Source organism: Kosakonia cowanii JCM 10956 = DSM 18146 (assembly GCF_001975225.1).
Classification (GTDB): domain Bacteria; phylum Pseudomonadota; class Gammaproteobacteria; order Enterobacterales; family Enterobacteriaceae; genus Kosakonia; species Kosakonia cowanii.
The window spans coordinates 2936933-2994603 of record NZ_CP019445.1 but is presented as its reverse complement, the minus strand read 5'-3'; the positions used below and the strand labels follow the sequence as shown (position 1 = coordinate 2994603).

49 protein-coding genes, 2 tRNA genes and 2 pseudogenes (2 of these 53 running past the window's edge) are annotated in these 57671 nt (G+C 55.3%); 13 read left to right on the top strand and 40 right to left on the bottom strand.

What is annotated here, in order from left to right; genetic code table 11:
- From BWI95_RS14050 to BWI95_RS14035, 4 genes are all read right to left on the bottom strand, one after another.
- Nucleotides 1-1751 carry the 5' portion of an FUSC family protein gene (locus BWI95_RS14050; RefSeq protein WP_076769675.1) on the bottom strand. It extends 190 nt beyond the left edge of the window, so 1751 of the gene's 1941 nt are visible here — the first part of the coding sequence; the start codon lies at nt 1749-1751; its stop codon lies beyond the left edge, outside the window.
- An 8-nt stretch (nt 1752-1759) separates the two neighbouring features.
- Nucleotides 1760-2788 (bottom strand): multidrug transporter subunit MdtN, encoded by a 1029-nt coding sequence (gene mdtN / locus BWI95_RS14045; RefSeq protein WP_076769674.1) that lies wholly within the window; start codon nt 2786-2788, stop codon nt 1760-1762.
- 12 nt (nt 2789-2800) lie between these two features.
- Nucleotides 2801-3028: a YtcA family lipoprotein gene (locus BWI95_RS14040; RefSeq protein WP_083699469.1), complete on the bottom strand. Its 228-nt coding sequence runs from the start codon at nt 3026-3028 to the stop codon at nt 2801-2803.
- Nucleotides 3029-3328: 300 nt separating this feature from the next.
- A complete protein-coding gene (locus BWI95_RS14035) occupies nt 3329-4243 on the bottom strand; it encodes a LysR family transcriptional regulator (protein WP_076769673.1) in 915 nt (304 codons plus the stop codon).
- 484 nt (nt 4244-4727) lie between these two features.
- Here BWI95_RS14035 and BWI95_RS14030 point away from each other — a divergent pair, with 484 nt between their 5' ends.
- From BWI95_RS14030 to BWI95_RS14020, 3 genes are all read left to right on the top strand, one after another.
- Complete coding sequence (locus BWI95_RS14030; protein ID WP_232374364.1) at nt 4728-6497, top strand: amidohydrolase; 1770 nt, start codon at nt 4728-4730, stop codon at nt 6495-6497.
- 191 nt (nt 6498-6688) lie between these two features.
- Entirely contained in the window at nt 6689-8440 is a 1752-nt protein-coding gene (locus BWI95_RS14025) for an enoyl-CoA hydratase-related protein (RefSeq protein WP_076769672.1), read from the top strand.
- Between the two features lie 79 nt (nt 8441-8519).
- On the top strand, nt 8520-8894 hold the full coding sequence (locus tag BWI95_RS14020; RefSeq protein ID WP_094193033.1) for a MysB family protein: 375 nt from the start codon (nt 8520-8522) through the stop codon (nt 8892-8894).
- Here BWI95_RS14020 and BWI95_RS14015 read toward each other — a convergent pair whose 3' ends face one another.
- From BWI95_RS14015 to mdoG, 3 genes are all read right to left on the bottom strand, one after another.
- Nucleotides 8895-9113 carry a YceK/YidQ family lipoprotein gene (locus BWI95_RS14015; protein ID WP_373456967.1) on the bottom strand — a complete coding sequence of 73 codons (219 nt, stop codon included), beginning with the start codon at nt 9111-9113 and terminating at the stop codon, nt 8895-8897. It abuts the gene before it with no gap.
- A 76-nt stretch (nt 9114-9189) separates the two neighbouring features.
- The gene (mdoH, locus tag BWI95_RS14010) at nt 9190-11718 is read right to left on the bottom strand and encodes a glucans biosynthesis glucosyltransferase MdoH (RefSeq protein ID WP_076769671.1); all 2529 of its coding nucleotides are present in this window, start codon (nt 11716-11718) and stop codon (nt 9190-9192) included.
- The gene (mdoG, locus tag BWI95_RS14005; protein WP_094420254.1) at nt 11711-13246 is read right to left on the bottom strand and encodes a glucans biosynthesis protein MdoG; all 1536 of its coding nucleotides are present in this window, start codon (nt 13244-13246) and stop codon (nt 11711-11713) included. Before mdoG ends, mdoH begins: the two co-directional genes overlap by 8 nt.
- Before the next feature lie 275 nt (nt 13247-13521).
- Between mdoG and mdoC the strand changes: the two genes are divergently transcribed.
- A complete protein-coding gene (gene mdoC, locus BWI95_RS14000) occupies nt 13522-14670 on the top strand; it encodes a glucans biosynthesis protein MdoC (protein ID WP_076769670.1) in 1149 nt (382 codons plus the stop codon).
- Between the two features lie 20 nt (nt 14671-14690).
- Here mdoC and BWI95_RS13995 read toward each other — a convergent pair whose 3' ends face one another.
- From BWI95_RS13995 to ghrA, 6 genes are all read right to left on the bottom strand, one after another.
- Nucleotides 14691-16184, bottom strand: coding sequence for a phospholipase D family protein (locus tag BWI95_RS13995; protein ID WP_076769669.1), 1494 nt, complete (start codon nt 16182-16184; stop codon nt 14691-14693).
- Nucleotides 16117-16659, bottom strand: a complete 543-nt coding sequence (ymdB, locus tag BWI95_RS13990; protein ID WP_023481602.1) for an O-acetyl-ADP-ribose deacetylase — start codon at nt 16657-16659, stop codon at nt 16117-16119. Before ymdB ends, BWI95_RS13995 begins: the two co-directional genes overlap by 68 nt.
- 127 nt (nt 16660-16786) lie before the next feature.
- Entirely contained in the window at nt 16787-17278 is a 492-nt protein-coding gene (locus tag BWI95_RS13985; RefSeq protein ID WP_232374454.1) for a DUF1097 domain-containing protein, read from the bottom strand.
- An 87-nt stretch (nt 17279-17365) separates the two neighbouring features.
- Nucleotides 17366-17926: a TorD/DmsD family molecular chaperone gene (locus BWI95_RS13980; protein WP_054803140.1), complete on the bottom strand. Its 561-nt coding sequence runs from the start codon at nt 17924-17926 to the stop codon at nt 17366-17368.
- Nucleotides 17927-17946: 20 nt separating this feature from the next.
- Complete coding sequence (locus BWI95_RS13975) at nt 17947-18684, bottom strand: phosphatase (RefSeq protein ID WP_076769667.1); 738 nt, start codon at nt 18682-18684, stop codon at nt 17947-17949.
- A gap of 82 nt (nt 18685-18766) precedes the next feature.
- Complete coding sequence (gene ghrA / locus BWI95_RS13970) at nt 18767-19705, bottom strand: glyoxylate/hydroxypyruvate reductase GhrA (protein WP_054803138.1); 939 nt, start codon at nt 19703-19705, stop codon at nt 18767-18769.
- A gap of 237 nt (nt 19706-19942) precedes the next feature.
- Here ghrA and BWI95_RS13965 point away from each other — a divergent pair.
- Both BWI95_RS13965 and BWI95_RS13955 read left to right on the top strand, forming a co-directional pair.
- Nucleotides 19943-20030: transfer RNA gene (locus BWI95_RS13965), tRNA-Ser, on the top strand.
- 466 nt (nt 20031-20496) lie between these two features.
- Nucleotides 20497-20584, top strand: a tRNA-Ser gene (locus BWI95_RS13955).
- A 432-nt stretch (nt 20585-21016) separates the two neighbouring features.
- Here the strand turns inward: BWI95_RS13955 and phoH are convergent.
- From phoH to efeU, 4 genes and pseudogenes are all read right to left on the bottom strand, one after another.
- A pseudogene (gene phoH, locus BWI95_RS13950) lies at nt 21017-21804 on the bottom strand (phosphate starvation-inducible protein PhoH).
- A 534-nt stretch (nt 21805-22338) separates the two neighbouring features.
- On the bottom strand, nt 22339-23622 hold the full coding sequence (gene efeB / locus BWI95_RS13940) for an iron uptake transporter deferrochelatase/peroxidase subunit (protein ID WP_054803137.1): 1284 nt from the start codon (nt 23620-23622) through the stop codon (nt 22339-22341).
- Nucleotides 23623-23624: 2 nt separating this feature from the next.
- Entirely contained in the window at nt 23625-24752 is a 1128-nt protein-coding gene (gene efeO / locus BWI95_RS13935) for an iron uptake system protein EfeO (protein ID WP_054803136.1), read from the bottom strand.
- A gap of 49 nt (nt 24753-24801) precedes the next feature.
- Nucleotides 24802-25635 (bottom strand): iron uptake transporter permease EfeU, encoded by an 834-nt coding sequence (efeU, locus tag BWI95_RS13930; protein WP_042713521.1) that lies wholly within the window; start codon nt 25633-25635, stop codon nt 24802-24804.
- Nucleotides 25636-25916: 281 nt separating this feature from the next.
- Here efeU and BWI95_RS13925 point away from each other — a divergent pair, with 281 nt between their 5' ends.
- Complete coding sequence (locus tag BWI95_RS13925; protein ID WP_042713519.1) at nt 25917-27101, top strand: NupC/NupG family nucleoside CNT transporter; 1185 nt, start codon at nt 25917-25919, stop codon at nt 27099-27101.
- Between the two features lie 39 nt (nt 27102-27140).
- On the opposite strand, the gene BWI95_RS13920 is transcribed toward BWI95_RS13925, so the two are convergent.
- Both BWI95_RS13920 and putP read right to left on the bottom strand, forming a co-directional pair.
- Nucleotides 27141-27569: a DUF3574 domain-containing protein gene (locus BWI95_RS13920; protein ID WP_054803135.1), complete on the bottom strand. Its 429-nt coding sequence runs from the start codon at nt 27567-27569 to the stop codon at nt 27141-27143.
- 99 nt (nt 27570-27668) lie between these two features.
- Nucleotides 27669-29177, bottom strand: coding sequence for a sodium/proline symporter PutP (putP, locus tag BWI95_RS13915; RefSeq protein WP_023481708.1), 1509 nt, complete (start codon nt 29175-29177; stop codon nt 27669-27671).
- A gap of 418 nt (nt 29178-29595) precedes the next feature.
- Between putP and putA the strand changes: the two genes are divergently transcribed.
- Nucleotides 29596-33558 (top strand): trifunctional transcriptional regulator/proline dehydrogenase/L-glutamate gamma-semialdehyde dehydrogenase, encoded by a 3963-nt coding sequence (gene putA, locus BWI95_RS13910; RefSeq protein ID WP_076769666.1) that lies wholly within the window; start codon nt 29596-29598, stop codon nt 33556-33558.
- Nucleotides 33559-33787: 229 nt separating this feature from the next.
- Here the strand turns inward: putA and BWI95_RS13905 are convergent, their stop codons facing one another.
- The 6 genes from BWI95_RS13905 to BWI95_RS13880 all read right to left on the bottom strand — a co-directional run bounded on the left by BWI95_RS13905 (nt 33788) and on the right by BWI95_RS13880 (nt 40565).
- Nucleotides 33788-34336, bottom strand: coding sequence for an SIS domain-containing protein (locus BWI95_RS13905; RefSeq protein ID WP_369811750.1), 549 nt, complete (start codon nt 34334-34336; stop codon nt 33788-33790).
- Between the two features lie 50 nt (nt 34337-34386).
- The gene (locus BWI95_RS13900) at nt 34387-36024 is read right to left on the bottom strand and encodes an FGGY-family carbohydrate kinase (RefSeq protein WP_076769665.1); all 1638 of its coding nucleotides are present in this window, start codon (nt 36022-36024) and stop codon (nt 34387-34389) included.
- Between the two features lie 16 nt (nt 36025-36040).
- On the bottom strand, nt 36041-36994 hold the full coding sequence (locus BWI95_RS13895) for an ABC transporter permease (RefSeq protein WP_023481569.1): 954 nt from the start codon (nt 36992-36994) through the stop codon (nt 36041-36043).
- A gap of 1 nt (nt 36995) precedes the next feature.
- Nucleotides 36996-37982: an ABC transporter permease gene (locus tag BWI95_RS13890; RefSeq protein WP_023481635.1), complete on the bottom strand. Its 987-nt coding sequence runs from the start codon at nt 37980-37982 to the stop codon at nt 36996-36998.
- On the bottom strand, nt 37975-39474 hold the full coding sequence (locus tag BWI95_RS13885; RefSeq protein WP_042713500.1) for a sugar ABC transporter ATP-binding protein: 1500 nt from the start codon (nt 39472-39474) through the stop codon (nt 37975-37977). The genes BWI95_RS13890 and BWI95_RS13885 overlap by 8 nt, the downstream gene beginning before the upstream one ends.
- A gap of 107 nt (nt 39475-39581) precedes the next feature.
- On the bottom strand, nt 39582-40565 hold the full coding sequence (locus BWI95_RS13880) for an autoinducer 2 ABC transporter substrate-binding protein (RefSeq protein ID WP_023481662.1): 984 nt from the start codon (nt 40563-40565) through the stop codon (nt 39582-39584).
- 406 nt (nt 40566-40971) lie between these two features.
- On the opposite strand from BWI95_RS13880, the gene BWI95_RS13875 reads away from it, so the two are divergent.
- Complete coding sequence (locus tag BWI95_RS13875) at nt 40972-41367, top strand: lysozyme inhibitor LprI family protein (protein WP_054803133.1); 396 nt, start codon at nt 40972-40974, stop codon at nt 41365-41367.
- Here BWI95_RS13875 and rutR read toward each other — a convergent pair.
- A complete protein-coding gene (rutR, locus tag BWI95_RS13870; protein ID WP_076769664.1) occupies nt 41364-41990 on the bottom strand; it encodes an HTH-type transcriptional regulator RutR in 627 nt (208 codons plus the stop codon). The genes BWI95_RS13875 and rutR overlap by 4 nt on opposite strands.
- A 183-nt stretch (nt 41991-42173) precedes the next feature.
- Complete coding sequence (locus BWI95_RS13865; protein WP_023481335.1) at nt 42174-42359, bottom strand: con-10 family general stress protein; 186 nt, start codon at nt 42357-42359, stop codon at nt 42174-42176.
- 420 nt (nt 42360-42779) lie between these two features.
- Here BWI95_RS13865 and BWI95_RS23745 point away from each other — a divergent pair.
- Together BWI95_RS23745 and BWI95_RS13855 are read left to right on the top strand one after the other, a co-directional pair.
- Nucleotides 42780-42923, top strand: a pseudogene (locus BWI95_RS23745) (NAD(P)H:quinone oxidoreductase); the annotation flags it as partial.
- Between the two features lie 42 nt (nt 42924-42965).
- Complete coding sequence (locus BWI95_RS13855) at nt 42966-43193, top strand: YccJ family protein (protein ID WP_023481800.1); 228 nt, start codon at nt 42966-42968, stop codon at nt 43191-43193.
- 40 nt (nt 43194-43233) lie between these two features.
- Here BWI95_RS13855 and agp read toward each other — a convergent pair whose 3' ends face one another.
- A complete protein-coding gene (gene agp, locus BWI95_RS13850) occupies nt 43234-44481 on the bottom strand; it encodes a bifunctional glucose-1-phosphatase/inositol phosphatase (protein WP_076769663.1) in 1248 nt (415 codons plus the stop codon).
- A 144-nt stretch (nt 44482-44625) separates the two neighbouring features.
- Entirely contained in the window at nt 44626-45342 is a 717-nt protein-coding gene (locus tag BWI95_RS13845; RefSeq protein ID WP_076769662.1) for an SDR family oxidoreductase, read from the bottom strand.
- 162 nt (nt 45343-45504) lie between these two features.
- On the opposite strand from BWI95_RS13845, the gene BWI95_RS13840 reads away from it, so the two are divergent.
- Nucleotides 45505-46398, top strand: a complete 894-nt coding sequence (locus BWI95_RS13840) for an AraC family transcriptional regulator (protein WP_054803132.1) — start codon at nt 45505-45507, stop codon at nt 46396-46398.
- Here the strand turns inward: BWI95_RS13840 and BWI95_RS13835 are convergent, their stop codons facing one another.
- Complete coding sequence (locus BWI95_RS13835; RefSeq protein WP_076769661.1) at nt 46399-47781, bottom strand: diguanylate cyclase; 1383 nt, start codon at nt 47779-47781, stop codon at nt 46399-46401.
- Nucleotides 47782-48162: 381 nt separating this feature from the next.
- Between BWI95_RS13835 and BWI95_RS13830 the strand changes: the two genes are divergently transcribed.
- Nucleotides 48163-48732: a helix-turn-helix transcriptional regulator gene (locus BWI95_RS13830; RefSeq protein WP_080263019.1), complete on the top strand. Its 570-nt coding sequence runs from the start codon at nt 48163-48165 to the stop codon at nt 48730-48732.
- Nucleotides 48733-48780: 48 nt separating this feature from the next.
- Here the strand turns inward: BWI95_RS13830 and BWI95_RS13825 are convergent, their stop codons facing one another.
- The 10 genes in view from BWI95_RS13825 to BWI95_RS13785 are tightly spaced (at most 49 nt apart) and all read right to left on the bottom strand, a layout consistent with a single transcriptional unit that may run on beyond the window.
- Nucleotides 48781-49782: a hypothetical protein gene (locus tag BWI95_RS13825; RefSeq protein WP_076769660.1), complete on the bottom strand. Its 1002-nt coding sequence runs from the start codon at nt 49780-49782 to the stop codon at nt 48781-48783.
- 10 nt (nt 49783-49792) lie between these two features.
- Nucleotides 49793-50725, bottom strand: a complete 933-nt coding sequence (locus tag BWI95_RS13820) for an ACP S-malonyltransferase (protein ID WP_076769659.1) — start codon at nt 50723-50725, stop codon at nt 49793-49795.
- Nucleotides 50726-50736: 11 nt separating this feature from the next.
- The gene (locus BWI95_RS13815) at nt 50737-51678 is read right to left on the bottom strand and encodes a hypothetical protein (protein WP_232374363.1); all 942 of its coding nucleotides are present in this window, start codon (nt 51676-51678) and stop codon (nt 50737-50739) included.
- On the bottom strand, nt 51678-52124 hold the full coding sequence (locus BWI95_RS23740) for a hypothetical protein (RefSeq protein ID WP_232374362.1): 447 nt from the start codon (nt 52122-52124) through the stop codon (nt 51678-51680). Before BWI95_RS23740 ends, BWI95_RS13815 begins: the two co-directional genes overlap by 1 nt.
- A complete protein-coding gene (locus BWI95_RS13810; protein WP_232374453.1) occupies nt 52121-52852 on the bottom strand; it encodes an outer membrane lipoprotein-sorting protein in 732 nt (243 codons plus the stop codon). The genes BWI95_RS23740 and BWI95_RS13810 overlap by 4 nt, the downstream gene beginning before the upstream one ends.
- 49 nt (nt 52853-52901) lie before the next feature.
- A complete protein-coding gene (locus BWI95_RS13805) occupies nt 52902-54200 on the bottom strand; it encodes an ABC transporter permease (protein ID WP_054803128.1) in 1299 nt (432 codons plus the stop codon).
- A gap of 11 nt (nt 54201-54211) precedes the next feature.
- Nucleotides 54212-54868: a hypothetical protein gene (locus BWI95_RS13800; protein ID WP_076769658.1), complete on the bottom strand. Its 657-nt coding sequence runs from the start codon at nt 54866-54868 to the stop codon at nt 54212-54214.
- Nucleotides 54852-55559 (bottom strand): ABC transporter ATP-binding protein, encoded by a 708-nt coding sequence (locus BWI95_RS13795; protein WP_076769657.1) that lies wholly within the window; start codon nt 55557-55559, stop codon nt 54852-54854. The genes BWI95_RS13800 and BWI95_RS13795 overlap by 17 nt, the downstream gene beginning before the upstream one ends.
- Entirely contained in the window at nt 55556-56548 is a 993-nt protein-coding gene (locus BWI95_RS13790) for a hypothetical protein (RefSeq protein WP_054803126.1), read from the bottom strand. Before BWI95_RS13790 ends, BWI95_RS13795 begins: the two co-directional genes overlap by 4 nt.
- On the bottom strand, nt 56545-57671 hold the 3' portion of the coding sequence (locus BWI95_RS13785) for a beta-ketoacyl synthase N-terminal-like domain-containing protein (RefSeq protein ID WP_054803125.1). The gene runs 100 nt beyond the window's last position; 1127 of the gene's 1227 nt are visible here — the last part of the coding sequence; its start codon lies beyond the right edge, outside the window — the gene reads right to left on this strand; it ends in the stop codon at nt 56545-56547. The genes BWI95_RS13790 and BWI95_RS13785 overlap by 4 nt, the downstream gene beginning before the upstream one ends.

The following is a 57671-nucleotide window of genomic DNA, read 5'->3' as shown; positions in this document are numbered from 1 at the left end:
GGATCGTCCGCTGCGGCATAGAGTCGATAGCCTTCGCTCAGGCGCACAAGCTCCTGCGCGCTGGCAAAGGTCTCGCCGCGCGGCCAGGCTTTCGCTTCTGCATGGGGATGCGCCCAGGTGTTGAGCGGCTCGGCGGCAACACGGTTAAGCAGCGCATCGCTCTCGGTCAGGCTCGCAAACAGCATTGGTGTCGTAGATTCCCGATCTTTCGCCCGCAACAGCCCGGCAATGCGCCGGTAGAGGCGCGCGAGGCTGGCTTTGAGCTGCGGCGCTTCGCTGTCCGGCCATAAATAGAGGTGGATCAGCGACGAGACCAGCACGCCGAGCAGGATGCCGATCACCCGGTCGCGAAGCTCGGTTAAGTTGGTAAGCGGGCCAAACCAGCTTAAAAAGGCCAGCGCAAAAGTAAAACCAAGCTGGATCCCGGCATAAGCAATGCGCTCTGAACCACCTGCCAGCCAGGCGGCCAGCGCCATCACCGGCAGCGCCATCCCCAGCAGGCCGACCAGCGACTCTGTCCACGGTTGAATAAAGATTATCAGCAGCAGCGCCAGCAGGGTTGCCAGCAGCGCACCGCCAATGCGCAGCGCGATCTTCTGCATCGTCGCGCCAAGCCCCGGCTGCGCCACAATCACGCAGCTCAGCATAATAGTGTGGATGCCCTGCCAGTCCGTTGCGGTATAGAAGACGTAGCAGAGCAGCGTGGCCAGCACGGTTTTCAAAGTGAAGTGCAGATAGGCCGGGTTGCGCCAGGCATCCGGCGGCATTAGCGCTATCTTCTCCCCCTCGCCGGGCGGCAAGGCAATGCTTTCTCCGCGCTGAAGCGAGGCCAGCAGCGCGGCAATCTCGCGCACAATCACATCATGCTTACTGTCAACGGGATCGCAACTCTGTTGTCCAGGCGGCAGTTTGCCCTCCTCCACCTGCTGCGCCAGCGCAAACAGCGCATCGGCAAGCGGCCGCCGCGCCGCATCAGGCGCACCGGGTTGCAGCAGCGCAATCAGTTGATAGCTGCGTAGCGTAAACGCCATCACGCTCTGCCACTTCTGCTGATTATCAGCAATTTCCGTGCTGGAGAGCCGCGCCAGCTTAAACAGCGTGTGCAATTGCGCAACCTGGCGGGCAATGGCGCTAAAGGTGGGTCGGGTCTGTTCGAGGGCGTCAGCATCGGTTTGCAGCAGGCAGGTAGCCGTCTGGCGCAGCATCGCGGCGAGTGCGCTTTTGAACTGCCACCCAGGAAACGCCTGTGCAAAACAGGCATTGACCAGCAGCGTTACCACAATGGCGCTGTTGATCGCCACCCACAGCCACAGCAGCAGGCGCACGAGGATCTCGCTCTGCCCGGTCATGGAGGGAAAAGTTTGCGCATAGATCACCGCCAGCGCCACGACAAAAAAGGCCAGCCCCAGCTTGCCCATAATGCGCATCAGATAGACGGCGACGGAGAAGAGCAGCACCGAGGCGACAAGGCGCACCAGCGGATAGTCATACGTCCACTTGATAATCAGCAGCACGCCGCCCAGCACCAGCGTCACCACCAGCATAAAGGCGACGCTGACCAGCGAAATCATCACTACGTTAGGCTGGCTGACATAGAAAACGACGATCAGGGCTATCGCCAGAAAGGGGATCTGCAGGCTCATAAACAGCGCAATCAGGATCCCGCAACTGAGGGTCATACGCAGGGTGTAGTTGCCCCGCCCCGGCGTGGCGCGCAGCTCTTTTTGCAGATAACCCCAGGCGCGCTCCATCCCGATGCTCACTGCGGTTTGAGGGTAACGCTTGCGGAAGCGCCCATGCGGAACAGCGCCGGATCGGGGTGCTCAACGGCGATTTTTACCGGGAAGCGCTGCGAGACATGCACCCAGTTAATGCTCTTCGGCACAATCGGTAAGCCGCCAATCACCGTTCCGCCCTCCGGCAGCACGCCAAACCCGACCGACTCGACGCGGCCGCTAAAGCGCTGGCTGTGGTCGGTCATTACGGTGATCTCTGCCGGTGTGCCGGCGCGAATGCCTTGTAGATCCGTTTCGCGGAAATTGGCCACCACATACCAGCGGTCGTCATCCATCAGCGTAAAGACCGGTTTTAACGCCGAAGCGTACTGGCCGACCGTGGTTTTCAGCGCCACCACCACGCCGTTGAAGGGCGCGCGCACCTCGGTAAACTCCAGATGCAGCTCCGCCAGCGCAATCTGCGCCAGCGCCCCTTCCCGCTGGGCCACCATCGCATCGACGCCGAGCACGGCGGAGGCTGCCTGGCTGGCCTGAAGTTGGATCGCGGCAAGCTCAGAGCGGGCGGCTTTCTCTGCCGTACGCGCCTGATCCAGCTCCTCCTGCGAAGCGAACCCTTGCGGCACCAGCGGCTCCAGCCGGCTGCGCGTTGAGCGGGTCTGATCGACCAGCGCCTGCGAGCGCGCCACCGCGGCGGCAACAGACTGCGCGTTATACTCCTGCGCTTTGATGGTGCGCCCGGTCAGGGTGATTTGCGCATCGAGCGCCGCCAGCCGCGATTTCGCATCCGCCAGCATCGCCTGGTAAGGCCGCGGATCGATACGGAACAGCAGATCGCCTTTTTTCACGCGCTGGTTGTCGCGCACAGGCATCTCGACAATGCGCCCCGTCACTTCCGGCACGACATCGATCGTATCGGTGTAGACATAGGCATCGTTGGTTTGCGGAGAAGTCTGCAGATGCCAGATCACCGCAATTAGCGCCACGATAGCGCCAATCACGATGAGCAGCAGCGGCCACTTTTTCCGTAACAGCGTTGAGCTGGAATCAGTCATAGGCCTTCATATCTAAAAAAGTAAGAACCAGAAAAGCGCGGCAAAGAGAAACAGCAGAGCCAGATAGCTTATAACCAGCGGCGAAAAACGCGCCTGCCAGCCTTTACGCACAATCAGCAGATGGCACGGGATAAGTAACAGCGCGGCGGCGAGAAAACAGAAGAACCAGGCAGGAAATGACGCGCCCAGAATCGGGATAGCGGGCGGCAAACCGCAGCCAGAGAGTAAGCAGCAGAGCATAAGCGCGGCCCCGCGCAGACGTTTTGCGATCCCTTTCACAGCCTTGCTCCTGCGCGCGAAATCATCGTCACTGACACCTTTTCTCCATCCCTTAGATAAATAATTCGCTAACGACGCGTGTGGCACACCCGACTCAGATTATGGGTAACCTTTGCAAGCGGTGATTATAAACCGCTGCGCCAGAAAATATAACGTTGGCATTACATTTCCGTCTTTTTGCATAACCTTCAGGCAAATCTCAAAAGCAAAATTACATTAGCGCAGAATCGTCTGCCTGACGGCAGAATAGCCCCCGCGCACTTAGCAATAACCAAACCACTCTTTTAAGCTGCCAACAATCAGCGATCGCAGCGCCGCGTCATCCTCGCTTTCGCGCCAGAATAACATCAGCGAGTGCAGGTTATTAAATTCATCATTATTGACATCCAGGGCGACCACTCGCTTCGCCAACAGCTCCGGGCGCGCAATATGATCCGGCACGCAGGCGATGCCAAGCCCCTTTTTCGCCAGCATTGCGCTCAACGTGTAATCCGTCACCAGCATCGCTTCCGCCGGGGCGTGCAACGGATAGCGATGGTCATTATTTTCATCCGGAAAGGCGGGATAGATGAGCGTCTCGCCATCCAGTTGAAAGGCATCGATGTGGCGCTGCTGCGCCAGCCAGTGCTGCGGATGGGCAATAAGCATAGTTTGCAGATCGCCCACCACACAGCCCTGCAGCCCGCAGGGCATAACCGGTAAATGCAGCCCCAGCACATAGTCGACGCGCTTAGCGCGTAAACTCGCCTCGGTGTCATATAAATCCGTATGGATAACGTGCAGCAGCATCTGCGGATAGGCTGCCTTCACGGCGAGCAAAATATCGGACACCACGTCTGCCGGGATCAGTTCATTAAAGGCCAGCCGCACTATTTCCGGTTCGCGGCGTGTTTGTAATGATAAGGAAAAGGCCTCCAGCCGCTGCCAGCTATTTACCATTGATTGTGCTTTTGGCAACAGTCGCTTGCCGTTGCTGTTAATTTTGACCACCGATCCATTCCCACGGGTGTGAAATAAGGGGTAGCCGAGAATATCTTCCAGCTCTTTTATCCAGCGGCTAATTGTTGATTTCGAGCGATTCATCCGTTGCCCCGCTTGCAGGAAACTTCCCGTTTCCGCAGCGGCAACAAATGCGCAGAGCGCTTTATTCTCAATAACCAGATCGGTTTTTTTCATGCTTTTACGTCCTTACTTCTTCTCATTATTGCGATGAGCCTGACGCCAGCGGGTCCACTGCTCATCCTACAGGTTCAGGTTTAAGCACTTTCTGATGGCAACACATTGATGTGAGTCACTTTTAATCCGCTCTCGCAGAGGATTAATAAGGCGCTATTAACATGCCAATAAAGATAATTACAAAATGAAAAGCAAATAACTAAATAGCGTCAAATGACGTTATTAATTGTCAATAAACTACATTTTTTAAGCTCTTACTTATAAGTAAAACAAAAACCACCTTAAGAAAGGACGCGTGATTTATCTTTAAATAAATATCACCTGTTGCATAAACAGAACTTTTTGCCGGGGGGAAAGTTTTATTATTGCCACAGCACCCCATTATTGCGGTTATTTTCTGGGTAGCCCATTTGTATCGCTATTCGCTTGTGCTTATTATCGCGGCGCACGTTATTATTCCCGCTTTTTAAATGGAGAACGCAATATGGGTTTATTTAAACCTACGGGTACGCTACAGAAAATTATCAAAGTGAGTCTGTTATCGGCATTAATTAGCACCTCACTTAACGCTACAGCGGCAAAGGATGTGCCTAACGATCCCAATGACCGGCCGACCCCTGCCGATATCATTATTATGAATGCCGATATCCGCACTTCCGATGCCGCCAAACCGCGCGCGCAGGCGCTGGCGATTAAAGATGGCAAATTTATCGCGGTGGGCAGCCCGCACTATATCAAGCTGCTGCAAAGCGATAAGACGAAAATGATCGACGCTAAGGGTAAAACGGTGATCCCAGGGCTGATTGATGCCCACACGCACCTGATTGCCGGGATCGATCTCATTAACGGGGTCGACCTGTTTGGTGTCAGCAGCAAACAGACGTGGCTGAAGATGATCAAGGAAAAAGTGGATGCCCAACCGAAGGGTAGCTGGATCTTCGGCGGGCGCTGGGACGCCACCTTAACCGCAGAGAAGACGCTACCCACGGCAGCCGAGCTCGACAAAGTCGCGCCTGATAACCCGGTCGCGCTGGTGGACGTCGACTACCACACCATGTGGCTGAACAGCAAAGCGCTGGCAGAGCTGGAGATCACCGATAAGACGCCCGACCCGGTCGGCGGGACGATCCAGCGGGATAAAAACGGCAAAGCGACCGGGATCCTGCTGGAGAATGCCCTTGATCTCTACAACCGCTCACCAAAAGTGATCGCCGCGCAGGGAGATAAAAGTGAGGGCTTGCGCAAGGTGATGGCGCATTTCAACAGCCTCGGCGTCACCGGTGCTCACGATATGTGGACCAACTCGGGCGACATCTACACCGATATGCTGAAAAAAGGCAGCTTCCCGATGCGCATCTGGTACGGCTATATGGTGGATACCAGCGAAGAGAATAGCGGTGAACAAGCCTGGAAGGCGCAGGCCGACAAGCAGAAAGAGATGAATGCTTTTGCCGCCGATAAAGAGAAAGCGATGGGTAAAGGGCCGCAGTTCCGCTATGGCTACCATAAATATTTTATGGACGGCACCCTGATGAACCACACCGCCGCCCTGCATGAGCACTACTCCGATCGCCACGATCACTACTTCGGCACCCCGCTCTATACGCAGGAGAAGATGAACGAGATGGTGCAGCGCTCTCACCAGTATGGCTTCCCGGTTGCCGTTCATGCCATCGGCGATAATGCCGTGACCATGGCGCTGGAGGCGTTTCGCAACAGTCCGCAGGGCAAGGATAAAATTAACCGTATCGAACATATTGAGCTGACCAAGTACGCCAATATCGAGAAGTTCGCGCAGAACGGCATTGTGCCGTCGATGCAGCCCGATCATGCCATTGCCCCTAACTTCCTTGAGACACGTCTGGGGAATGAGCGCCTGAAGCGCGGTTACGCCTGGCAATCACTGCTGACGGCGGGTGGAAACCTGGTGTTCGGTAGCGACTGGCCAACGGCAAAAGAGAGCCCGATGACGCAGTTGGGCGACGCCGTGTTACGTCTGAAAGAGGGCAAAGTGTGGTATGGCGAAAACGCCCTTACCTTCGACGAAGCGCTTTATGCCTACACCATGGCACCGGCCAAAATCAGCGGCTGGGATAAAGAGATTGGCTCGATTACCGTCGGTAAGTGGGCTGATTTCGCCATTGTTGACGGCAAAATCAAGGATCCGGTGCCGCAGGATATTCGTAACTGGAAAATTGCCGAGACCTGGTTTGCCGGGGAGAAGGTCTACGATAGCGCAGAGAAAAAATCGTAATTCTCTCTTCACACGCGGAGCCTGCTCCGCGTGTGAAGCTGAATGCGACAGGCCAGATTCAGAGTTTTCACGCCAGGGCGAGAAGTTGCCTGGCAGCATCACCGCCGCTCTGCTTGTTTTTTCCCGTGGCCTGAAAAAAAATAGTGGGTGAGTAATCACCTACCGGAACACCTTTTCCAGGATGGAAAGTCATGCATATTTTTCTGCTTTGCAGCGCCTTTAATGGCCTGTCACAACGTTTTTTTGTCGAACTCACCGATGCCGGTCATCAGGTTACCGTTGAGGTGTTTACCGGCGATGACGCGCTTGAACAGCGGCTTGCGGCGAACCCGCCTGACATTATCGTCGCACCGTTTCTGAAACGGGCTATCCCTGACTGCATCTGGCAACGCTTCCGATGCTTTATCCTGCACCCGGGTATTGTCGGCGACCGCGGCCCCAGCTCCCTTGACTGGGCCATCCTTGAAGGGTGGCACGAATGGGGTGTAACCCTGCTGGAAGCCAACGCGGTGATGGATGCGGGCGACATCTGGGCGACGCGTACCTTCCCCCTGCCGCCGCTGGCGAAAAGCCGTATTTACCGCCATCTGGTTACCGATGCTGCCGTCGCCTGTTTGTGGGAGCTGATCGCGAAGTTACAGCAAGGCCAGCAGCATGGCGATCCCCTTGATTATGACCGCGCCACAACGCGCGGCCGTGAGAGAGCAGCGCTGCCGATAAGCGCGCGCACCCTTGACTGGCAGTGCGATCCCACCGACCTGCTGCTGCGTAAAATCCGCGCCAGCGACAGCCTGCCCGGTGCGCCAACACAGTTAGCAGGCGTGCCGGTGCGGGTATTTAATGCCTGGCAGGCTGAGGCAACTGTTGCCAGCCGACGTGGGCACGTCGGAGAGATTTTTGCCCGCGACGGCGATGCGCTCTGTGTGGCAACCCTCGATGGCGCGCTGTGGATCGGTCACCTGCGCCGCAGTGACAAACACGCCTGTGCGCAGGTCAAACTTCCCGCCGCGGTAGCGCTGCGGGACGAACTCGCAGCGTGCGCTTCGCTGCCGGTACTTGATGCGCAGCACCCCAACAAGCCCTGGCTTGAGACGCGCGGGCGTGTCGCCATTCTTCATTTCCCGCTACTCAACGGCGCATTTACCGTCCGTGATTCGCAGAACCTCACCGCGCTCTTTGCGCGCGCTGCCGGAGATAGCAGCGTGGATGCCATTGTGCTCGCCGGTGGGGATGATTTCTGGTCAAACGGCATTGAGCTTAACTCCGTTCATGTGGCGGCTAACCCTGCCGAAGAGGGATGGGCGTCGATCAACGCGATCGATGACTTTGCCGAAGCGATCCTCACCTGTCGCGACAAGCTGGTGATAAGTGCGGTCAATGCCAATGCCGGCGCGGGCGGCGCGATGCTGATGCTGGCGGCCGATCGCGTATTTATGCGGGCGGGCGTGGTGATTAATCCGCATTACAAAACCATGGGGCTGCACGGGTCGGAGTTCTGGACCTTAACCCTACCGTGGCGCGCGGACGCTGAAGCGGCGGTGGCGCTGAGTGAGAATTGCCTGCCGATTAGCGCCAGGCAGGCGGCGGCACTCGGCCTCGTCGACTCGGTGCTTGATATCCCGCGCGAGGCGTTTCTTGAGACGGTGGTAAGCCATGCCAGCGCGATGATTGCGCCTGCCGCCCTGCCCGATTCACACAAGGCAAAAGCGCGCGCGCAGGAGGCGATGCGCCGCGGGCGTCCCCTGGATGCGTATCGCCGGGAGGAGCTTAGCAGGATGCGGGGCAACTTTTTTGCCGACGATCTTCACTTCTCCTCTCGTCGTACCGCGTTTGTGATAAAGCAGCCGCCCTGTCAGACCCCGGAACATTTGCAGCGCCATAACGCCGCGGTAGCAGCGCACTTGGCCGGTTTGCGCCGCGATAAAAGTGAAGAGGAAGTTTGACGCTGGCATAACCAGCGACTATAGATTTCTGCATGTCTTATATCGTTATCAAGGAGCGTTTTACATGGCTGATTCTGAACTGAACTATTACACAACTCTGGCCGAAGCCATTGACGCGGCGCGCGAAGCGTTTATCGCTAACAACCCCGACGTCGATGAAGATGACCTCAATGTGCAACAGTTCAATGTCCAGAAGTATGTGCTGCAGGATGGCGATATCGTCTGGCAGGCAGAATTTTTTGCCGACGAAGAGCAACCGGGCGAGTGCCTGCCGATGTACAGCGGCGAAGCAGCACAGAGCGTCTTTGATGGCGACTTTGACGAGATCGAGATCCGTCAGGAGTGGCTGGAAGAGAACACTCTGCACGAGTGGGATGAGGGCGAATTCCAGCTCGAGCCGCCGCTGGACACCGAAGAGGGTCAGGCTGCGGCAGACGAGTGGGACGAGCGTTAATTACTCGTAGGGGCCGTGCTGGGCGTCTATCGGCAGTAGCAGGGTGTCGAACACCAGCGAGAGCGGCAGATCCAGCACGGTCAGGAAACGCCATGAGGAGTCACGTACGTCCCACTGCACACCGGGGTAGTACTGATTCCCGTGGCCCTGGCCTGGGATCGTCCGGCTGACAATACTGCCGCAGCCGCTTAATACGCACACCATGACAACCACCAGCATCACTCTCACCGCGTTCCCCTTCTGATTATGCAGATAAAAAAATACCGGCTAATGCCGGTATTTTCTTAATGATGGCTTATTTCGCCTTCAGCGCCAGTGGATTAAGCGACAACGTTTCGTAGTGCTTCACCCAGGACAAATAGCGCTCTGGTGATTCCCAGACGCGATAGTGCAGGCGCGAGAGCGTTACCGGGTCGCTTAACAGCACCAGACGACGATCGCGGTTGAGCTTCTCAGGCGTTTCATTCAGCGCCTGCTCAACGTGACGGTCGCGGGCAATCTCCAGCACGTTACTGGCACGGTGACGCGCGGTCGCCATCGCTGTCGCCAGCGCGTTGAAGGAGGGGTTAAATACGGCATGCATAAACCCATCTTCCAGCGAGCGTGAGCGGTTCAGCTCCAGATAGCGATCGGTATCGACCAGCACCTGCGGCGGAGAGTACTCTTCCGGGATCAGGAACAGCTTCCAGCGCTTGGTACGCAGACCGACCGTTGAGCGGCTCGAGATCACCGACACAAACGGCGAGAGGATCAGCGAGAAGACGATCGGTGCCAGCCAGAAGAGGAAGCGCAGATCCAGCCACGCCATCCCCACTGCCCACACCAGGCCCAGCAGCAGCTGCGAGCCGTGACGCATAAAGGCTTCACCCCACGGAGTGGAGTCATCATCACGCTGCGGCGAGTTCCATACCACTTCCCAGCCGAGGAACGCGCTAACCACGAACACCGTGTGGAACAGCATACGTACCGGCGCCAGCAGCACGGAGAAGAGCACTTCCAGCAGCAGCGACAGCGTGACGCGGAAGAAACCACCGTACTCTTTCGGCCCTTTGCACCAGACAAGGATGATACTCAGCAGCTTCGGCAGGAAGAGCAGCACCATGGTTGAGGCAAACAGCGCGATAGCCAGTTCCGGACGCCACTGCGGCCAGACCGGGAAGAGCTGGCGCGGCTGCAGGAAGTACTGCGGCTCGGTCAGCGCATGCACCACCTGCAGCGCCGTCGAGAGCGCGAGGAACATAAACCACAGCGGTGCCGAGAGATAGGACATCACGCCGGTCAGGAACACCGCGCGGTGAACCGGGTGCATCCCTTTTACCAGGAACAGACGGAAGTTCATCAGGTTCCCGTGACACCAGCGGCGGTCGCGTTTCAGCTCATCAAGCAGGTTCGGCGGCAGCTCTTCATAGGAGCCAGGCAGATCGTAGGCAATCCACACACCCCAACCGGCGCGGCGCATCAGCGCAGCTTCCACAAAGTCGTGGGAGAGGATAGAGCCTGCAAACGAGCCTTCACCCGGCAGCGGTGCCAGCGCACAGTGCTCGATAAACGGCTGCACGCGGATAATCGCGTTGTGGCCCCAGTAGTGGGATTCACCTAACTGCCAGAAGTGCAGACCGGCGGTAAAGAGCGGGCCATAGACACGGGTAGCAAACTGCTGGCAGCGCGCATAGAGCGTGTCCATACCGGACGCGCGCGGCGAAGACTGGATAATACCGGCGTTCGGGTTGGCTTCCATCAGGCGCACCAGCCCGGTCAGGCAGTCACCGGTCATCACCGAGTCCGCATCCAGCACCACCATGTAGCTGTACTGGCTGCCCCAGCGACGGCAGAAGTCATCGATGTTGCCGCTCTTACGTTTCACGCGACGACGGCGACGACGATAGAAGATCTGCCCTTCACCCTGCACTTCGGCAATCAGCTCCATCCAGGCTTTTTGCTCCGCGACGCAGATATCCGGATTGTAGCTATCACTCAGGATATAGACGTCGAAGTGCTTCTGCTGCCCGGTGGCTTTCACCGACTCCCAGGTGGCGCGCAGGCCGGCGAAGACGCGATCGACGTCTTCGTTACAGATAGGCATGATCAGCGCCGTGCGATGCTCCGGGTTAAGCGGTTCATCGCCCACTGTCGAGGCGGAAATACTGTATTTATCCCGCCCAATCAGCAGTTGCAGGAAGCCCATCAACGCCGTCCAGAAGCCGGCGGAGACCCAGCAGAAGAGGACAGCGAAGAGGATCAGGATCCCGGTCTGCAACACGTAAGGCAGGAGCTGCATAAAGGAGACCCACAGATCCTGGCCTGCCATATCGGCAGGGTTGATCAGCGCCCAGCCCTGATAAGGCAGGATGGTTTTCATATACCAGGTCGCAACCACCGTCTGCGCAATCGTCAGCACGAGCAGGATATAGCGGCGGATAGAGCCAACGGTACGCCACTTCTCCTCGCGAACCTGCTCCTCTTTGGTCAGACGCGACATGTAGCGCGGCAGAACCTCACGACCGCGCAGGCGATCCCAGAAGCGACCAAGGGGGTTGGTGCGCCAGGGATCCGGGAACATCGAGGAGCGTTTGGCTTTCGGCATCGCCTGCAGCTGCGCGCGTCCCTCGTCGTCCTTCGCCAGTTGCCCTTGCGCCAGCGAATCCGGCCAGCTGTTTTCCAGCCGCGCGGTCACCGATCCCAGCGGCGTGTCATCTTCACGCTTCCAGTCCGTGTGCTCCGCGTCCAGCGCTTCATGCACGCCGCGAATCGAATCCGTCGGCAGCGCTGCTTTCCGCTCCTCGGGGAGCGGCAGCGCGTCGATATACTCAGTTATCTTATTCATTGGCAGGTAGCTGATAGCTCCAGGTTTCACTCAGGGGCTGATCGGCGTTGACCAGCGCCGCGCGCATATCCGTGGTTTTCTTCGGATCTTTGACCTTCACGCGCAGCGTCAAACGCCAACCTTGGGTCACTGGATTATAGCGAACGGCATTTTCAACGATCTCACCGTTATCGCCAATGCTCGCCTGCGCCGTTACCGGCGTATCCTGCGGCAGTTTTTTCATATCCTGGCCGGTAAAGTCGATCACGAACGCGATGGTACCGTCCGGCTGGCGGATAAGGTTGGACTGCTTCACATCACCCGTTGAACGACGAGTCTGCTTAACCCAGGCATTATCCGGCGCATGCAGTTTATCTTCGTCACGGCTAAAGGTGATGGTGTACTTGAAGTTCATCTCTTTGCCCGGCTCCGGCAGCTGATCCGGTGTCCAGTAGGCAACGATGTTGTCGTTGGTTTCGTCGTTGGTCGGGATTTCCACCAGCTCGACTTTCCCTTTGCCCCACTCGCCTTTCGGCGTGACCCATGCGCTCGGGCGCTGGTCGTAGCGGTCATCGATATCTTCGAAACGGGAGAACTCACGGCCACGCTGCAGCAGACCGAAGCCCTGCGGGTTTTCCATCGCATAGCTGCTGACGGCCAGGTGTTTCGGGTTGTTCAGCGGACGCCAGATCCACTCACCGTTGCCGGCCAGCATCGACAGACCGTTTGAGTCATGCAGCTCAGGACGGTAGTTGATTGCCGGCGAGGGCTGAGACGGCCCGAACAGGAACATACTGGTCAGCGGCGCAACGCCCAGTTTGCCCACTTTGTCACGCAGATAGACTTTAGACTGGACATCAACCACGCTGTCGCGGCCCGGAATAATGACAAAACGGTAGGCGCCGGTAGCACGCGGGGAGTCGAGCAGCGCATAGATGGTCAGACGCTTGTCGGTCGGTTTCGGACGCTCGATCCAGAACTCCTTAAAGCGCGGGAACTCTTCGCCGGAAGGCAGCGCCGTATCGATCGCCAGCCCGCGCGCGGAGAGACCATAGACCTGGCCCGCGCCAATCACGCGGAAGTAGCTCGCGCCCAGCATGCTGACGATTTCGTCGTTTTTATCTTTGCTATTGATGGGGTAAAGCACTTTGAAACCGGCAAAGCCGAGATCCTTAACGGTATCTTTGTCGTGCTGAATGTTGCCGAAGTTGAAGTAGTCCGGGCTGTACTTAATCTGATGCACGGCGGTCGCGGTCACTTCGTTGATGGTTACCGGCGTGTCGAAATACATCCCCTGATGATAAAACTCAAGCTTGAACGGTGTGTTGGTCTTGTTCCAGTAAGCTTTATCATGGTTGAACTGAATTTGTTGATAGTCCGCATACTTCATATCGCGGAACAGCGAGGGCAGATTGCTTTTGGGTGCTTCATAGCTCTTGCCAGCCAGGGATTGCGCCTGTTTTGCGACATCGTCGATAGAAAAGGCCCAGCCTGATGACGTATAAAGTGACAACAGTACTGCTGCCCCTACCCAATGCATTTTCATCATTCGTAATTTAGGTTTCATAATAACTAAGCACTTCCCCCTTTGTGTGCTTAAATCGATCCGATCCATTTTAATGGAAACTCTGGCAATCCGACAACCGAATCCCTGCTTTGTTCTCAGGTACCGTTCATTGATTAAACAAATGCATCCGGCCCCCCATTTCCTTTTGCAGTCTTATCCTGGAGACAGGTTATCTGACATAGTGTAGGGTTGGTTTGGAATGTAATCATTATTTGTCTTATGGATAAGACGAAAAGTCTGAGAATGCACGGAGATATATGTCTAAATCCCCCGCACAACGTGAATATTTCCTTGATTCCATCCGCGCGTGGTTAATGCTGCTTGGGATCCCGTTCCACATTTCCCTCATTTACTCGAGCCATATGTGGCATGTCAACAGTACCTACCCTTCATGGTGGCTGACGCTGTTTAACGACTTCATTCACGCCTTTCGCATGCAGGTCTTTTTCGTCATTTCGGGTTACTTCTCCTATATGCTCTACCTGCGCTACCCGCTTAAACGCTGGTGGAAAGTGCGCGTTGAGCGCGTAGGCATTCCCATGTTGACGGCTATTCCACTACTGACGTTGCCGCAATTTATTATGTTGCAACATGTTAAGGAGAACACCGCTAACTGGCACACCCTGTCTACTTATGACAAATTCAATACGCTGTCATGGGAATTGATCTCCCATTTATGGTTCCTGCTGGTGCTCGTTATATTAACGACGATCAGCTTGTGGTTATTCCGCGCCATCAAAAACAACGCCGATCGCCTGCTTAACGACATTTCGCTTGGCAAGCTTTCTGTCTGGTTTCTGCTATTGGGTATCGCCTGGGCGGCATTTCGTCGCGGCGTTTTCCTCTTCTATCCGGAAATATTGCGCGACGCGCTGTTTAATTTCACTGTGATGCAGACGCTGTTTTATATCCCCTTCTTCCTGCTTGGCGCCCTGACTTTTATCAGCCCGCGTCTGAAAAGCCTGTTTGTTACGCCATCGCCCTGGTGCATGGTGGGGTCGGCGCTGGCCTTTGTCGCTTACCTGCTCAATCAGCGCTACGGCAGCGGTGAGGGGTGGATGTATGAAACCGAAGCGGTAATCACCATGCTGATGGGCTTCTGGATGGTGAATGTGGTCTTCTCGCTTGGCCACCGGCTGCTCAATTTCCAGTCTGCCCGCGTCAGCTACTTTGTTAACGCCTCGCTCTTTATCTACCTGGTGCATCACCCACTAACGCTGCTGTTCGGCGCATGGATTACGCCGCATATTCAGTCGAACGTGGTGGGCTTTTTCACCGGGCTGGTGTTTGTGATTGGCATTGCCATCGTGCTGTATGAGATCCACCTGCGTATTCCGCTGCTTCGCTTCCTCTTCTCCGGTAAGCCGCAGGAGAAGACCGCGAAATCACCGGTGCAGGCCGGGTAAAACGGCTGGCTGCTCTGACCTCAGAGCAGCCACTCCACCGGCAGCCAGTAGACCATGCGCACCAGAATGCGCTGCCACAGACGGGTATGCGGCTCCTTTTTCAGCACAATCTCCTCGCCATCCTGCTGTTCAATCCAGTTGATACGACCAAAGCGGTCAAGGCGTAGTTGCCAGGTGATATCTTTCTGGCTGCGCAGAAAACGGTGGTGGATCTGCGTTGCCAGCGTTTCACTATCAATGACAAAGCCCATCTCGGTATTCAGCACCGCGGATCGCGGGTCGAAATTAAACGAGCCGATAAAGACCTTTTCACCGTCGATACTGAAGGTTTTCGCATGCAGGCTGGAGCCGGAGTTACCGGTTAAACCACGGTCATGCACCGGGTGAATGGGGGCTTCCCCGCGCGTTGGTTTCAGTTCATAAAGTTCAATTCCGTGGCGCAGCAGCTTTTTGCGCCAGCGCGCATAGCCTGCGTGCACCACAGTGACATCGTTGGCGGCAAGGGAGTTGGTCAGAATGGCGATCTTCACCCCTTTACGCGCCAGCTGTAGCAGCAGGGCAACGCCCGCGCGCCCCGGCACAAAATAGGCCGAGATAATATCAATCTGCCGGTCCGGTTTACCCATCACATTGAGCAGTCGCTGCGGCAATAACGTGTGCTCGCGCGCTTTGCCCTCCCCTTTACGCGGGTCATCGCTTAGCAGACGCGTTTTCGCCCACAATAGCGGCAGCGTGCCGTTTTCAAGGTGCGCGGCGAAATGCGTAGAAGCGAGTCTCTCCTGGTAGCGCACGGCGGTGATATCTTCCCGCCAGCTCTCCGGCAGACGAATGCGTTCGGCAATCTCCTCCGGCGACAGCGAGAGTACGCTGCGCAGTGACGAGACCGAGGCCGAGTTCCAGTAGCGCAAGAAATCCCGCTCCACCTCTTTCACCACCGGGCCGACCGCCATCACGTCGAGATCGGTAAACAGCGGCTCTTCGCCAATGCCGAAATAGGCATCGCCAATATTGCGCCCACCGACCAGCGTCACCACGCCATCAACGGTGAAACTTTTATTGTGCATCCGCCGGTTAAGGCGCGCGAAATCCGTTAAATAGCCGAGCGCACGCAGTGAGCGAAAGGAGAAAGGGTTAAACAGCCGCACCTCGATATTGGGATGGTTATCGAGCTGGCGCAGTACGCCATCCATGCCGAGGGTGTTGTTATCATCCAGCAGCAGACGCACCTTAACGCCACGATCGGCGGCGGCAAGCAGCGCCAGCATCAACAAGCGGCCGGAGGTGTCATCTTCCCAGATGTAGTACTGCACATCGAGCGTGCGCTCCGCCAGCTCCGCTAACCGGTAGCGGGCGACAAAAGCGTCCATACTGTCATCGAGAATATGCAGGCCGCAAAGACCGGGGTGCGCCTCACAAACGGGTGCAACGGCGCGCCCAAGCCGGGAATCAGCGTGCAGGGTCGGCACCGTGTTGGGTGAGTAGGCGTTGATAGAGTCGCAGAGTTTCATCGTCATAGCAGACAAAGTATATCTGCCGTAACAGAGAATAGCGGGTTAGATAATCCGAAACGGTGTTGATGGCGATCTCCGCCGCGGCCGCTTTCGGGTAACCGTACACGCCGGTGCTGATAGCAGGAAAAGCAATAGAGGCGTAGCCGTTCGCATCTGCCAGCTTCAGGCTGTTGCGATAGGCATCTTCGAGCAGATGGGCTTCGTTATCATTCCCGCCGCGCCAGACCGGCCCGACCGCGTGGATCACCGCTTTGGCGTTAAGATTGCCGGCGGCGGTGATCACCGCATGGCCCGGCGGGCACTCGCCCTGCTGCTGGCGAACCTGTTTGCACGCCTCAAGCAGCGCCGGACCGGCTGCGCGATGAATCGCGCCATCAACCCCGCCGCCGCCGAGTAAAGACGCGTTGGCAGCGTTGACAATAACATCCACCTCAAGGGTTGTAATATCCCCCTGAATAACCTGCATACGTGATTCCATTATGGCTCCCTTGTCGGTGCAAAACCGAGAACATGCACTAAGTGTATACTGGCGCAACGGAAATGGTGGCGCCGCAAGCGAACCGGCAGGAAATATTGTCTGGAAGAGAGGGAAAGCGAACGGCTAATTACGCTTTTTTCACTGCCGCCGCGCGTGATGAACGACTCCGGGAAGCGAGCCACAGACCGCTGTTTTTCATGGCATAGCCAAACAGCAATCCTACCGCCAGCGAAGGGACTACCACTCTCCAGTCGCCCTGCCCGGCAAAGGTGGCGCAGGCGCCAATAAAGGTGCCGGGAACAAAAGAGAGCAGCAGGTTTTTAGCCTGCAGACACATCAGAAAAGCCACGATACCGGTCATCAGGTAGCCCACAATCTCAAGATGGGGAGCCAGTGCGCTACCGTACATAATCACCAGCGCCCAGATGACACCACTCATTACCGTGCAGGCAGAGATCGCAAGCCCCTTCAGCCCACCCTGCGGGCAGGCGAAATAGGCCGTACAGCCGAGAAAACCGGCCCAGCTTAAAAGTCCTGAAGCGACGGCAACCCAGCCCCAGAGCCCGGAGAGGATACCTGTCGTCAATGCGAGTGCGAAGAGTCTGTTCATGGCGCGCATCATAGCAGATGCGCGCCGCTGCAAAGTGACATTCACCACATAAATTTAAACAACGAACTCATCGTTGCAAATTATTTGTGACTCAAATCACTCTTCGTTCTCTGACTCTTCCTGAAGCTCTTCCCACATAGCGGCAATCGCATCGCGGGAGAGTTCGGCCAGCGTGCGCCAGAACGGCGTCGTAGCGTGGGCTTCCACTTTGCCAAAGAAGGTGCCGCACCACGGCAGCAGGTACTCCGCAAAGAGGGTTTCCAGCGCTTCGCTCTCATCTTCCGCTGACTGATCTTCCAGCCATGAAGCGGCCAGCAGGAGCGTACCTATATGATCGGCCGGCGCAGCGCTCAGCGGCATGCCGCGGCTGGATAAAAACTCGCGCACCTCCGCTTCGCTCGCCCCTTCAACCCACGCACTGCGCAGCGGCGAAACGCGACACTCATCGCCGACAAACAGCGCGTTGTAATCGGCAGCCAGCGTCTGGGCATCGCAGCTTTTTTGCAGACGCTCCAGCAGCGCATCCTGCTCAAGCGGCCAGCTCTCTGCCAGCTTTCCTTCGCGGATCATCGTGTAGAGCGGCACCAGCAGCGGATCCTGCGGCTGGCGGTAAAAGAGCGAGCCCAACACGCGGCAGAGAATAGAAAATTCGTTCATTCAGTAGTTCCAGTCAGTATTTAAAGTTCAGCAAATTCATCAATCGGCGCCATACCGCGTGACTCAAGGAAACTCAGCATGCGGCGCGGTGATACGTTCAGGATGCGATCCTCCGGGAAGCCGACCTCATCCAGCACTTTGCGGCACTCCGTGAAGTCGCCCAGCGTAAAGGCGGTATGCGAGTCGGAACCGAGCGCCACCCAGCCGCCCGCGTCACGCACGGCAGCGGCAATGGCGCGGCAATTCGCTTCACTGCCCTTGCGCGAATGGATAAAGGAGGAGTTGTTAATCTCCAGCGCCACATCATACTTCGCGGCCGCGGCGGCCACCGCCGGAATATCAATCTCAAACTTGGGGTTACCAGGGTGGCTAATGATATGCACATTACCGCTGGCAATGGTGGCGATCATCGCCTCGGTATGGCTGGCTTTATCCTGCGGCGGGAACACCGGCTCATGAAAACCGGCCACGATCAGATCAAGCGCATCAACCATCGGCCCGGTGCAGTCGATTTCGCCCGCACGGTTTTTAATATTGGCTTCGATACCGCGCAGAATGCCGACGCCGTCGACCAGCCGCGGCCAGATACGCATATTGATAAAGTGCCAGTGGTGAGGAGCATCGGCCATGTCAGGGCCATGATCGGTTATGGCGAAGAGCTTAATGCCTTTGCGTTTCGCTTCGGCAATATAGTCATGCAGCGTGCTGTAAGCGTGGGTGCTGGCGACGGTGTGCATATGCAGGTCAACGGGGTACATGGCTCACTCCTGTAGTCAATTGCGCAAGAATAGCAGCTATTGTTATGCAGTTTAATGAAAACCCGGCGCGGCCGGGCCTCTCTCAATACCCCCGCGCCCGGTCAACGCGACCGCTCACCGCCTCGCCGCGCTCAAGCTGGCGAATGGTGTGGCAGATATAATCAATCGCTTCATGGGGACGGGTCACGGCGGCAATATGCGGCGTAATGGCGACGCGCGGGTGCGCCCACAGCGGGTTATCCGAAGGCAATGGCTCTTCACGGAATACATCCAGCATCGCGCCCTTCACTTTGCCGCTCTCAAGCGCCTGCAAAAGATCCGCTTCCACAAGATGCACGCCGCGCGCGAGGTTAAGCAGATAACTCCCCTCTTCCAGTTGCGCCAGTAAGGCATGATTGATAATGCCTGCGGTCTCCGGCGTGTTCGGCAGCAGGTTGATCAATACTCGCGTACCGTGCAGGAAATCCCCAAGCTCTTGCGCGCCGGCAAAACTGGTGACGCCTGGCAGATCTTTTCGGCTGCGGCTCCAGCAGCGCAGCGGGAATCCCCACGGTCGGAGCGCTTCGGCGACTTTTGCGCCCAGCACCCCGGCGCCAAGAATGCCGACGGTAAAATCCTTATGCGCATACTCCTCAAGGGGTTGCCACTTCGCCTCGCCTTTTAGCGCCTGGTAATCATCAAAGCGGCGGAACCAGTGCAGCAGCTGGCTTACGGCATACTCCTGCATCTGCTGCGCCATGCCGGTGTCTTCAAGGCGAAACAGCGGCACTGCGGCGTCGAGCATCTGCGGATGCGCCTTAAGTTGCCCGAGGATCGCATCGACGCCAGCGCCGAGGGCAAACACCGCCTTTAGTTTCCGCCCTTCAAGCATCTCCACGGGCGGATGCCAGACCAGCGCGTAATCGGCGGGGGCATTATCGCCCGGCGTCCAGACACGGATATTGGCATCCGGCAGTGCTTCTCGCAGGGCTTTCACCCAAAAGGCGTTATCGAATGAGGGGTGATAAAAGAGGATCTCCATCGGCGCTCCAGTCTTGTTGTGGGTGAGGCATTTTTATGCGGCTGATAAGCATAACAAATATCCTCTCCAGCGCGTGGCTTAAGTGCCAAGGCGAGAAAAAAAGCGTTTTCAGAACGTTTAAGAAGCAGGTTGTTTGAAGTTTGTCTAAACGCACTAATTTATTGCAAAAGAAGATTGACGCGGTTACTGGTTTTCCCTACATTAGCGCCCGTCCCGACGACATCGGGACAACAATGTGGTGAGGTGTCCGAGTGGCTGAAGGAGCACGCCTGGAAAGTGTGTATACGGCAACGTATCGGGGGTTCGAATCCCCCCCTCACCGCCATTATTTAAGATGAGAGCCTGTACGAAAGTACGGGCTTTTTTCTTTTATATTCCCCGAACAGGGGGGATGAGAATCCCCGACCGGGGTTCGACAACGGGCGACAGCACGTTGGACAGACCACGAACGCAGTGAGTGGGCTGCCCGCAGGGCGAGCGAAGCGAGTCAATCCCCCCCGGTGCACGCGTCGGCAGCGGAGCCAGTGCCTGATGGCGGCTGCGCCTTATCAGGCCTACGTAATTGTGCCATCTCAACCATCAAACCTGCTCTGCTCCGTAGGCCGGATAAGCGTGAGCGCCATCCGGCATTTTTATCGCTGCAAATCCCGGCATTTCCGCCACCAATCCACGCCGTTGCTCACACCTTAAGCGAACAATCATCACGGCTGAAAATCTGCTTGACCGCTTCAGCGCAACTCCCTATAGTAGCGCCCCGTTGCCCTCCTGTATGGCGGGTGGCAATACAATGTGGTGAGGTGTCCGAGTGGCTGAAGGAGCACGCCTGGAAAGTGTGTATACGGCAACGTATCGGGGGTTCGAATCCCCCCCTCACCGCCATTATTTGAAGAAGAGCTCGCATGAAAATGCGGGCTTTTTTTTCGCATGTATCTCCGCGCCAGGGGGGATGAGAACCCCCGACCGGGGTTCGACAACGGGCGACAGCACGTTGGACAGATGACGAGCCTGCGAGTCAGCTGCCCGAAGGGCGAGCGAAGCGAGTCAATCCCCCCCCGGTGAACGCATCGGCACTGGAGCCAGTGCCTGATGGCGGCTACGCCTTATCAGGCCTACGCGCAGATCTCACTCCGCGCATCACCAAACATTTCACCATGCCAACATCGTGCCATGTCCAATTGCCTGATGGCGGCTACGCCTTATCAGGCCTACACGCTGCGCCTGATCAGCCGTACGTGGTTACGCCTTCCCTTCCCCACAAAAAATAAAACCCGGTTTCCCGGGTTTTAACGCTAACTGTATCTTGCGCGCCGTTTAATCGTAGGCTTTCAACGTGCGCTGGCAGAGGGCGGAGCGTACGCAGTCGTCTTTATTAAAGCGCACCACACCAATCATCTCGTCCTCTTCAAAACGTGCTAGCGCATCGCTCAGCCCCGATTTAACACCGGAGGGCAGATCGCACTGGGTGATATCGCCGTTAACAATCACGGTCACGTTTTCCCGAGGCGCGTCAAAAACATCTTCATTTGCGCAGCGGTGACGTTCTGGGCCTCGTCAAGAATGACCACCGCATTTTCAAACGTACGTCCGCGCATATAGGCGAACGGCGCGATCTCCACCTTGCCAATTTCCGGGCGCAGGCAGTATTGCATAAAGGACGCACCAAGACGTTTCAACAGCACGTCATAGACGGGCCGGAAATAGGGTGCGAACTTCTCCGAGATATCGCCGGGTAAGAAGCCGAGATCTTCATCAGCTTGCAGGACCGGCCGGGTCACGATAATCCGCTCCACATCCTTATGGATCAGAGCCTCTGCAGCTTTCGCCGCGCTAATCCACGTTTTCCCACAACCCGCTTCGCCAGTGGCGAAAATCAACTGCTTAGTCTCAATCGCATGTAAATAATGCGCCTGAGCCTCATTGCGGGCAGCAATCGGAGAGTTATCACGGCAATCCCGCGCCATGCCAATTGCTTCTACACCACTCATCTGCACAAGCGAGGTGACCGACTCTTCTTCACGCTGTTTATGGCTACGTGAATCACGTCTCAGCACGCGTTTCGCTTCACGACGAGCTTTGATCACTGCTTTCTGTCTTCCCATGGATAGCACCTTGAGTTGTTGGTTTACATCACACGCATCGAAATCGACGCGATTATGCGCACAAACGTCTGAGGGTTGGCTTCCTTGTAAGCCATGGCTTGCCTTTGAAAATGACATGGCGCAACGAACAGCAAAACCGTCTGCCACATCGTCAGAAGGAGTTAAAAAACAGGAGGAGGAGAAATCAGGGGTGAAAAAGTCGTTGCCGGAGGTGTGCTCCCCGGGCCGGGTTTTGCGAGGTCGTTTTGTCTGTCCACTACAGCACTTTACCATCCGCGATCTCCAGAAGACTTCATCACCGCAGGGATAACCGAATGAACTGCTCATCTAAAGCGTAGCATCAATGCAACAATGTTTTTACTAAGCATTAACAGCTACGCACCCTGCGTCGTTTCACAGAGTCTCTTCGATGAATATTACAGAAATATAACAGATACTTTGTAATACATTAAAATTATGCGTGGATGGCAGAAAAAGTATGTCAAATTGCTACAGATAACAGAATATCCTGCCCGGACGGGCAGGATAGGATCTTCACGCTTCGAGCAGAGACTGGGCAAGATAGCTCTGGGTTGACTTCACGCCGGGTAACGCGAAGAAGAAACCGCCGCCGATGGGCCGGATATACTCCTCCAGCGCTTCGCCATTCAGCCTTTTTTGCACGGTCAGGAAGCCTTTCTCCAGATCGTGCTGATAACAGACAAACAGCAAGCCCATATCGAGCTGGCCAGAGTTAGTGACGCCGAGGGAGTAGCTGTAGCCCCGGCGCATCATCAGGTTCGCCTGCGTCTCTTTCGTCCGCGGGTTCGCCAGGCGGATATGGCTGTCGAGGGCGATAACCTTGCCCTCGGGATCGCTGGCGTAATCAGGCACATCGTGCTCATGCTGCATGCCGAGCGGCGCACCGCTCTGTTTATCGCGCCCGAAAATAGTCTGCTGCTCTTTCAGCGGCGTGCGATCCCAGAACTCAACGTGGAACTGGATAATGCGCACCGCCTGATAGCTGCCTCCTACTGCCCATGCTGGCTCTCCCTGATCGCCCGTCACCCAGACAATCTCATCCATCAGCGGCGCATTGCTGCTGTCGGGGTTCGCGGTGCCATCTTTAAAGCCGAGCAGGTTTACCGGCGTCTCTTTCCCGCGGCTGCGCGCGGCGTGGTCGGAGATAAACCCTTCCCGCTTCCAGCGCACGCTGAGCAGATCCGGCGTGTGCTTGATCACATCGCGCAAGGCGTGGATCACCGTGTCCTGCGTATTCGCGCAGATCTGCAGTAGCAGATCGCCATGACAGAGCGCGGCATCGAGCGAGTCGTTAGGAAAACGCATCATCTTCTGCAGCTTCTTCGGTTTCTGCGCCGCAAGACCGAATCGTTCATCAAACAGCGCAGACCCGACAGAGACGGTCATGGTCAGGTTATCCGGCGCGATAAACGGCCCGAGAATACCGGAATCCATCGGCGGCAGTCGCGGGTTTGGTGTCTCCGGCGCCGGGCCGCCCGCCGTCAGGAAGGCAATCCGCTCGGTAAGCAGGCGAAACAGGCGGATAAGATCCGCTTTATCCGCCGCCAGCACATCAAATGCCACCAGCATCATCGAGGCCTGCTGCGGCGTTAAGATGCCCGCCTGGTGATCGCCGTAAAACGGCTGCTTTTCCATACGCGAGTCGGGCGAGAGCGTTCCCGGCGCGCTTTGCGGTTTTGCCGCATGGGCGACCGGACAACCGCCGGCGAGAGCAAGCGCGCCACCCAGCGCGCCCATCCCTTTTAACAACCGACGCCGCGAAGGTTCGCTGACGTCGTTTTCTTCATGCTGCTTCATTATTAATCCAGTCCAAGTACGCCGCGCAGCTGCGCCAGATCTTCCGCCAGGGTGGTGATTGGCCCCTTCAGCGCATTACGATCGGCATCGGTCAGCTTGTCATAGGTCTCAAAGCCCGTTTTGGTGCGGTACTTCGCTAAAATGGTATTCACTTTCTTGAAGTTAGCGTCCACTTTCGCAAGCAGCGCGCTGTTCTCTTTTTGCAGCTGCGGGCGCAGCAGATCGACAATCTTCTGCGCGCCTTCGATATTGGCCTGGAAATCCCACAGGTCGGTATGGCTGTAACGATCCTCTTCGCCGCTGATTTTGCTCGCTGCCACCTCTTCAATCAGCCCGGCTGCACCGCCCACCACTTTTGACGGCGGGAAAGCCAGCTCGTTGATGCGGGTTTGCAGTTCAAGCACATCATGATTGAGCTTATCGGCATAGCTCGCCATGTCTTTGACGCTGTTGTCGCCAAACAGCGCCTTCTCAAGGCGGTGGAAACCGGTGAATTTCGGGTCGGCGGCTTTCTGCTCGTAATCATCTTCACGGGCATCGATGCTGCCATCAAGATCGGAGAAGAGCTCAGCAATCGGCTCAATGCGCTCGTAGTGCTGGCGCGTCAGCGCGTAGAGCGCTTTCGCTTTTTCGATATCGCCCGCTTTCACTGCATCGGTAAAGGCTTTGGTGCCGGAGACCAGCTGCGCGGTTTCGCCAACGACATAGGCTTTATAGGCGGTGATTGCTTCGCCAAGGCTCAGCAGTGCATCACCTTTCGCCGCGTCAGCCGTCGCTTCACCTTTGACCACTAATTTCCCTTTCGGGTTAGTTAACAGGCCGCAGGTCATCTCATATTCGCCCGGCTGAAGGTTGGCGGTGAGCTTCTGGCTGAAGCCCGGGGCGATGTTTTCGCGCTCTTCAACTACCATCACGCCTTTAAGGATCTCCCACTCCAGCGCTTTCTGGCTGTGGTTGAGGATAACAAACTGCGTTTTGCCGGCGTTGACCGTCAGGTTCATCGGTTCGCACTGCTTATCCGTCACCGTCACTTTTACCTGCGGCACATCCGCTGCCTGTGCCCCGAACGCGCACGCCATCAGCGCGGCGACCCCGAGTTGTACTGCGCTACGTCGAAAAAGAATTGCCATGACCCTTCCCTTTTATAAGTGTGTTGTAACTAAGAATCGTTATAGAGGCTTACGGCGCAGCGCGGGAGGGCTGCGCACCAGCGCGCGGCGGCATGACAAACAGCACCAGCGCCGGGATCAAATAGAGGAAGTAGACTGCCACTTCGCTGACGCTTGGCGTCTCCTGGTAACCAAAAATACCCTCCAGCAGCGTGCCAGTCAGCGAATGGGTGGTCAGCACGTTGCTTAAATCAAAGGCCACATCCTGGAAGTGGTTCCACAAGCCCGCTTCGTGGAAAGCGCGGATTGCCCCAGCGGCAAGACCGGCGGCGACAAAAAGGATAAACAGGCTGGTCCATTTGAAAAACGCGCCGAGATTGAGGCGCACGCCGCCCCAGTAGAGCAGAAACCCGAGCACCACGGCGGTGGCAAGGCCAAGCACGGCACCGAGCGGCGGCCAGATGCCGACATCTTGTTGAAACGCCGCCAGCAGGAAGAAGACCGACTCCAGCCCTTCACGGGCGACGGCGAAGAAGACCATCAGGATCAGCGCCCAGCCGTGGTTATTGCTGCGTGCGAGCGCGGTATCGACGGCCTGCTCCAGCTGCACTTTGACGTTGCGCGACACGCGGCGCATCCAGAACACCATCCAGGTGAGGATCACCACCGCAATCGCTGCGACAATTCCCTCAAACAGCTCCTGCTCTCTTTGCGGGAACTCGCCGGTGGTTTCATTAATGGCGATGCCAAGGCCCAGACAGAGCGCGGCGGCGAGAAACACGCCGATCCACATCACGCTGATCCAGCGTCCACGTTGGGTGCGTTTAAGATAACTGGCAATCAGGCTTACAATCAGCGCCGCTTCCAGGCCTTCACGCAACATAATAAGGAATGGGACAAACATAGAACCGCCTTTGTGTTATGCACCGTCAATGGTTGCAAAGAAAGGTAAATTGCATTGATAGTGATTATCATTACGGCAGGAAGAAACTCAAGCGAAAAATATGTTGAGAATGATAACCGGATGTAACCGGCTAGCAGGCTAACGACTCTCTCCCTCACCTTATGCAGAAGCCGTTGAAAAGCAGAAAAAAGTTAGCTAACGAAGCATTATCTTTCTGTTTACCGTCCCTCACGCCTGTGGCTAAATAAACGCCCGTTTCGTTTACCTGGCTACGCCCAACTATGCTCAATTTTTTACATTTTCTGCTGGCGCTGGTGGTGATCCTCGCGCTGGCCTGGCTGGTGAGTTTTGACCGCAAGCGCATTCCGTTTCGTTTCATCCTGCAACTGATTGTGATCGAACTGGCGCTGGCCTGGTTCTTTTTACATGCCCAGAGCGGGTTAACGCTGATTAAATATGTCTCCGGCTTCTTTGAAGTGCTGCTGAAATTCGCCGCCGAAGGGACCGGATTTGTCTTTGGCGGCATGAGCGAAAAAGGGCTGGCGTTTATCTTCCTCGGCGTCCTCTGCCCTATCGTATTTATCTCGGCGCTGATTGGCATTTTGCAGCACTGGCGCATTTTGCCGATCTTTATTCGCCTGATCGGCACGCTGCTCTCGAAGCTTAACGGCATGGGTAAGCTGGAGTCCTTCAACGCCGTCAGTTCGCTGATCCTCGGCCAGTCGGAGAACTTTATTGCTTATAAAGGCATTCTGGCGGATCTCTCCTCGCGCCGGATGTTCACCATGGCGGCGACGGCAATGTCGACGGTATCGCTGTCGATTGTCGGTGCCTATATGACGATGCTCGATGCGAAATATGTGGTCGCGGCGCTGCTGCTTAATATGTTCAGCACCTTTATCATCCTGTCGGTGATTAACCCATCGCGCGGGCAGGAAGAGGCGGAGATTAAGCTGGAGAAGCTGCACGAATCGCAAAGCTTCTTTGAGATGCTCGGTGAATACATCCTTGCCGGTTTTAAAGTAGCAATGATTATTCTGGCGATGCTGATTGGCTTTATTGCGCTGATCAGCGCCGTTAACGCCCTCTTCTCAGCGCTGTTTGGCATCAGTTTCCAGCAGTTGCTCGGCTACGTCTTCTATCCGCTGGCGTGGCTGATCGGCATCCCGCTAAGTGATGCGCTCCCGGCTGGCAGCATTATGGCAACCAAGCTGGTGGCGAATGAGTTTGTGGCGATGATTGAACTGCAGAAGGTTGCGGCGCAGATGAGCCCGCGCGGGCTGGGCATTCTTTCCGTCTTCCTGGTCTCTTTCGCCAACTTTGCCTCCATCGGCATCGTCGCGGGTGCCATCAAGGGGCTGAACGAGCAGCAGGGTAATGCGGTTTCACGTTTCGGCCTGCGGCTGGTGTATGGCGCGACGCTGGTGAGCCTGCTCTCCGCGGCATTTGCGGGCGTAGTGCTCTAAGGTGTGATTTCCCTCTCCCGTTGCGGGAGAGGGAGTCTGTCAGAACTGTACGCAGACCGGTTGATCGACGCGCATCACCGACTCCTGGGCGAAACGTGATTTATAAACTCCGCGCAGCTCATCAATCTTTTTATCGCTTTGCGCATCTTTAGCGTGGATCAGCATCAGCGCTTTACTCGGCTCCCGCGCCACTTTGCCATTATTGCCAAGCCACTGACCGCGCGCATCAAACACCGTTAACCCCTCACGAAAACGCGGCGTCACGTCACCATCGACAAACTGCTGCCACTCCTCGGCGGTAATCGCTTTGCCTGCCGGGCGATTAAGGCCGAAATAGAGCGTCGTTTGCTCCATCCGATCCGCCGGTGCGCACTGTTGCGCCATTGGTTGCGGCTTTTGCGCCGGTGCATTACAGCCCGCCAACAGACCTGCCACCATCAATGCCATAGCCACTTTTATTGTTTTCATTCCCCTGCCCTCACGGTTAGTTGTCGGGAGATATCAGCGTAATCCTCATGATTTAGCAACAAAAAAACCCGCCGCAGCGGGTTTTATTAACAAGGGTGCTTACTTCGCCTGCGCGCGAACCGGCGGCGCAGAGTGGTAATGGGCATCCGCCTCTGCGAAGCGCTGCTGCATAGCGGCAGACGGCGCTTTACCGATCAGGCTAAAGACCACAATGCCGAGGCTGCCGAAGATGAAACCAGGGATAATTTCATACAGGCCCAGCCAGCCGAAGTGTTTCCAGACGATAACAGTGACCGCGCCAATAATCATTCCCGCCAGCGCGCCGTTACGCGTCATGCGTGACCACATCACCGAGAGCAGCACCACCGGGCCAAACGCCGCGCCGAAACCGGCCCACGCATAGCTTACCAGGCCAAGCACGCGGTTTTCCGGGTTTGCCGCCAGCGCAATCGCCACCAGCGCGACCACCAGCACCATCGCACGGCCAACCCACACCAGCTCTTTCTGGCTAGCGCCTTTACGCAGGAACGCTTTGTAGAAATCTTCCGTAATCGCGCTGGAGCAGACCAGCAGCTGGCAGCTCAGGGTCGACATCACCGCCGCGAGGATCGCCGAGAGCAGGATACCGGCAATCCATGGGTTAAACAGCACCTGCGCCAGTTCGATAAAGACACGCTCGGCATTCTGGTTTACCGCGCCCGCCAGCGACGGGTTGGTATCAAAGTAGGCAATGCCGAAGAAACCGACCGCTACCGCGCCCGCAAGGCAGAGAATCATCCAGGTCATGCTGATGCGACGTGCATGCACAATGGTGTGGTGGGAATCGGCCGCCATAAAGCGCGCCAGAATATGTGGCTGACCGAAGTAGCCCAGCCCCCAGCCCATCAGCGAGACGATGGCGACAAAGTTGAGGCCTTTGAGCATATCGACGTTTTCAATGCTCTTCTGCTTGATCACTTCCAGCGAATCGCCAAAACCGCCGACGGAGATAATCACAATCACCGGGGTCAGGATCAAGGCGAAGATCATCAGGCTGGCCTGCACGGTGTCGGTCCAGCTAATCGCAAGGAAACCGCCGATAAAGGTATACAGAATCGTTGCCGCCGCACCGGCCCACAGCGCCGTTTCGTAGCTCATGCCGAAGGTGCTTTCGAACAGACGCGCGCCCGCCACAATGCCGGAAGCACAGTAGATGGTGAAGAAGACCAGAATTACCACCGCCGAGATAATGCGCAGCAGACGGCTGTTATCTTCAAACCGCCCGGTGAAGTAATCCGGCAGCGTCAGGGCATTATTGTTCGCTTCGGTGTGAACGCGCAGACGCCCCGCCACCAGCTTCCAGTTGACCCAGGCACCAACGGTCAGGCCAATCGCAATCCAGCTTTCAGAGATACCGGAGATAAAGATTGCTCCCGGCAGCCCCATCAGCAGCCAGCCGCTCATATCAGAGGCACCGGCCGATAACGCCGTCACTAATGGCCCGAGACTTCGACCGCCGAGAATATAGTCATCAAAGTTTTTTGTTGATCGCCAGGCAATAAAACCGATCAGGATCATGCCAAAGATATAAATAAGAAAGGTCACCATCATCGGTGTGCTTATTGCCATCAAAATAGTCTCCAGGATCTTCGTCGACAAATGTCTATTTGTCGCTTTTATCCATCGCCGGAACGTAGCGACGGTGCGTATGTATTATTAGAAGCGCCCGTATCCTGCCGGAACCCTCCGTTATTCACAATTGATTTAACACACCATTTACATCGAAGATATGCCTCGGGGAATAGGATTTTGTTATAGGTTGCACTCCATCACATTTTTAAAGGTTGCACCTTTGAAAAGTGTTAGCAACCGCATAAATCCTGGCTTTGCAGCAGATTGCATCGTTCCTGTTACCTGTTTAGCTAATTAACAATTCATTCATTTCTCACCTTGCCAGCCAGCTCACAATTAACAAGGTTGCACAAAGTTGCAACATGGTGGATATTTCAGCCTAATGTGCAAAACACCATATAAACAGGAGCAACGCATGGGCACCACCACCATGGGGGTCAAGCTTGACGACGCCACGCGCGAAAGGATTAAAGCTGCCGCAGCGACCATTGACCGCACGCCGCACTGGTTAATTAAACAAGCGATTTTTAATTTCCTCGAAAAGCTGGAGAGCAGCGAAGGATTACCTGAGCTTGCTGGCGCCCAGGCGCATAGCGTGCAGGAAGAGGAGGCCAGCGCGGTAATTGATGAAAGCCCGCAGCCGTTCCTCGACTTTGCCGAGCAGATCCTGCCGCAGTCGGTCTCCCGCGCCGCGATCACCAGCGCCTGGCGCTGGTCGGAAACCGATGCCGTGCCGATGCTGCTTGAGCAGGCGCGTCTGCCGCAGCCGGTGGCCGAGAGTGCCCATAAGCTGGCGTACCAGCTGGCAGAAAAATTGCGTAATCAGAAAACCGCGACCGGCCGCGCGGGCATGGTGCAGAGCCTGTTGCAAGAGTTCTCCCTCTCCTCGCAGGAGGGCGTAGCGCTAATGTGCCTCGCCGAAGCGCTGCTGCGTATTCCTGATAAAGCGACGCGCGATGCGCTGATCCGCGACAAAATCAGTAACGGTAACTGGCAGTCCCATATTGGCCGCAGCGCCTCACTGTTTGTGAACGCCGCCACTTGGGGCCTGCTGTTTACCGGCCGCCTGGTCTCAACCCATAACGAAGCCAATCTCTCCAGTTCGCTGAACCGCATTATCGGCAAGAGCGGCGAGCCGCTGATCCGTAAAGGGGTCGATATGGCGATGCGGCTGATGGGCGAGCAGTTTGTTACCGGCGAGACCATCGCTGAAGCGCTGGCCAACGCCCGTAAGCTTGAAGAGAAAGGGTTCCGTTACTCCTACGATATGCTCGGCGAAGCAGCGCTGACCGCCGCCGATGCGCAGGCCTATATGGTCTCTTACCAGCAGGCAATCCACGCCATTGGTAAAGCCTCGAACGGACGCGGCATCTATGAAGGGCCGGGCATCTCCATCAAGCTTTCCGCCCTGCATCCGCGCTACAGCCGCGCGCAGTACGACCGCGTGATGGACGAACTCTATCCACGGCTGAAATCCTTAACCCTGCTGGCGCGTCAGTACGATATCGGTATCAATATCGATGCTGAAGAGGCCGACCGGCTGGAGATCTCCCTCGATCTGCTGGAAAAACTCTGCTTCGAGCCAGAACTGGCGGGCTGGAACGGCATCGGCTTTGTGATCCAGGCCTACCAGAAGCGCTGCCCGTTTGTGATTGATTACCTGATTGAGCTGGCAACCCGCAGCCGTCGCCGCCTGATGATCCGCCTGGTGAAAGGTGCCTACTGGGACAGCGAAATTAAGCGTGCGCAGATGGAAGGCCTTGAGGGCTACCCGGTCTATACCCGTAAGGTCTACACCGATGTCTCTTATCTCGCCTGCGCGAAAAAACTGCTGGCGGTACCGAACCTGATCTATCCGCAGTTCGCCACCCATAACGCCCACACGCTGGCAGCGATCTACCAGTTGGCCGGGCAAAACTACTATCCGGGTCAGTATGAGTTCCAGTGCCTGCACGGTATGGGCGAACCGCTCTATGAGCAGGTGGTCGGTAAAGTCGCCGATGGTAAGCTCAACCGTCCTTGTCGTATTTATGCCCCGGTCGGCACCCATGAAACCCTGCTGGCCTACCTGGTGCGCCGTCTGCTGGAAAACGGTGCCAACACCTCGTTCGTTAACCGCATTGCGGATAACACCCTGCCGCTGGATGCGCTGGTCGCTGACCCGGTTACGGAAGTGGAAAAACTCGCCGCCCAGGAGGGTCAGGTGGGCCTGCCGCATCCGAAAATCGCCCTGCCGCGCGCACTCTATGGCGAAGGTCGCATCAACTCGGCTGGTCTCGATCTGGCGAACGAACACCGTCTGGCTTCCCTCTCCTCTGCCCTGCTTAATAGCGCGGCGCAGAAGTGGTATGCCCATCCGATGCTCGAAGAGGCGGTAATGGAGGGCGAAGCGATTGCGGTGATCAACCCGGCAGAGCCAAAAGATGTTGTCGGTTACGTGGTGGAAGCGAGTGAAGCGCAGGTGAACCAGGCGCTGGAGAACGCGGTGAACCATGCGCCGATCTGGTTTGCTACGCCTCCGCAGGAGCGCGGTGCCATCCTGCAGCGCGCCGCAGTGCTGATGGAAGACAACATGCAAACACTGATTGGTATTCTGGTGCGTGAAGCGGGCAAAACCTTCAGCAACGCAATTGCGGAAGTGCGTGAAGCGGTCGATTTCCTGCACTACTACGCAGGCCAGGTCAGCAGCGATTTCGATAATGAGACCCATCGCCCGCTTGGGCCGGTGGTCTGTATCAGCCCGTGGAACTTCCCGCTGGCGATCTTTACCGGGCAGATTGCCGCCGCGCTGGCGGCCGGTAATAGTGTGCTGGCAAAACCGGCGGAGCAAACCCCGCTGATTGCCGCCCAAGGTGTGAAGATCCTGCTTGAAGCGGGCGTACCGGCAGGCGTGCTGCAACTGCTGCCAGGACGTGGTGAAACGGTGGGCGCACAGCTGACCGGCGATGCCCGCGTGCGCGGCGTGATGTTTACCGGCTCGACTGATGTCGCCACACTGTTACAACGCAATATCGCTACCCGCCTGGATGCCCAGGGTCGTCCGACGCCACTTATCGCCGAAACTGGCGGTATGAACGCGATGATTGTCGACTCCTCGGCGCTGACGGAACAGGTGGTGATTGATGTGGTCGCCTCGGCGTTTGACAGCGCTGGCCAGCGCTGCTCGGCGCTGCGCGTGCTCTGTCTGCAGGAGGATATTGCCGACCATACGCTGACCATGCTGCGCGGCGCGATGGCGGAGTGCCGGATGGGCAATCCGGGACGCCTCTCCACCGACATTGGGCCGGTGATTGATGCCGAAGCCAAAGCCAATATTGAAAAACATATTCAGGCGATGCAGGCGAAAGGCCGCACCGTCTACCAGGCAGTGCGTGAAAATAGCGAAGATGCCCGCGAGTGGCGCACCGGCACGTTTGTGCCGCCAACGCTGATCGAACTGGAAAGCTTTGACGAGCTGAAAAAAGAGATCTTCGGCCCGGTGCTGCACGTGGTGCGTTATTCACGTAACCAGCTCGATCAGTTGCTGGAGCAGATTAATGCATCCGGCTACGGTCTGACGCTGGGTGTACACACACGTATTGATGAAACTATCGCTCAGGTCACCGGCAATGCTCACGTGGGTAACCTCTATGTGAACCGCAATATGGTCGGCGCCGTGGTGGGCGTGCAGCCGTTTGGCGGCGAAGGGTTGTCGGGCACCGGGCCAAAAGCCGGTGGGCCGCTCTACCTCTATCGCCTGCTGAGCAGCCGCCCGGAGAATGCGGTGCTGAAAACGCTTAACCGTCACGACGCCGAGCGCCCGCTCGATGCGCAGGTGAAAACCGTGCTGACCCAGCCGCTGGCAGCGCTGACCGCGTGGGCCGCCACGCAGAGACCGGAGTTACACAAGGTGTGCGAGCAGTTCAGCGAACTGGCGCAGGCGGGTACGCAGCGCCTGCTGCCAGGCCCAACCGGGGAGCGCAACAGCTGGACGCTGGCACCGCGCGATCGCGTATTGTGCGTGGCCGATAACGAGCAGGATGCGCTGGTGCAGCTTGCCGCCGTGCTGGCCTCCGGAAGCCAGGCGCTGTGGCAGGACGACACGCTGCATCGCGATCTGGCTAAGCAGTTGCCGGAAACCGTCAGCCAGCGGATCACATTCGCCAAAGCGGAAAGCCTGATGGCGCAGCCGTTTGACGCGGTGATCTTCCACGGCGACTCCGATCAGTTGGTGCATCTGTGCGAAAGCGTTGCAGCACGCGATGGCGCGATCGTCTCCGTTCAGGGCTTTGCGCGGGGTGAAACCAATATCCTGCTCGAACGCCTGTGGCTGGAGCGCTCGCTCAGCGTTAACACCGCAGCGGCCGGTGGCAACGCCAGCCTGATGACGATTGGTTAAATCGGTGAAATGCCCGATGGCGCTGCGCTTATCGGGCCTACGGTGTGGATTTGAACCGTATTTGTAGGCCGGATAAGGCCTCAGCCGCCATCCGGCAACATGCCCGATGGCGCTGCGCTTATCGGGCCTACGGTGTGGAGTTTGAACCATATTTGTAGGCCGGATAAGGCGTTCGCCGCCATCCGGCAAAGCGCCAAGAGTGACAACATTGTTGTAATAAAAAAGCGCCTTACGGCGCTTTTTTTCGTAGGGTTAAACCGACATCACCGCCGGGGTGCACGGCGAGTAATGTCTCTTTCGAGTACCCGCTTTCGCTCATCAGGCAGGCGCAGGCGGCATCAAAAATCGCCAGCACCAGCACGATGGAAGTGGTGGCCAACATATTGAGCGGATCGATCTCGCGCTGCACGCCGGTGGAGATCACAAGCCTTGATGCCAGCGCTATCGCCGAGGCGGGGTTTTCCGTCACGCAGAGGATCGGCGTATCTTTCATCGCCAGGCCCGGCAGCAGCCGCGTTAACTCCTCCGAGTTGCCGCCGCGTGAAAGCATAATCACCAGATCGTCTGGCCCAACAAAACCGAGATCGCCGTGCGCGGCATCGGTGGCGTTCAGATAGATAGCCGGGCGCTCAACACAAGCCAGCATATGGGCAATTTTACGCGCCGCAATGCCGGAGGTGCCCACGCCGGTAACAACAATCTTTCCCTTGCAGCCGCGCAGTTCAGCCATCAACGCTGCCCAGGTCGCGGGATCAAGATGGCGGCTCAGCGCCGCCATCTCTTCGCTGTAGATGCGCCAGGCATCGCACGCCTGCTGCCAGCTTTCGCTCATGCCTCCTCCTGCATCAACGCGCGGTACTTCATATGATCCGCGTACATCTCATGGAAGACGGTGTATTTACGATCGTAGTAAAGCTTGATGCGATTAGTCTGCGGCGTCACGGTTTTACCAATGCGGCTCATCGCCGACATCGCCTCCGGGAAGCTGTCAAACACACCGGCCGCAATAGTGCCCATCATCGCGCCGCCAAGCAGCATCGCTTCGCTCTCCTCCGGCAGCAGCATCGCGCAGCCGGTGGCATTGGCGTGCTCCTGCACAAAGATCGGATTTTTGGTGCCGCCGCCGCTCGCCATTACCGTATCAATGCTGTAACCGCTTTGATTCATGGTTTCGATAATATGCCGCGTACCGAGGGCGATAGCCTGAATAGTTGCCAGGTAGTGCAGCGCCATATCTTCCGGCGTGCGCGACAGTTTCAGCCCGCTAATCACGCCGGTCAGCGTAGGGTTAGCGCGCGGGGAGCGGTTGCCGTGGAAGTACGGCAGGATATGAATATCGCGGGTCAGAAAGGCAATATTCTCCGGCTCGCCGGCCATTTTACGCAGCAGCGCATTCAGCACTTCATAAATGGTCTGCCCCTGGGTTTTAGCCTGCGCGAGCAGCGTGTCGTAACAGGGGTGAGACTGAATGACGTGGTCGATCAGCGCCCCGGTTGCCGACTGCCCACCCTCGTTCAGCCAGTAGCCCGGCAGCACCGCTGAGTAGTAGGGCCCCCAGACGCCGCCGATAAAGCGCGCCTGCGGTGAAATCGCCATATGCCCGGTGGAGGTGCCGCCAATCAGCGCAACGCGACGGTCAAAATCCGCCACCTCACCCGATGGACCGCTGGCACCAAGCGTGCCCAGCGTACCGGCGTGAGCATCGATAATCGACACGCTGACCGCCGTGCCCGGCATCAGCCCCATCTCGGTAGCAGCGCGCTGCGACAGCCCGCGACCAAGCGGTTCGCCCATCGTTTTCACGTAGCGGCCAATTTTCTCCGCATCATGTTCGAGCAGATCTTCAAGGCCAATCTGGCGGAAGTAGCTGGTATCCCACTTATCTTCATGGCCCATATAGGTCCATTTACACACCGTCGAGCAGAGCGAACGGGTGTCATCGCCGGTGGCGCGCCAGGTCAGAAAATCGGGGAGATCGAAGAAGAAGCCCGCGTTCGCCCAGGTGTTTGGCATGTGCTGTTTCAGCCACAGCAGTTTTGGCGTCTGCATCTCCGGGGAGATAATGCCGCCGACGTAATCCAGCACCCGGTGATGGGTGGCGTTGATGCGATCCGCCTGCGCAATGGCGCGGTGATCCATCCACACGATAATGTTCTGTTCGCTGCGCCCGGAGGGGCTGATGGTCAGCGGGTTGCCCTGTTTATCCAGCACTACCAGCGAACAGGTGGCGTCGAAGCCCAGCCCTTTGACCTGAATCGGGTTGATATCAGCCTGATTGATGGCATCGCGCACGGCGTTACACACCGCCTGCCAGATGTTGTCGGAGGATTGCTCGACGAAATCAGCCTGCGGGCGATAGATCTCAATGCTCCTGCTGGCCTGGCTGACCATGCGGCCCGTCAGGTCAAAGATGCCCGCGCGGGCGCTGCCGGTCCCTACATCCACACCAATAAAGTAGCTCGCCATTTTTTTTCTCCCGAAATCAGGCTTTACGATTCTGTAATGCGATAAAGAGGATCAGCACCGCGCCCCAGAGCGCCATCGTCAGATAACTGCTGATACCTAATAAATTAAAGCCACTTTCCAGCATCTGCAGCACCACCAGCGCCAGCACCAGCCCGAGCACGCGACCGAAGCCGCCGTCCGGGTTAATGCCGCCGAGCACCGAGGCCAGAATGGTTACCAGAAGATAGGATTCGCCATACCCCGCTTTCGCGGAGTTAAATTTCGCCATCATCAGAATGGCGGCAACCCAGCCGAGCAGCGCGGAGATGACATACACCGCAATCTGCACGCGCACGGTGTTGACACCGCTGTAGCGCGTTGCCTGTTCGTTCGAGCCCACCAGGTAGAGGCTGCGCCCGAGCGTGGTGTGCTCCAGCAGCACCCACAGCAGTAATGCCACCACTAAAAAGAGCAGCAGTGCCACCGGAATACCAACAATCGTGGCGTTACCGAGGTACTGGATCGCCGCCGGGAAACCGGAGATCACCGTGCCGTTAGAGAGCAGAATATTGAGCCCGGAGATAAGCGTCATAGTGCCGAGGGTAGCGAGGATCGGCGAGACGCCCACCCAGGCAACTAAGGTGCCGTTCAGCACGCCAATCGCCACCGCCGTCAGCAGCCCGGCAAACAGGGCTAACGCCAGGAAGAGTGGATTATCCGGGTGCATCACAATCACCGCCGCCATCACCAGTGAACAGGCGTTGGCCCCAGCAATGATCGACAGGTTGATGCCGCCGGTGAGCATGGTTATCCCCATACCGAGCGCCAGCATGCCGAGGATCGGCAGCTGCGATCCGATGGACTGGAAGTTAGCGACGCTGAAAAAGCGCCCGCCAAGCAGGAAAGAGAAGATCAGCGCGACGACGACAATAATCACGCACTGCAAGCGGATGATGGCATCACCGGGCAGAATTCGGACGATGGATTTCATCTTATAGCTCCCTTGCGAGTTTGCGTTTTTCATGCCACGCGGTGGCGCTGATACTGACCAGAATGATCGCGCCGCTAAAGACCGTGTGCCAGTAAGAGGAGACGCCAAGCAGCGTTAAGCCGTTCTGCAGGAAGGCGAGCAGAATCACCCCCAGCAGCGTACCAATCAAGGTGCCGCGTCCGCCGGACATGCTGGTTCCGCCCAGCACCACTGCCGCCAGCACCGTCAGCTCATAACCAAACAGTGAGTTGGGTGCCACCGATTGGGTGATCTGCGCCTGCACCACCGCCGCAACGCCCGCCAGAATGCCCATATAGCCGTAGACATAGAAGTGCAGCTTCAGCAGGTTCAGCCCGAGACGCGACGCCGCATCGCGGTTGCCGCCCATGGCGTAGATCTGCCGTCCCAGACGGGTGTAGTTCATCAGCACGGCGGTAAAAATAATCGTCGCGCCAAGGCAGATAAGCGGCAGGGTGAGGCCGTAGTCATAGCCATCCGCGCCGGTAAAGGTGAACCAGCTAATGCCGTTCATAAACCAGTCCGGGAAGCCATACAGCCAGGTGCCTTTGGTGGCGTAGACCAGCAGGCCGTAAAAGAGGTTCAGGGTGGCAATGGTGATGATGATGGCCGGCACGCGCAGCCAGTAGACGAGGAAGCCGTTGATCAAGCCGAGCAGCAAACCGACCGCCATCGCTAACGCCAGCGCGAGCACAAAGTTGCCGCCGTGGGCAATCACCCAACTGGCCATCGCATATTGCGCAATCGCCGTCATCGCCGGGAAGGAGATGTCGATACCGCCAGAGATCAGCACCACAAACAGCCCGCAGGCCAGAATGCCAAGGATCGCATAACTGGTAGCGACATCCGTTAAATTGCCGAGGGTGAAAAACTCATCGGTGCGGATCGTCAGGCCGACCGCCAGCGCTACTACCAGCACGCCAAGCCAGAACTCATGTTGCCCAATCAAGCGGGCGAGCGAGTTACGCATTGACCACCTCCGCGATCTCCTCTTCGCTACAGCGGTGCGGATTGAACTCCGCGACCAGTTCACCCCGGCGCATCACCAGCACGCGGTGGCTGTTGTAATAGGCTTCCGGGATTTCATCACAAATCATCAAGACTGCCATTCCCTGCTCTGCCAGCTGGCGGGCGATCTGATAGATACCCTCTTTGTTGGCAATATCAACACCAACCGTTGGCGAGTCGAGGATCAGGATCCGCGGCTGCGTGGCGACCCATTTCGCGATAGCAATACGCTGGGCATTGCCGCCAGAGAGGGTTTTCACCGGCAGCTGCGGGTCGGAGACTTTGATATTCAGGTTACCAATAAGATCCTTTACCAGCTGCCCGGCTTTGGCGTGGTCGAGCAAGCCGCTGCGGGTGTGGAGCTTGTCGAAGACGGTGACAATGGTGTTGTCATAGATCGACTGCTCCATAATCAGCCCCTGGGTTAAGCGATCTTCCGAGACATAGCCGATGCCGTGGCGAATGGCGTCGTGGTTATTACGCATTTTTACCGGCTTATCATTGATGCGGATCTCGCCATCTTCAGGTCGGGTCATGCCAAACAGGCTCATGCAGAGCTCGGTGCGCCCGGAGCCCAGCAGCCCGACAATCGAGACGATCTCGCCGCTGCGCAACGACAGATTGATATCGCGGTATTTTCCTTTACGGCTTAAGTGGCGCAGCTCCAGCATCGGCGGCTGGTCGACCGGTGGTTTTTCCGGCAGCGGGCTGTAGTGGAAACGCTGCCCGGTCATCAGATAGGCCAGTTCGTGGCTATCGAGCTCGCTGGCGGGCCAGGTGCCGACCAGCTTGCCGTCGCGCATCACGCTGATGCGATCCGCCACTTCCATCACCTCATCGAGGCGGTGGCTGACAAACACGACGCAGATACCGGCGGCTTTCAGTTCATTGACCACGCGCAGCAGCCCATTCACTTCCTGACGGGTTAAAGATGCGGTCGGCTCATCCATGATCACCAGCCGGGCTTCGGCGGCAATCGCGCGGCAGATCGCCACCAATTGGCGGTCGGCGATGGAGAGTTTTTCGACCTTTTTATCCGGGTCGAGGCGCACGCCGATGCGCGCCATCGCGGCCAGCGCCTGTTTGCGCATCGCGCCGCGGCGCACCCAGATGTCGCCACCGGGCAGGTAGCGATGCAGGGCGATATTTTCCGCCACGCTGAAATTGGGGAATAACGAGAGATCCTGGTAGATTACCTGAATGCCGTAATGGGCGGAGAGCTGCGGCGACAGCTGATGAAAGAGCTTGCCATCCAGCTCAATGCTGCCGCCTTTTTCCGGGTGATAGACGCCGGAAATCACTTTGATGATGGTGCTTTTCCCGCAGCCGTTTTGCCCTGCCAGGCAGTGAACTTCGCCTTTTTTGAGGGTTAAATTCACCTTATCCAGCGCCAGCACGCCCGGGAATTGCTTGCTGATATTCTCAAGAGTGATAAATGCGGTGGGGTCGGTCATCGACAATACCTCTGCCAGCGCCCGTGAAGGACGCGAGGATGAAATCTGCGGCGGAAGAGCCGGCCTGAAAGGCCGGCGTTCCGGTTCCCTGGTGTGGCCTGTGAGGCTCAGAAACCGAGTGTTTTAGCGTTTTCTTTTGTCACTTCGAGGATCTTATTAAAGCGGATCACTTTCTTATTCATATCAACATCGGCTTTGCCCAGCCCCTCGATGGAGAGATCGGACGTCACTTCTTTTCCTTGCAGCAGCTGGTCGGCGACGGTCACCAGAGCGTAACCGGCATCACGCGGGTCCCACAGCAGTGCTTTTTTGATGTCGCCGCGCATCAGATAAGGTGCAGCCTGCGCCGGCATCGCGATGCCAACAACCGCCAGTTTATCTTTCGCGCGTTTCTTCTGAACGGCCTGCCCTGCGCCAATCGGCCCAAGCGATCCGAAACCAATTACCCCTTTCAGATCCGGGTAGGTTTTCATCAGGTCAAGGGTGGTGGCATAGGATTTATCAATGCTCTCTGCCACCGGCAAACGCGAGGTGACTTCAAACATATCCGGGTACTTCTCTTTCTGGTATTTAATGGCGTAATCAGCCCAGGCGTTGTGCAGCGGCACGGTCAGCGAGCCGACGTAAATGGCGTAACCGCCCTTACCGCCCATATCTTTTGCCAGCTCATCGACGTTAGCCTGCGCATATTTTTCGCTGTCGATGGTTTCAATATCCCACTGCCCAATCTGCTGGTCCGGGGATTCATGAGTCAGTACTACAATGCCTTTGTCGCGCGCTTTTTTCAGCACCGGCTCCAGCACCTTCGCGTCGTTTGGCACCACGATAATGGCGTTAACGTTTTTCGCGATCAGATCTTCGATCACTTTCACCTGCTGCGCCGGATCGGGTGTGGAAGGCCCGGTCTGGTAAGCATTAACATCCAGTTTTTTTGCCGCTTCGTTGACGCCGGTCTCCATGCGGTTAAACCACGGGATCCCGGTTACTTTGGCTACAACGGCAATCTCATACTTCTGAGCGGCAAAAGCCTGCCCCGAGAGCATGCTGGCAGAAATCATCGCTGCGCTAATCAGGGCGAGTTTGAATTTCATGGTTGTACCTTTCTTAAGGGAAAGTCGCGGAGAGAGATTAACAATGAAGGGAAGAGGTAAAACAGCGAAAATGCAATAAATGTGATGCATGCCCAAAAATGTTAATTTAAAGATAACATTTAGTTAAATTAAAGTTAAAAGAAGAAATATCTACTCACGATTGCGTGTGTACATTGTTAAATAATGATGAATTTTTAACTAAAAATTAACACCTAGTTAACCAATACCTTTTTAAGAGGTTTTTTTGCGCCCGCTTCTGCCCCGTTTCGCCAGCAGAAAAATATCAGTTTTGTGAGCTGAAACGAACATAGCAATCCGTTCATCAGGATGGGTAATGGCGAAGTGACATTTTTTAAGGGCTATGTTAATAAATTCGCTGAATGAATGTGATCAGGGAGGGAATAGAATGAAACGATCTTTGTTGATGCTGAGCGCGTTGCTGCTCAGCCAGCCGCTCTACGCTGATGAGTGCGATAACGCCTCCACTCAGACGGCGCTCAATATGTGTACCGCTGCGCAATATGAAGCCGCAGATAAGAAGCTCAACCAGACTTATCAGGAGGCGCTGAAGCGCTCATCGCCACAGCAGGCTGAGATGCTGAAAAAAGCGCAGAAAAGCTGGATAGCCGTGCGCGACAATGACTGCGCGTTTGTGGGCTCCGGCACCGAAGGCAGCAGCGGCCAACCGATGGTATTGAACCAGTGCCTGGCGGATAAAACCAGTGAACGCGAAGCGTGGCTCGCCTCGCTGTTGCAGTGTGAAGAGGGCGATATGAGCTGCCCGCTCCCGCCCGCCAATTAACGGACGCGGATGCCTTCAATAATCATGCGCTGAACATTGTCGACGGTGCGCTGAAAAAAGGCGTCATCCTGCAGGGTCGCGCCAGTGACCGCTTCCACCTGGGTAGCGAAATCAGCGTAGTGCTGCGTGGCGGCCCAGATCATAAAGATCAGATGGTGTGGATCGACGGCGGCGAGCTTACCGCTGGCGATCCAGCCGGCAATAATCGCTGACTTCTCCTCCACCAGCGTTTTCAAATCGCCGGTCAGCTCCGCTTTCAGCAGCGGCGCACCCTGCAACATTTCATGGCAGAAAAGACGGGATGCCTGCGGATGGTCGCGCGAGACCTCCAGCTTCAGGCGAATGTACTCTTTGATCGCCGCAAGCGGCTGTAAGTCGGAACGAAACGCACGGAGCGGGGCCAGCCAGACATCGAGCAGTTGACGCAGCACGGCGATATATAGCGCCTCTTTTGACGGGAAATAGTAGAGGAGATTGGTTTTCGAGACCCCAGCCTGCTCGGCCACCTGCTCCACGCGCGCACCGTGAAAGCCGAGACGGGAGAAAACCTCCAGCGCGGCGCTGAGAATAGCCTGCCGTTTTTCGCTGACTGCCCGCGTACGTTTACCCATTTCCTTTGCCATACCCACTCCATGACCCTAACCAGGCTGCAGCATAGCAAAGGTCGTCGTCTGGCTCGAGCCTCTGAGCAGCTTTATCCGCTGGAAGATTGAAGATGGCGTGGGCGATCGCAGACGAAAAAAAACCGCCGGGTCTCCCCGGCGGCGGGCATTTCGGTAACCTTTAAGATTTACCGACAGGTCTCGTTAGCTGTTGCCGTTGTTGCTCCGGCTACCGTGACTGTTTTTGCCCCCTTTTTTACCTGCTTCTGAGGCGCGCTGAGGATCGTTTTTAAAGTTCCCCCCGCTCTGCTGGCCGCCTTTGCGACCTGCTGCTGATGCTCTTTCACGGTCTTCAGCGAAGTTACCTGAACCACCACGATGATTTGCCATCTCTTCACCTCCAGTCGGTGTTAGTGAAATATCAGACATCTTTCTGCATTCAGTAAAAGAGGACTCTTTCACCTCACGACGTTAAAGCTAACCCTTTAACTGCGCCGCGTGAGAATAAGCTTAGTGGAACGCGGCCCATCGGCGAATGCTCATTAACATTTTGCAACAGCTTCGGGGCCGAGCGGCAGAAGTGACTTAAGCGAAACCAATAAATAATTCTTATGTATGAGGAAATTAATGGGGTGAAAAATGTGTCAAAACGTAACCGTACATTTGCGCGGGGAAATAGTCTTAATTATCAGCAATGGCGCGTGTCGATTTGCACTCTCGCCATCACGTCATACCCTTAATAGGGGACGCAGCGTATCGCTGCGCAATCAACGTAGCAGGAGCAATAGCCAATATCGGCACTGGCGTAGTCAGGAACATACAATTTCCTCAGTCTGAACTACGCTTGCTCATCATGGGATGATGATTGTTCCCATTGGCTACGCCGCGAAACAGCGGTCTGATATATCGCGTATTCGCGGCTGCAAGCCTTATGGCGCGACAACGATTGCCGGCCTGGCAGTCAAACTGAACGGCTAACTTTAACAGGAGGCGCTCATGCCAACTCAGGAAGCAAAAGCTCATCGCGTAGGTGAATGGGCCAGTCTGCGTAATACATCGCCAGAAATCGCCGAGGCGATCTTCGAACTGGCTGATTACGACGAGGTTCTCGCCGAGAAGATTTGGGAAGAAGGCAGCGATGAAGTGTTGATGCGCGCCTTTGAAAAGACCGATAAAGACTCCCTCTTCTGGGGTGAACAGACCATAGAGCGCCAGAACGTGTAGCGCTTCGGCTCCCCCATTTTCGGGGGAGCGTATCTGCTTTTTACTTCGCGACTTTGCGCATCACTTCACTGAATTTTTCCATCGGACAGAATCCGTTACTGTCGGTCGGGCAGCCTGTTAGCTCCAGCGTGTAACGTTGCACCGGCGAATCAAACCCCATTTTTGCCACATTACGCATCTGCTCGGCGGTGAAGTAGAGATACTCAATCTTCATCAGATCGCGGTTGCTCTTGTCGTCATGCCAGCGCTGGAACACCACTTTTCCGCTGATGGGGGTCTGCTCAAACTGACCGGGAAGTTGCCACGGTTTAGCATCCAGCGCCGCCAGCAGCGAGGCGATATTGGAGTCGTGACCAACCAGCAGCGTTACTTTCGGCGCAGCGGCGGGCTTCTCCACCAGCTGTTGGTCGAGGTAATCAAGCAGCGGTTTAGCCACATTGCGCGCCACCTTTGGCGTGGTAAAGAGAATGGACTGATAGCTGTTTTTCAGCTTCTCCAGCAGCTGCCACTGCTTGTCACTTTTTATCCCGCCAAAGGCGACTTCATCCTGTGGGAAGCCTTCGTAATATTGCAGGGTAAATGCATCCACCAGCGCGTTTGCCGTTTTTAATGGCCCGCTGACGGAGGGCTCCAGCCGGTAATCGGCACGGAACGTGTCCTTTTCATCACTCAGGGTACAGGGCTTGCCGCTTTGCGCTTTGCAAGCTAGCGAGGCTGAATAATCAACGATCTGCTCCAGCAGTTTATAGCTCTCAGTCAGATCGACACGCTGGCGGCTGGCCTCCATCGCCGCAACGGCTTGCTGGCGAAACGCCTCGTTGTCCTCGGTGATAACCGGATTAAACAGCGGATCCATTTCGCCCATTTTGCGCTGATGGAAGATCGGCACATCGCAGGCAATAAAGGTGTTACTGACGAAGAATTGCGCGGTGTCATGGGTGCGCGGCAGGCTGTTTGCCCAGACGAAAAACTGTTTCTTTGTCGGGCACTGTTCGGTAGAGAGCACTTTTTCGTGGGTCATCCACTTACGCATCTGATGAGCAAAAAAGATCTCCACCAGCGCACCACGATCCGTCAGCTCCCCGCCCGCCACTTTCCAGGTTGGCCACGGTTTGGCGGTAGCCTGCGCCAGCGCACTGCCGTTGTTTGCCAGCGGCGCGCGAATACCGTGGCGGCTGACAATCACCACCTGTTGCAGGCTGTAGCCCTCCGGTGTCGTTTGTTGCGCCATCGCGCTGGGTAATGCCAGGGCCGCGGCGATGGCGGCTGACCAGAATAAACGTTTCATCCTTTGTCCTTGTATCTCAACCCGATGAGGCAAGTGTGACACAACCGCACAGCGAGTGGACGCAGATAATCCCGCTTTAATCACATCAGCCGCCTGGATCACAAAAAAAGGAGCCGCGAGCGGCTCCTTGCAATGATGCGAAACTCAGTAAGGGCTTTGCGTATGACGCACAATGATCTCGCTGACATCGACGCTGTCCGGCTGCTCAATGGACCACGCGATGGCATCGGCAATCGCCTCTGCGGGTAATGCGATACGGCGAAAACCCTCCATCGACGCTTTCGCACTGGCATCGGTAATGTGATCGGCCAGTTCAGAGGCGACCACACCCGGGCTGACTACCGTGACGCGAATATAGTCGCTCTCCTGGCGCAGCCCGTCGGAGATCGCGCGAACAGCAAACTTGCTGGCGCAATACACGGCGGAGAGCGGAAAGACCGCATGCGCGCCAATAGAGGCAACGTTGATGATCTGCCCTGCCCGCTGCTGCTGCATGGTCGGCAGCACCGCCGCAATGCCGTTCAGCACGCCGTGAACGTTGACGTCGATAGTCTGACGCCACTCCTCCATTTTCAACGCCGCCAGCGGTGAGAGCGGCATTACACCAGCGTTATTGATCAGAACATCGATGCGGCCATGCTGCTGCAGCGCGAATTGCGCCATCTTCGCCAGATCCTCCGCCTGAGTTACGTCAATGGCTAAACAGTCTATGTTACCCAGTTCATCACGCAGGGTCTGCAAACGCTCAATGCGGCGCGCGCCAATGACCAGATGATGACCCGCCTGCACCAGGCGACGTGCGGTGGCTTCACCGATCCCACTGCTTGCGCCAGTGAGCAGAATAATTTTGCGATTACTCATCTCTCTTCTCCCGTATTAAGTGACGCAAACAGGTTAACCAGCGCGCGACTCGCAAAACAGGCGCATTCTTATCCCATGATTGCCTGTTTCTCTTCGCATTGTTCACTTGTTGCGCGTGAATCGGCAGAATGGTTGCTCAAATATCAATAGATGCGAGGAGTAATGATGGAGGAGATGGTCGCGTTACTGCGGGCGCTTGCACCGCACGAAGGCTCTACACGCTCGGCGCTGGAGAGCGTCTGCTTTATGCGCTCAGACCGCCCGCTGGCCCGCACGCCGGTAGTTTACAAGCCCTGCATTGTTATCGTTTGCCAGGGGCAGAAGCGGGGTTATCTGGCGAATCGCGTTTATTACTACGATAAACAGCACTATCTGGTGTTATCGGTGCCGCTCCCCTTCTCGACGGAAACGGACGCCAGCCCTGAGAAGCCGCTGCTGGCGCTGACGGTGGATCTCGATATGACGGTGCTCTCTGAACTGATGCTGTCGCTGGATCTGCCCCCTGGTCGCGCAGAGGCGGCGCCGGAAGGCATTATGTCCACGCCTCTCGAAGCCGATCTTGCCGATACGGCAGTGCGATTACTGAAAGCGCTCTCGTCAAAGCAGGAGGCGCAGGTGCTGGGTCCACAGTTAGTGCGGGAGTTATATTACCGGGTGCTAATGGGCGAGCGTGGCGATGCGCTGCGTGCGGCGCTGGTTAATCAGGGGCAATTTGCAGCGATTGCTAAAGTGTTGCAGCGTATCCATACACATTTTACCGAGCCGCTGCATATTCCGACGCTGGCAAAGGATGCCGGTCTTAGCGTGCCTGCGTTTCATAAACACTTTAAATCCGTCACCAGCACCTCACCGCTGCAGTACATCAAGTCTGTGCGGCTTAACCAGGCACGCTTATTGATGATTCGCGATAACGCAACCGCTGCGGGTGCAGCTTTTCACGTTGGCTATGAGAGCCCTTCACAGTTTAACCGCGAGTTTCGCCGCCTGTTTGGCCGCAGCCCGCGGGAGGAGGCAAATGAGATGCGAGCCTCCTTCGCGCTCTTTCCTCCGGTGTGATTACTCTGCGGCTTGCCAGATATGGACACAGTTGCGGCCGCGCTCTTTCGCAATATAGAGTGCTTCATCAGCGCGCTGAATAAAGCGCTCGTAGTCGGGGTGGCCATCAAACATGGCGGCACCGATAGAGAGAGAAATCGGTACCCGCTCACCCTCAGGCGTTTTAATGATGGTCTTTTCGACGCGAGAGCGGATACGTTCGCCAATTCGATGCGTGTCAAACTCTGTCGCTTCAGTTAGCAGGATGACAAATTCATCGCCGCCATAACGAAAGACATAATCACTGCTGCGCACGTTGTCATAAAAAGCATTTGAGACTTTACGCAGGATCTCATCCCCCATGGGATGTCCCCAGCTATCGTTTATTTGCTTAAATTTGTCGACATCAATAATTAACACTGACAGCGGCGTAGAGGCCCTTTGCGCATGGGAAATTTCGCGTTTGAAAATGGTAGGCATAAAGCGACGGTTGAGTAATTTCGTTAAGACATCCATGCCCACTTCGTGGCGGGAAACCTCTTCAAATAGCTCCCGCAGCAATGTGATTATCTGCACCACATTTTTTCTTACGGAAATAAGAAAGCCGACGCGCAGCGCGCGATTACTTAATGCGCGGGGTGTTGCGCGGGTAGACCGAAATATTTCGTCAAGCTCTTGCAGCAGACGGGATATATGGCCAACCTCCGCGATCCCACTAAAATAGTGGCGTCCTTTGTGGTTAAACCATAAACCAAAATCGGACTGGCTGACGGCCAGCGTATTGCCTAAATCAGCATCCATAATGATTTTATAAATCAGGTCAATTTCCCAACTGAGAAGCGCCGCGGTTTGCCGCTCTTTCTCCTCTTCTGCATTCTCCATTAGCGAGAAGATACGATAATTTTCATCCTCTTTGGCTGAGTTATGCTCACTGAACGAGAAGGCTCGCGACATCACTTCCATTGCAAGGTCGATACTGTTGATCGCATGGTGATAAATCTGCAATTTTTCTTCTGCGCTGAACTCACTTTCAATAATCACCGGATAAAAAATCTTCTTAAGGACGCGAAAGCCCATCTCGACCAGTTCGACGGAGATACCAATGCGCGCATGCACTTCGGCAACCGTGTGCTGCTGCTGAATCAGGCGCTCGATATCATCCGGTGTGCAGGCTAATACTTCCTTTATCCAGCGCTCCAGCGCGGATTTAAGATGTATTTCAACCTGGGCATTAGAGAGAAATTCACGGGCATGGGGATCGGTTAATACGATGCGGTAAAAGGTTTCACTAAGGTCGTGCGCATGGGTATGAGCCACCTCAGCGGTGAGACGGCGAATGTTGTGATCGGTCTTTTCTAATAGGGTAAGCCATTCACCCTTCATCGATTTAAGATAAGTTTCCATCATTCAGACCCTTACGGTAGTTAACACATCTTACGTTCAGGATGTTGCAAACAAACGTCCATCGACGCAGATCGACAGGGCCAGAATTAGCGTGGCACCGCCCACATATTCCCTCTTTTAGCGTCCGGGCGGTCCTCGCTCACGATTTAGAAATTACATGGGAAAACAGCATGTTAGACTTCTTTTTAACCATGTAAGAAGGCAATAGTAGAAACGTACCGAAATAGAGTATAGCCCGTTCAATTACTATCACAACCTGGAATAATAACCTGCGTTGAACGTTAAGATCTTATTTAAGACTATTTAATTACGGCTTCGTGCGGGAGCAATTTACAATCCGAAACACTCTCCCAGGCATTATTCTATATGGTAATTAATCATATGAAGATCTATACAATAAGCGATGATGTATATTTTCAGAACGGAATGATTTCATTGGCTAATGCAAGAGGCTGGACAATCGAAGCGCAACAGTTCAACCCGCAATTACTCACCGAACTAACTCTGGACGACGTAGTTATTCTCCATCTCGATAAAAAGAATATGGCTTACGCTAAAGCCATCTCCCCGCTCAATAAAGTATGCAAGCTTCTCGTTATTTCCGGCACAACGCGAAATATTTTGATCGACGAAGCGGATATTGTGCTTAAAGCCCAGGACTCGCTAAATGAGATTAGCCACGCGATTAAAAAACTCGCCAAGCTCAGGAAAGAGGCCACGCATAAAGAAAACGTCCTCAGCGATATTGAAAGGATTGTGTTAAATGAATCGCTGAAGGGGAAAAACATCCATCTTATTGCCAAGCTACTCTCTATTTCACCGAAGCGGGTTTATGCCTACCGAAATAAAGCATGCAAAAAGATGGGCGGGAAAAAGATCAGCGATCTCCTGCTGATTAAAGATAATTTGCTGGAGCATGCCCACCTGTCATCCCCTACTCTCTCTCCTTAGACTGGTAATGTCCGTCTGCAGCGTATAGCCACTCCAGACGGACATGCACTACCAGAGCTGCGACTGTTTGTTTATCTCATCCCAGCGAAAACACATATCACACGCCATCAAAAAATCGTTATGCCACAGCCTGTAAATATGCAGGAAGCTAAACGCGAGGCACGGTAGCAGACACAGCAGGAAATAGGCTTCGAAGAAAATTGCTACGCCCGAAAAATCAAGTAATAAGCTGATTACGGCGATCCAGAGCGCTTCAATTACCAGTAAGCTCAAAAGCCGCAGCCAGAAAGGTGTACCTGTATTAATGAACCGGGGCAGCGAACTGGCGAAGTAGAAGTCAATTTCACGCATAAAGAGGCGCCCAAGAAAGATATAGCGCCTCGATAACCGAACAAAAAGCAAACTCATCGCCAGCACAATTGCGCAGAGCAGCAGCATCGCGACCATAAGCGGCGCGAAGAACACCCCCTGTTCGAGGGAAAACTCAGGCTGGTTTTTAAGCGGCACAATGGTTAACAGGCTTACGCCGAGGCTGATCAACAGGTAGCGGGCAACATAACGGTGAAGATGCTTAAACTGCACTGTTTCATTCGCTTCTTGCCCGATAAGCTTGATGTAACTGCTTCTGATACAACGAAACACACCAAAGAGAAAGAGCGGCGACAGCGCAGCCAGAAATGGCAGCACCCGCTCTGGCGTAAAAAATAACAGCGCCGCCTGGGTAATAAGCCAAAAGAGCGTTCCGCTCAGCAGGCTGGCGATTGCCGGTCGCGACAGCGCCCTTTCCAGCCGACCCGCTTTTTTGCCAATAAAGAATGAGAGATCGATATTTTTAATCACACATTTATACGCCCAGTAGGCTTTTAGCTCCCAGATAAAATGAAACATCACCAGCGCGAGGATCGCGCTGGTGATCATTGCGTCCTGTGATGTCAGGTTAAACGCCGCGTTTTTCCAATATAGCCCCAGCAGCAAATAGATAATGGCGCAGAGCAGCAAAAGGATTTTTTTGTCCTGGTGGCGGATAAAAGTCAGGTAATCAGGTATCACGATGGCGCCCTCACGCTGATAAAAGCGTTTTGCAGTGCCGGGACATCGCGGGCGTAAACCCGATAAAGTCAGTGAGCATCTGAGCAAGGTAGGCTTTATTGCTGATCTCGACAAACTGCACGTCCGGCTTATGAATAAGCCACCCATCGATTGAGTCACGCCATTTAACGGTGTGAGTCAAATGGCGCGCGAGATTTTCTTTGATCTGCTCAGGGTGATACTCCGCCTTGCCGGAAACATTCATGACCACCGCATGGCGCGGTGGCGTAACGTCCACTCCGGCAAGATAGTCCCGCATCAAGGCAACGCCCTCGGTCATCAAACGCGTATGCCACGCGCCGCTAACGCCGAGTTTGACCGGTTCTAATCCGTTCTCCAGCAACAGACGAGAAAAATCACGTAGCGGCGCGATCGCCCCGCCAATGACCTGCTGCTTAGGGCTGTTATCACAGCTAATATCGACAAGTAACCCGGCATGGTCGATCAGTTCGCGCAGGCGCAGAACATCAATACCTTTCACCGCCGCCATCTCGCCTTTGTGCAGACGGCTGATTTCATGCATAACCTTCGCGCGAAAGTGAATCGCCTCAAAGAGCCCCTCCAGAGAGAGTGCACCTGCGGCATAGAGGGCACTATATTCGCCAACGCTGTGCCCGCAGGAGCCGACAATCGCACAGGGATCAATTTTTTGCTGGCAGAGGGTATAAAGCGTGACATTAATGGCCGTCACCGCCAGTTGCTGCACAGTCGTCTGAATCAGCCGGTTCATCGGGCCTTTCAGGCACAGGCGCCGAATATCAATCCCCGAGACATCGCTGGCACAATCCCAAATATGTTTGGTTGCCACAGTGAGATCCCATAAGTCAGCCCCCATGCCGATGGCCGGGTTCCCCTGTCCGGCGAACAGTAATACAACCGCTTTTTCTGTTTTTTGTTCACTCATCTGTCATGTCCTTATAAGAGATAGTTAAGCCCCAGATAAAATCCGACGGTTTTGCCAAAAAAAGCGAATTCCGTATCCTGTTTCCCAAGCCCGGCCCAGCCGCCGGCATAGACATTCAGGCTATCGTCAAAGGAGGCTAAGGGCGTCGAAAGGTGTATGCCTAACAGAGCGCTGTTATCGCGCATATTCATCGTGATATAGGGCTGAAGCGTTGCCCCCTTCTCGCTGCGAACGCTGCCATAGGCGCTCAAATAGTGTTTTCCCTGCAGTTGCCCTTTGTTGGCAATATTGCCGATTTCGGCCCCCATCAGATATTTGTAAGCGTCAAAGATCTGATCTAATAACGCCGACTGCGACGCTCTGTTCAGGTAACGTGAAAGTTGCGCCTGCTGTTGCCATTCACTGTCTGAATAGCCTTCACTCTGGAAGTAGTATTCAAGCCCCAGCACAGCGAAGTCGCGGGTGGTGTACTGCGCACCTAACGCCACTTCTACTCCCGGTTTTCGGTCTGCGCGATAAAGCGAAGAGGGAAACTGATAATCCACAACCTCTGCGGCACGTTCAGGCGAAAAATGGCGCCATTGCTGAGCGTTGTGCAACGCCACTTCGCCGTTAAAAGTGAGCGCTGGCGTGTAGCTGAAGCTGTCCGAGAGCGCGAGGGATCGTTTATCACCCAGCAGCAGGCTAAGAGCAGGCGTGTGGTTCGCCAGGTGGTAGTCGGTATAACTTAAGAGATACCGCGCCTGCGCATTGCCGCGCCGGTTTGCTGACCAGTGGCTGGATGTTTCATACCGCTGGTTGATGGTTGCCAGCTGCGGCGCAACCGTAAATACGAGGCTGTAGTCGCGATGGTTATCGACCAATCGCGCGCCCCATGATGATTCGCTATAGTTCGACCGCATGGCGGGATCGTAAATGCGGGTGCTTTTAAAGCCCGCGTAATAGTTGCTCATCAGCGCAGCGGGCGATTTAAGAAAAAAGAGCCCCGGCGTTGCCGGTAACTTCCCGGCCTCAAGGCGAAGCTGATCAGAGAGTGTGTAGGTGAGTTGTAACCTGTTGAGCAGCATACGCGAGCGCTGCTGATCCTCTTCAAAAGAGCCGGGCAGATGCCATGCGTAATAAGCAAGTCCGTAGAGGGAAAATCGATATCCAGGCGATTTTCAATGACCGCACATTTGCTGCTGAATTTTATCCCGGCATCCTGAAAAGCATTTGTCGGGGTATAAGCACTTTCTCCGGCGGTTCTCCACGGCGAAGCTGTTCGCGTTATATAGGAGGTTTGCAGCATCAGCGCGGTTTCGCTATTTGCGGCCACCTCATCACCGGAGAGGCAGGACGCCTGCGAGAAAGAGGCAAGCAATGACAGAGGAATGAGCAGAGTATTAATGAGTGATTTCACTTCACACCCCGCTGAATAGCTTCCCTGGTAAAGTAAAATTCGGGCAGAGACTCAAGTCTGACCTCACTGTATTCCATAACGGTAAATCCCTTCTGGTGACGTGCATCATGCACAACGATTTTCATCGGCCGTGCCTCTCCGAGCACGGTCTGGTAATCCAGATAACTCACTTCTTTAAGTAATTTCTCATCCTGTGAATAAAAGGAGGCGCTATAAGGGCGAAAACTCTCTTTCTCGACCAGATAGACAATTTTGGGATAGGTTGCCGCGGGAGTTTTTCGCTCAAGGGAGAGTCGATAACAGAGGCGCTTTCCACAGGCCGCTTCGCCAGTGAGTTGAGCGTTATAGGCGTAATCGAAATTGGTAACAATGACATCGCTATTCGCGATCTGTCCGACTAAGCGCTGCTCAGGCGAAACAGGCATTGGACGACGTAACTCCGGCGAGTAGAACCATAAGTCATACCAATCCGAGAGCATAATTTTGCCTTTATCTCTGGCAGGATAGATAAAGCGCACAAGGGATCTTGCATCCGCAGGCCGGCCATTTTCGGGCTTCATAAAGCGCATCGAAACATCGAAAATCTGTGTATTGACCGCCGCACCGGTTTTTTCTTTATATTCACGCACCGTGACGGTATAGCGAAACGGTTGATTTGGAGAGCGTATTTCATCAGCACGGCGGATAATATCTTGCGCTGGCGTCGCATTACAGACCACAGGGATCATCGCCAGCGCGATAAAACATAGAGAGAAAATATTCATAAGCTGTCCTGTTTTATGAAAATTTAAAAGCATCGGCCAGATTCAGTTTTGCTGCGCGTAATGAAGGACGCAGCGAAGCGAAAGTCGCGGTAAGAATCGGTAAGAAAAAGGTAAACCAGACCGTATCTATATCCGTGGTTTTAATAAATGCGGTGTAACCCTGTGACTGTCCCGGCGAGGGCGGCATCGCAATGCCTTTAATATTAATAAGCCAGGCAAGAGTGAACCCTATTGCCAGACTGCCTGCCGCACCGATAATGCCAATAAAAATCCCTTCCAGAATAAATAGCCGTGTGACATGCCACGGCCTAAGCCCGATAGCGCGCAGGGTGGTAATTTCCCGGGTACGCTCAATGATATTCATGGTGAGCGAGTTTCCGATCATAAAAATAACGATCACCGCGACAAGAAGTTTAATAAAGAAGTAAATCCCGGAGAGAAGATCTTCGACCTGCTGGTAAAACGGTGAGACACTACTCCACTCTTTTACGATTAACGGTAAGTGATGTTGGGCAATAAAGTGTCGAAGTTTAGCCGCAAAGCCTGAGACGTTTTCCGTATTAAGCAGAATCAACACCTTGCTGACACCCTCAGTTCCCATCAGACGCTGCGCTGTCGTTAACGGCATCTTCATTGCCGTATCATCGTAGTCTTTAATGCCGGAGGTAAAAATTCCGCGTACCTTTAACGAGATAGCGCCCTGACCTCCATGGGCATTTACCACCATAATATCCAGCCAGTCGCCATACGCGGCGTTAAGGGTTTTGGCCAGACCGTTTCCTGTGGTCACTTCCTCCGTTCTTACGCGTGATAAGTCGCTTCCAACAATCAGCTTATCGAATGAGCCAAGCTTTAATGCGGCTAAAGGTTCGACGCCAAGACCGGAGAAGTAACTGGTAGTTTCGTTTTCATATTGAGAGGCCACGCCAGTAAACTCAAGCTGACCTGAAATCGTTGAAATATCAGACGATAAATCCGGCTGTGCAAGAATGGCCTGCTTCAACGCCGCATAATCTTCAATTAAGCTCTGATTTTTCTTTGCACCTTCAAAATAAGCCGGATTATAAATTTGCACATGGCCAATATTGGTGCGAATGGTTTGCTCTTTCAAAATCCAGAAGGAGTATTGAATAAAACCGCCATACAGAAAAATGGCGACGCCGCCAAGCATTATTGCGGCGAGTGTAGATAAAGTGCGCCGCCGATGGCGAAAAATATTTAATAAAGCAAACTGCGCATCTCTGAATCGAAATAATAAACAGAAAAGAATAAAAAGCAGGATAGCGCTCATCGCCAGATTAACGAATAACATGGTGTATTCCTTTACTTCTCATTTAATAGCGGCATAACTATCTGCGTTATCTCTTGCAGATCCCACTCTGGTGCGGTGCCAGGCGGCAGAAGAGTATATTTCTCCGCGCGCGTTCCCGTTTGCCTTAATTCGTTTAACAGTTGCCCGGCGTCGTGCGACAGCCCGCAATCAATGAGCGCGCGGTAGCGCATATAACGAATGGGGATGAGCATATTCGCATCAAATAAGCCCGTTGCGTTTATCAGGCGTTCGGTATCATGCAGAGCGATGATGCACCGACCACTTTTTGCAGGTAAGTAAGCATCAATACGCGCACGTAAATAGTGTAATCGCAGATTATCGTCGTTTGACTCTACCGCCTCATCGAGATAGAAAAAACCGGTTTTTGCATACTCTGCGGCATGGATAAAGTCATTTATCGCCACATAATGTTTGGCCTGTTGTAACAGACCATAGGCGTAAAAGATCAGCGAGGCGACATGGTGTTCACGGCGATACTCATTCCATAATGCGGAGGTGGTTTCGATCAGCGCGTGCTGCTGTGCTGGAAAACCCTGCGCTATTATTTTCTCAACTTCAGACGCTGGCGCGGCAAATGCCCCATTGACCACCAGCGTTAAACCAATGATTACACTCCTAAGTCGATACCGTTTACCGGGTCGAATCATAAGTTAATTCTCCATCCGTGATTTCAATAACCCGCTTTGCCCGATCCTTGAGCTGGGTGGAATGCGTGGAAACGATAAAGGTGGTTTGTGTTTGCTGATTAATTTTTAACAGCAAATCTATGATCGCCTCACCGGTGGCTAAATCCAGATTGCCCGTCGGTTCATCGGCGACAACAACGCAAGGCTGATGCGCAAGCGCGCGGGCAATCGCCACACGTTGCTGCTGACCACCGGATAATTGGCCCGGTTTTCGCCGAGCAAACTGCGCGAGGCCGACGCTATCGAGCGCATATAATGCACGCGCTTTCGCCTCCTTTTTATTGCAATAACCGTTGAGAACCAGCGGGTAAAAAATATTATCCAGCACATCCAGCACCGGGATCAGATTAAAGAACTGGAAGATAAAGCCGAGATGTTGACCACGAATCGCGGCCATCTCCTTTTCGGGAAGAGCGTTGAGCAGATGATTTAAAAAAATAACCTGTCCGGCGCTCGGCTGATCAATTCCGGAAAGGATATTAAGCAGCGTACTTTTGCCGCTGCCGGAGGGACCGCACAGCGCGATAAATTCCCCTTTCGCAATCTCAAGGTTCACGCCTTTTAAGGCGCTAACCTGGCTTTCACCTGTGCCGAACTGTTTTGAGATATCGCTGAGTACAATGGCTGGTAGAGCGTTTACGCTGTTTTTCATGCGCCTTCCTTTTCCATGTCGATCCAGCTGTCGAACCAGGCGCTACCACCGAAACTGTCTTTTACGATAGTGCGTATTTTTGTCCCGCGAGGAACGTTCTGTTGCAGGTACTCCCAGCTCAGAGCAGGGGTTAAACAGCCGCTGGAACCAAAAATGGTGCTGAGATCGAGTATGTTCACTGCCTGTTCAGGCTTCATGGGGTTTGTGGCCGGTCCGGCCTGCGCAAACAGGTCGATATCGCTCGCATTCTCATAGAGTTCACGCTGAGTTTGCGCGCCATCCTGCCAGCTATGGTAATTTCCGCAGCGGACACTGATGCCACCTGCACGGCGGCTAAAAATAAAGCAGCCGGCACGTTCAACGCTTAAGTGAATACCGCTTACTTGCTGCGCCCTTCTGTTCACAGCCTCTCCCGCTAATGCCGCTTCGGAAAAGACCAGCAGCGGTATTGCGCGCCAGGCGGCGCACACCACCACAAAATCAAACGTATTCCAGCAAAGATAATCCTGCGCGCTGCGCATCGCGGCGATCAGTGATAATTTCTCGCCGCGCATTTTGCAGCTGACATTTTTGATGGCGAATTTCTTCAGAAGATTTTTCGGCAACGTATCGATAGTTGAGGTGTGCAATGCGCTGCTGATATTTTCAAAAATGGCACTCTCGCCCCACGCATCAACGTAGATAAACGCGGTGCGCGATTTTAATAACAGCATCCGTTCTTTTGCGCCCAGGCTCTGTAATGCACTTTCCGCTGCCTGCTCAAGCGCCTCGATATAGTGGATATAGTCCGGTTTACGCACCATCTCTCGCGCATAGACCGCTTTGCTGGTTCCGAAGCGCTTAAATCCCCAGCCACGTTTAGCCGTTGCTTTCAGCGCCTGGTTATAGAGGTGCGATTCCCAGACATTTAGCCATCCGGGGTAGTAAATATAAAAATCATCTTCCGGCTCGGTCATCGCAAAGGCATTAAGATACATTGCATCGTTCATCGACTGGTCTCCTCTTTCGCGAAGAGAGAGATGACGACGCCGATAATTGAGCCATCCACGCCGAGACCGGTTTTTAACAGGTGTAGCTTTTGATGAGACATGACCGGCTGATTAACCAATAGCTGATGAGATATTTCATCACTTATTTCATCGTTCGCCACTGCCGGAATTAGCTCTCCCTTTCGCAACGCCTCCGCACCAATAATGAGATCGATAATGCCGGAGCCGGTCGCGGTATAACCCATCATGCCTTTATAGGCCAGTACCGGTATCTTCTGCTCGCCCACCAGCATTGAAATCGCTTTCGCTTCCGATTTGTCGCTGGTTGAAGAGCCGTTGCCGTGCGGAATAATGGCGCAGAGTTGCTCCGGTGTCACCGCGGCTTCACTCAATACGCTGCGCATCACTTTTAAGAGATTAGAGCTGAGCCAGCCGGTATCGTGACTACGCCCGGCACTGGTCTGGATGTAATTTGATTTCAGGCGGACAGCGTTGTGCCTCTCCTGACTGCCACGATATCCATCGCGCTCCAATAACATCACCGAACAACCTTCTGCAAATAAGACCGCCTGGCTGTTTTTACCAAACGGCTGTACCACCTTGCTTGCCAGCATCGACTGATTTTCGAGGAACCAGATATCCTGGGTGTTAATTTTTGAACAATTAATAATACAAACCAGATCAAGGCCGCCGCGCTCAATTGCCTGACAACCCAAATGGATGGCCGTCAACGCGGAATTACTGGTGCAGTGCATCGCAGCAGGCAGGATTTGCAGGCGGTATTTCTCTGCCAGTTTGAAAGCCAGATAATCCTGAGACATATTTCTGACATGCAGATTTTTTATCGAGGCAGAGAGCGCAACGTCTTCAATATCGTTTTTGTCGTAAAAGGATTTGTAATCCATCGCATCAATGCGCGGTCCGAGACCGGTCAAATAGACTCGCACTGACGCCCCTGCTAACGCAGCAGAGGTCAAACCTGCCTGCGCCATTGCCTCTTCGATTAAGCGGTAGATCAGGTCAAGATCAGACTCCTTTGTCGCATTAAGCCTGGCCACGCTGACATTACGCTTAAACCCACATTTGATAGCCTCCTCTTCGCTGGCAAACCAGGGCGCAGTGT

Excerpts from the sequence above, each read along its gene's own strand:
- mdtN (WP_076769674.1), bottom strand. The coding sequence starts at position 2,788 with ATGACTGATTCCAGCTCAACGCTGTTACGGAAAAAGTGGCCGCTGCTG.
- BWI95_RS14040 (WP_083699469.1), bottom strand. The coding sequence starts at position 3,028 with ATGCTCTGCTGCTTACTCTCTGGCTGCGGTTTGCCGCCCGCTATCCCG.
- BWI95_RS14035 (WP_076769673.1), bottom strand. The coding sequence starts at position 4,243 with ATGAAAAAAACCGATCTGGTTATTGAGAATAAAGCGCTCTGCGCATTT.
- BWI95_RS14030 (WP_232374364.1), top strand. The coding sequence starts at position 4,728 with ATGGGTTTATTTAAACCTACGGGTACGCTACAGAAAATTATCAAAGTG.
- BWI95_RS14025 (WP_076769672.1), top strand. The coding sequence starts at position 6,689 with ATGCATATTTTTCTGCTTTGCAGCGCCTTTAATGGCCTGTCACAACGT.
- BWI95_RS14015 (WP_373456967.1), bottom strand. The coding sequence starts at position 9,113 with ATGCTGGTGGTTGTCATGGTGTGCGTATTAAGCGGCTGCGGCAGTATT.
- mdoH (WP_076769671.1), bottom strand. The coding sequence starts at position 11,718 with ATGAATAAGATAACTGAGTATATCGACGCGCTGCCGCTCCCCGAGGAG.
- mdoG (WP_094420254.1), bottom strand. The coding sequence starts at position 13,246 with ATGATGAAAATGCATTGGGTAGGGGCAGCAGTACTGTTGTCACTTTAT.
- mdoC (WP_076769670.1), top strand. The coding sequence starts at position 13,522 with ATGTCTAAATCCCCCGCACAACGTGAATATTTCCTTGATTCCATCCGC.
- BWI95_RS13995 (WP_076769669.1), bottom strand. The coding sequence starts at position 16,184 with ATGACGATGAAACTCTGCGACTCTATCAACGCCTACTCACCCAACACG.
- ymdB (WP_023481602.1), bottom strand. The coding sequence starts at position 16,659 with ATGGAATCACGTATGCAGGTTATTCAGGGGGATATTACAACCCTTGAG.
- BWI95_RS13985 (WP_232374454.1), bottom strand. The coding sequence starts at position 17,278 with ATGCGCGCCATGAACAGACTCTTCGCACTCGCATTGACGACAGGTATC.
- BWI95_RS13980 (WP_054803140.1), bottom strand. The coding sequence starts at position 17,926 with ATGAACGAATTTTCTATTCTCTGCCGCGTGTTGGGCTCGCTCTTTTAC.
- BWI95_RS13975 (WP_076769667.1), bottom strand. The coding sequence starts at position 18,684 with ATGTACCCCGTTGACCTGCATATGCACACCGTCGCCAGCACCCACGCT.
- ghrA (WP_054803138.1), bottom strand. The coding sequence starts at position 19,705 with ATGGAGATCCTCTTTTATCACCCCTCATTCGATAACGCCTTTTGGGTG.
- efeB (WP_054803137.1), bottom strand. The coding sequence starts at position 23,622 with ATGAAGCAGCATGAAGAAAACGACGTCAGCGAACCTTCGCGGCGTCGG.
- efeO (WP_054803136.1), bottom strand. The coding sequence starts at position 24,752 with ATGGCAATTCTTTTTCGACGTAGCGCAGTACAACTCGGGGTCGCCGCG.
- efeU (WP_042713521.1), bottom strand. The coding sequence starts at position 25,635 with ATGTTTGTCCCATTCCTTATTATGTTGCGTGAAGGCCTGGAAGCGGCG.
- BWI95_RS13925 (WP_042713519.1), top strand. The coding sequence starts at position 25,917 with ATGCTCAATTTTTTACATTTTCTGCTGGCGCTGGTGGTGATCCTCGCG.
- BWI95_RS13920 (WP_054803135.1), bottom strand. The coding sequence starts at position 27,569 with ATGAAAACAATAAAAGTGGCTATGGCATTGATGGTGGCAGGTCTGTTG.
- putP (WP_023481708.1), bottom strand. The coding sequence starts at position 29,177 with ATGGCAATAAGCACACCGATGATGGTGACCTTTCTTATTTATATCTTT.
- putA (WP_076769666.1), top strand. The coding sequence starts at position 29,596 with ATGGGCACCACCACCATGGGGGTCAAGCTTGACGACGCCACGCGCGAA.
- BWI95_RS13905 (WP_369811750.1), bottom strand. The coding sequence starts at position 34,336 with ATGGCGGCGCTGAGCCGCCATCTTGATCCCGCGACCTGGGCAGCGTTG.
- BWI95_RS13900 (WP_076769665.1), bottom strand. The coding sequence starts at position 36,024 with ATGGCGAGCTACTTTATTGGTGTGGATGTAGGGACCGGCAGCGCCCGC.
- BWI95_RS13895 (WP_023481569.1), bottom strand. The coding sequence starts at position 36,994 with ATGAAATCCATCGTCCGAATTCTGCCCGGTGATGCCATCATCCGCTTG.
- BWI95_RS13890 (WP_023481635.1), bottom strand. The coding sequence starts at position 37,982 with ATGCGTAACTCGCTCGCCCGCTTGATTGGGCAACATGAGTTCTGGCTT.
- BWI95_RS13885 (WP_042713500.1), bottom strand. The coding sequence starts at position 39,474 with ATGACCGACCCCACCGCATTTATCACTCTTGAGAATATCAGCAAGCAA.
- BWI95_RS13880 (WP_023481662.1), bottom strand. The coding sequence starts at position 40,565 with ATGAAATTCAAACTCGCCCTGATTAGCGCAGCGATGATTTCTGCCAGC.
- BWI95_RS13875 (WP_054803133.1), top strand. The coding sequence starts at position 40,972 with ATGAAACGATCTTTGTTGATGCTGAGCGCGTTGCTGCTCAGCCAGCCG.
- rutR (WP_076769664.1), bottom strand. The coding sequence starts at position 41,990 with ATGGCAAAGGAAATGGGTAAACGTACGCGGGCAGTCAGCGAAAAACGG.
- BWI95_RS13865 (WP_023481335.1), bottom strand. The coding sequence starts at position 42,359 with ATGGCAAATCATCGTGGTGGTTCAGGTAACTTCGCTGAAGACCGTGAA.
- BWI95_RS13855 (WP_023481800.1), top strand. The coding sequence starts at position 42,966 with ATGCCAACTCAGGAAGCAAAAGCTCATCGCGTAGGTGAATGGGCCAGT.
- agp (WP_076769663.1), bottom strand. The coding sequence starts at position 44,481 with ATGAAACGTTTATTCTGGTCAGCCGCCATCGCCGCGGCCCTGGCATTA.
- BWI95_RS13845 (WP_076769662.1), bottom strand. The coding sequence starts at position 45,342 with ATGAGTAATCGCAAAATTATTCTGCTCACTGGCGCAAGCAGTGGGATC.
- BWI95_RS13840 (WP_054803132.1), top strand. The coding sequence starts at position 45,505 with ATGATGGAGGAGATGGTCGCGTTACTGCGGGCGCTTGCACCGCACGAA.
- BWI95_RS13835 (WP_076769661.1), bottom strand. The coding sequence starts at position 47,781 with ATGGAAACTTATCTTAAATCGATGAAGGGTGAATGGCTTACCCTATTA.
- BWI95_RS13830 (WP_080263019.1), top strand. The coding sequence starts at position 48,163 with ATGAAGATCTATACAATAAGCGATGATGTATATTTTCAGAACGGAATG.
- BWI95_RS13820 (WP_076769659.1), bottom strand. The coding sequence starts at position 50,725 with ATGAGTGAACAAAAAACAGAAAAAGCGGTTGTATTACTGTTCGCCGGA.
- BWI95_RS13815 (WP_232374363.1), bottom strand. The coding sequence starts at position 51,678 with ATGAGCAACTATTACGCGGGCTTTAAAAGCACCCGCATTTACGATCCC.
- BWI95_RS13810 (WP_232374453.1), bottom strand. The coding sequence starts at position 52,852 with ATGATCCCTGTGGTCTGTAATGCGACGCCAGCGCAAGATATTATCCGC.
- BWI95_RS13805 (WP_054803128.1), bottom strand. The coding sequence starts at position 54,200 with ATGTTATTCGTTAATCTGGCGATGAGCGCTATCCTGCTTTTTATTCTT.
- BWI95_RS13800 (WP_076769658.1), bottom strand. The coding sequence starts at position 54,868 with ATGATTCGACCCGGTAAACGGTATCGACTTAGGAGTGTAATCATTGGT.
- BWI95_RS13795 (WP_076769657.1), bottom strand. The coding sequence starts at position 55,559 with ATGAAAAACAGCGTAAACGCTCTACCAGCCATTGTACTCAGCGATATC.
- BWI95_RS13790 (WP_054803126.1), bottom strand. The coding sequence starts at position 56,548 with ATGAACGATGCAATGTATCTTAATGCCTTTGCGATGACCGAGCCGGAA.